The following is a 53994-nucleotide window of genomic DNA, read 5'->3' as shown; positions in this document are numbered from 1 at the left end:
CCAAATGCCTTTCCGACGAGGCGTTGGTCGCGATCGCCCGCACGCAGGGGCTCGACCACGTGCGCGCCATCGTGCGCCGCGAGGCCCTGTCGCCGACCGTCATCGACGCGCTGGTCGGCCTGCGTCACGACCGGGTGCTGCTTTCCGATACGCAGGTGGCCGATGCGCCGCTGGCCGAAGAGTCGATCGAGGTTGCCGCTTCCCCTGCCCTGCCGGTCGCGCCGATCGAACCCGCCGACGAGCGCGCAGCGCGGGAAGAGGATCTGCGCAACCGGATCAAGCTTCTTGCCGCCCATCTCGACCGGGCGCCTTCGGATCGACTGGGCCTTCGCACGCTCACGCCGACGCAGGAGGCGCTGCTCGTACGCTTTGCCCGCAACCGCGAGGCCGGGTTTCTGGCGCGGGTGCTCTCCGACATATTGATGACCAGCACATGGCTTGCCGAACGGGTGATGCTCGACCTTTCCGGCCAGCAGATGGCGATGCTGCTCAAAAGCCTCGGCATGGGGGCGGAAGACGGCTCATACATGCTGACCCGGCTCTACGGCCATCTGGCCGAGATGGACGGCGACATGCCCAAGGTCGAGCGCCTGTGGAATTCGCTGGACGAAGACGAGTGCGGGCGGCGGGTCGAGGCATGGCGCAAGGCTGATCGCTATACGCATGGTGCCCCCGTTACTGAGGGTGGCATCGAGACGCACGAGGCGTCCGAACGGGTGCTGCGGACATCGGCCACGGTGCGCCGCAACGTTGCCGGGTCGCGCAACCGCTAAATTCGTACCAGTGAAATCGGGATGCCGCGCGGCTTACCTGTCTTCCGCCACCAGCGGGAACAGGCCCTCGGTCTCGTCTATCTCCAGCTCGACTACCCAGAGATCGCCGTCGAAGCGAAGTTCGCGGTCCAGCGCCTCGCGCACCGCGTCCGCTTCGACATCGACAAGGCGCGTCTCGAACTTGCGCTGGCCGTCGTCATCCTCATCGAAGAAATTCTGCGGCGCCGGCGCATAGAGGCTCTCGCGCCCGTCGCGGCTGCGGGTGCGGATGAAGATCGCCCCCGCCTCCTCCGCCCCCTTGTGCTCGACCGCAGCAAAACCGCCGAGCGAAAAGACCCGGCGGACGAGAGCGGAGACATAGATATCGGAGCGAAGGCGCATGGATGACGTCTTAGCGCATGGGTGGGGGAAGTGGAATGGGAGCTTGGGCGCCGGTAGACAAAAGCCGCCCCCGGGCGAGCCCAGGGGCAGATGTCGATCAGCTGGTTCGGGCGATATCAGCAGTTGCCGGATCCGGATGCCCCGGTGGTCGTTTCACTGGTCGATGCATTAGGAGCGCTTTTCGCAGCCTCACCCGTAGCGCTGGCTTGGCCGCACGGCGAATTGTTCTGACCACCGTCACCGGCGCTTGTTCCGGAATTGCTGCCGGCACCCGAACCGCCTGCGCCGGAGCTGTCGCCGGACGAGGAAGCACCCGAACTGCCGGAAGATGACGACCCGCCATCAGAGCCCGAACCCGAGCCGCCGCCGGAGCTTTGAGCGAAGGCGGACGTTGCCAGACCGAGCGACAATGCGGTTACCGCAAGAATTTTCATCATTGGGATGTTTCCTCATATTGGCCCTACAGGGACCCAACCGGGCAATATGCGGTTCGTTCCCGATGATGTAATCGACCGACGACAGGAAGCCGGCCACCCAATCGCGAAACCAGGATGGGGCCAGTTCGATGTCCGCATTCGGCCCGAAACGGTCATCTCATCAAAAGGACCAACACCAAGAAACAGGCCGCTTGGCCGCCCATTTTTTCCGGATGGACCGAGCCCGTTACACGATGACGCCCACTTAACAACGGAAAGCGCGGCAACTTCAAACGATGCCGCTACCGAACGGACATTCTCACCATTCAACGCAGCGGCACCAACGTGCTGTCTACGGTCAATCGATATAGTCGCGGTCATGGATGCAGGCGTCCATCCAAGCCAGCATCCATGCATCACACCAGAACCGATTTGGAAATCGCGTTGGATTCAAAAAAGACGGAAACGCTTCAAGCGGCAGCAGTGGTTGTTTTCGGAGTTTACCCAAGCACATAATCTCTGCCGCCTCCGAAATTTAGCCCGCCATCCGCTCAATACGGGCCTGACCATCGAACCGATTTCTTGCCCAGTATGCCTCGGAGTCGAATGGAAATACATGGTCAGGATCGCCACCGACTCAGTCGCTCAACGTGCCTCGGTCCTGTTCCAGTTGCTGGTATATCGCATCGCCCTGCTCTGGAAAGGTCCCGTTTGCGAGGTGCTCGGCATATTCCTTTAGATCGACGAATACATTGATCGTGCCGCCGCTGATGAAAACGATACAGGGCTCGATATCGACGTCTGACTTCCACCAGTAGAAGCACAGACCGAGGCCTTGGCCACCCTCTTCTAACGCCAGCAGTGCGGTTCTCTTCCAATCGGAGGGGTCGGAGGGCGGGAGTGGCTTGTAGTCCTCGGCCTTCAGGTCGATCGATTCCTTCACGTCCGGGTTGGCATAGAGTTCTTCGAGCGTGTTCGGGTCAACGACATCCAATCCCGTCAGTCCGTTGGTCCAGGTAAGAGCAAAGCTGCAGAAATCGCGCATTTGCGGTGAAAGTGGTTTGCGCGTGACCCGGTCGATCATCAAGATCGTGTCCGGCGGCTGTCCCTTCGACATGATTTGAGGAGAACCAAATTCGGCATTCTTGTCGTAAATCTTTTAAAAAGATCGTGCATCCCATATTTTCCGTTACTACGACCGCTGTCGTTTGGCAGCTAATTTTAAGACTGTGACGGCAAGGATTTCAACGAGATAGCGCAGCACTTTATCTGTCTCAGGTTTAACTGCCAAACGACACACGGCGTTTAAAAGGCTCACGTTCCGCGACGATGTTACGCCCGCTGTTGGCGCTTCTGCGCCATGACGCTGTCGGCCCGAAGTGGACAACAACGGCTGGTTTCTTCAATTTGCTTCAATGAGATATGGGAGGGCGTGATAGCATGAAGCGAGGAAACAGATGTCTTGGTTCTTTACGCCCTATGTAGGGATTTCTGACGTTCAGTTCGGCTGGCCCCGCAACAGAGTCGAAGCATTATGTGGTCCCCCAAAATCGACGAAACGAACATACACTGGAAAGACAAGGATAGAGTACGGCTTTTCCATGCCTGCCTTCGTCTTCTCAGATGATTCGCTGATTGAGATGAATATGTTGTCCGAACTTTCCGGCGGCCTGTTTTTGGGGGGCTCAACCTTTTTATGGCGGAAGAGGATGAGGTAGTTCGTTTTCTAAATGCACGTGACGATACGGCTCATGACCGCAATGGCTTCTTGATTTTCAGCAAGCTGGGAATTGCTCTCTCTGGTTTCGCCCCGCCCGCATCAGACCAGAGGGCGATCACGATATTCGGCCAGGATCATCCTTGGAGCGGTCCAGCGAAGAGCGCCGCCGAATGACCGCAATTGGCAGCATAGCTGCCGTCATAAGCCTCGAAATTTCCGATAGCCCTGCCGAAGCAACAAGCTCAAAGCGCGCCGATCGCCTTCAGCTTCTTCAGCACCAGCTCGTCCGGCTCGCCGGTTTCGGGCAGGCGGTAGTGTTTCTGGAAGCGCTTGATGGCGGCCTTGGTCTGGGTGCCGGCGACGCCGTCGACCTCGACATCGGTATAGGCGATGTTGGAGAGGCCCTTCTGTATCTGCAGCACCATCTGGGTAGCGGGCAGCGGGTCGGCCGAGCGCGACTGTTGCGGCGGCTGTGCCGGTGGTCGCGCCTGAGAGCGTTCCTGAGAGCGTGCCTGCGACCTCAGCGACCCGGGGATATCGGCGGGCGGGGTCATGTTGGGCTGGCGCTCGGCGGAGCGGATCGCGGCGGTGATCGGGTCTTCCGAGCGCGCAGCGACCTTCTCGACCGGGCGGGCCGATTGGGATCTGGTGGTCTGCACGGCCGGCTGGACCGCCGGGCGATCGTTCGGAAGGCCTGCCACATTGACCGGGCGGATTTCGCCCCGGGGCGCCTGGCGCGGAATGGGGGTGGGCAAGACCGTCGTCGCGTCGCGCGCCGTTGAGGCGGCGGCGTCGGGCATGCCGGGGGACTGGGCGGAAGAAGGGCGACCCTGCATCTGCAGTGTTGCGAGAAGTTCCGGCGTGGCGTCGCCGCGCTGCGGCAGGCCGGTCGTTTCCTCGAAGAACAGGATGGCGGCTTCAGTACGCGGGCCCATCAGCCCGTCATCGGCGCCGTCATAGAGGCCGCGGCGGGCAAGTTCGCGCTGGATGCCGGCGACGAGTTCGCGATCCGGCGCGGGCTGGCCGCCGCCGATGATGTTCTCGATTGTGTCGCCGCCGCCGGACTGGGGCGCGGCCGTTGGTGCCGGCTGCGTGGTGGCCTGTTCGGCGGGGGCGCTGTCGGTGCGTTGAATGGTGGTCTGGGTCTGGCCGCCTGCGGGGGCGCGTTCGATGCGGAACGTGGTCACGTCGCTCGGATCGGGCACTTCCCGCGTGCGGTAGCCGGCAATCGCGTTCGGATGGCTTGGGTCGCGGGTGGCGAGGAAGGGCGACGGGTGATGGCCCGGCTGGTACCAGAGCGCATTGGCGGCGACGAAGGAGAAGACGACGATGAAGATCGCCCCGCCGGCGGCCGGCCGGGGGTGACGCGCCACAAGGGCAGCGGTTCCCGCCAGGAGGCGGGACAGAAGGCTCTTTTCCTTCTTCGTCCTGCGCCTGTCAGGCGCTTTCGCTTCCGCGTGGTCATCGTTCAGGTCCTGTTTCAGTCCGGCCTCGATCATCCCGGCCGTATTCACTCCAATTTGGGTCATTCCAGCAGCCAAGCCAAGACCGGCCTGCGCTTCATTCATGCCTTTTGTCGGCACGCCCACCAACCTTGGCGGGAATTCGGCCGTTTCGATGACGGTGCTTTCGTCATCCACAACGGAATCCGGTCCATCGGCCGGCAGCGTGATGGTGACGACCGTACCCTCACCCGGCCTGCTGGATATCGCAAACGTGCCGCGATGGAGGCAGACCAGTCCCTTGACGAGCGCCAGGCCGAGGCCGGTGCCTTCGTAATGGCGGGCATGATCGTTTTCCACCTGGGTGAAAGGCTGGCCGAGCATGCCGAGCTTTTCCGCCGCGATGCCGATGCCGGTATCGCTGACGGTGATGACGAGATCCCTGCCGCGGATTGCCGCATCCATCGAGACGACACCGCCGCGATCGGTGAACTTGATGGCATTGCCGGCAAGGTTGATGAGGATCTGCTGCAGGGCGCGGCGGTCGGCGATGACTTCGCGCATGCCGCGCGACGTGCGGGCCGAGAGCGTCACGCCCTTGTCGCGGGCCTGCAGGTCCAGCATGGCGCGGCAGGCTTCCATCGCGTCAGACGCGGCGAAGGGTTCGACCAGCAGCTCGTAGCGGCCGGCCTCGATCTTCGACATGTCGAGCATGGCGTTGACGACAGAGAGCAGATGGCCGCCCGACTGGCGGATCAGGCCGACATATTCGCGCTGACGGTCGTTTTCGAGCTTGCCGAAATATTCGCCGGCCAGAACGTCGGAAAAGCCGAGAATGGCGTTGAGCGGGGTGCGCAGCTCATGGCTGACGGCCGCGAGGAAGCGCGACTTCGTCTCATGCGCCGAGCGGGCATCCTCGATGCGGCGCTCAGCTTCCTTGCGCAGGCCGTCGAGCTCGGAGACATCGAGCGCCTGGGCGAGGATCTGCACGAGCTCGCCTTCGGCATTGCGGATGGCGGTGAAATCGAGGCGGACCGGCATGAACTGGCGGCCATCGGCGGGCGACAGGGCCTTTTGGACGCGAACGTCGACGGAGGCCTGCGCGGCGCCCTGGCGGATGGCGTCGAGTGCCTGGAGAAGCGTGATCTGGTCCGACACATGAACGCGCTCGACCAGCATCTCGCGGGCGCATTCGCGCAGCGACGACGGAAAAGTCTGGCGATCGCGGCCACCGGTCCGGACCACCCTGCCCTGCACGTCGAGTGCCAGCATCAGGCCGGGCGAGACTTCGAAGGCGAGATCATCCGAGAATACAGGCGACTGCGGCAGCGCGCGCGGCCGTGCGAAAGCAGCGGCAACCGCGATAAGGGAGACGGAGACGACCGCGGCAACGCCGACGGGAAGCGCCAGGACAGGGCCCATGACGGAGGTCAGTGCAAGCGGCGCAAGCGGCAGGGCGGCACCGGTCAGAAGCATGATGCGGCGAAGAAGCGCGACGTCGCTGGCGCGGAGTTCCGCGCTCGCGGCATCCTCGCCTGCTTCACCCATGGCTCGCACAAGCCAGCGCTCGGCGGTCTGATCGACCGCCCGCACGGCTCTGCCGGCAATGTTACTTAATACGCGCACGCAATACCCTGACACGGACTCAATTTGTGGCGTCACATTAGGCGTCGGCGACTTAAGGAAAGGATAAGAATGAGGCCCGCCAAAGCCCGCCAAACGGCCGCTTTTCCAAGTTTGGGACAGATCGCTTGAGAGTTCTCGGCTTTTGGTTAACGGGGGTAAGCGACGGAATTGGTTCAATTTTTCCAAATGCATTAACCAGTGTGGCGAGACTGTCCCAATGAAACGCCTTGCCTTTGGGGGAAGCGCCCCATTTATGCTTAACGGGTATAGCTAGAACTTGCACCAAAAGCCGTAGACCTACTGCAAATAGATGACGTGGACGCCGGGGAAAAAGGCAATTCGATAAAATTTTAGGAAAATTCGAGCGTCGGCGTCAAAGGCACATTTGCTTCCTCGCGGTACGGTCATGTTCAAGAGCGGCACAGACCGGTCGACCAGCGAACCAGATTTCGCTGTGGATAAGAGCAGGTAGAGAGTCCAGGCAGGACAGGAACAATGTTTTCGTTGATCAAGGGTATGATCTTTTTCGCATTCGTGCTGGTGGCGCTGTCCTACTTCAGCGACAAGCCGGCCGCCGTGACCGAGGGCAACAATGCCATTCAGGTCGGCGATGCGATCTCGGCCGCCACCGGCGCCTATGCCTATATCTCCGCCATCTGCGGCGAACGGCCGGAAGTCTGTGAAAAGGGTTCAGAGACGCTGTCTGCGCTCGGTGTGCGCGCCACCGAAGGCGCCCGCGTCGCCTTCCAGCTTCTCGACAAGCAGTTCGGCGATGACGCATCCGTCGCCAAGGTGGCCGCCGATGTGGCGCTCAAGCAGGATCCCGACCCGACGCCCTTCCCGACCGGAACCATCGCAGAGGCACAGGTGGCGGTCCATTCCGACCCGATTTCGACCGGCACCGTACCGCTGCCGCTCAAGCGCCCGCATCCCTGATCGGCGCTTCCCGAGGCTCCGCCTCACCCTGAACTGTTCCGCTTTTCTTCGAAACGCGAAACCACTCTGCTTCTTTGATTTAACGCAGTTCCGGACGCAAAACCGCTACGCACTTTTGCTGGAACTGCTCTACGAATTTTACTTCTTGCGCCCGGTTCCAAAGCCACGGTTTCCCGGCGCCTGACTGCCTGCCCTACTGATCAGCACTTGCTGACCGCCGTGAGGAAGATCCCTCACGGCGGCTTTTTTCTTTGGTTTGGGGCCGCGTTTTCCTACAGTCCCCGGCATTTCTTCTGTTCTCGGGCGCTAAAACACCTATATGGGGGCAAAGGAACAGACGGCCGGAAGACCAGACGGACATATCATGACGCAGCTTGACCAGATCATCGACGACTTCGCCTTTCTCGACGAGTGGGAGGATCGCTACCGCTATGTGATCGAGCTCGGCAAGGCGCTGCCCGACCTGGCCGAAGAGAAGCGCACGGCGCAGAACAAGGTGCAGGGCTGCGCCAGCCAAGTGTGGCTCGTCAGCCATGTGGAAGACGGCAGCGCCGATCCGGTGATGACCTTCGAGGGTGATTCCGACGCCCACATTGTGCGCGGCCTCGTCGCCATCGTGCTCGCCACCTATTCCGGCAAGCGGGCTTCCGAAATCGCCGCGACCGACGCGATCGACACGTTCGACAGAATAGGGCTCGTCGAGCATCTGTCCTCGCAGCGCGCCAACGGGCTGCGCTCCATGGTCAAGCGCATCCGCGAGGAAGCGCGGATCAAGGCTGCCGCCTAACCAACACTTTTCCCGAATTCCTGACCGCCCGAACGAAAATCTTCCGCGCCCCAGTGATGGGTGCTGCGCCGCGAGTTTGAGGGCGGTGGGGCGTAGTGGCGCGAGAGCGTCATCAGCGCGGTGCGCAACATCAGCTTGGCGGACCGCGCCGGCCATTGGCGTTCGCGCTCGATCAGTTCCAGCCCCTTGCCGAAGCAGCAGACATCGGCGGCGACGCCCGACAATTCCGGCCCCATCGCCTCCATGGCGCGGCCGAAGCGGCTGCGGGCTTCCATGGCGCTAGCCGCAATCTCCGCCATGCCGCCCGCCCCGCCCTTGGCGCGGGCCGAAAGCCGGGGCTCCCAGGAGACGGTGACACGCGGCTGAAGCTGGCCGCGGGTGAAATCGGCGAGCAGCCGGTTACCGGCATCGATCGCCTCTGTCGGAAAGAACAGCTCGCCTCCCCGCCCCTTCAGGCGGCTCAGCGCCGAGAATGGCGATTCGTCGAGATTACGGCTTACCGTCTGGCGCGCGCCACCGATCTCTACCGTCGCCTGCTCGATCTCGCGATGCTGGCCGAGATAGCTCTCGTCGCTTTCCACCATGGCGCGGCGCAGGAAGCTGCGCGCCTCGGGCGTTACGGTAAGCAGCCTGCCTGCACGGGAGACGAGGCCACGCGAGATCGCCTCGGTAAGCAGCGCCGCGGGAAAGGCGCGTTGTTCCGCCCCGATGCAGACCGAACCATCCGGCCCGGCTTCCACCGATTGCTCGCCCTGCATGACGTGGCGGACAAGGCGGCTCAAAGCCTTAACCGATGACCGGGTGGCAGCGGATTTGGTCGAGGCGGCGGCAAGCTTTCTCATCGTTGCATCACTCATAGGCTGCAAACTCCTGCGAGGCGAAGACGGCCGTGGCCATGCGCTCGATCGCCGAGACGAATTCGTCAAAGGCGACGTCGTCGCGACGGTCCTCCACGACATGGCAGGCATGGCTGACCGTGGTACGGTCCCGCCCGAAGGCGGTGCCGACCTCCGCCTGCGTCATCTGTAAAGCGACGTGGCAAACATACATGGCGATCTGACGGACATGGCAGGAGGGACGGCGGCGGTCGCGGCGCATGATGACGCGATCGCTGAGCAGGAACAGCATTTCAGCCGTGATCTGACTGACCGCGCGGCAGACGGTACGTAACGGCACGCTCGACGGAAAGCGGCGGGGCATGACCGGAACAAGCGCTGTTGCGTAAGGATCGGACAATGCCTGACGGCCTGTGGACTGTCCGCAGCCTCCGCGGTCTGGAGAATTCTCAAAAGGCATGACAACTCCTTCGTGAATAGGAATTAATTCATACACCTTCGAGCGGATGGGGGAATGTTGCGCACCATCACATTTAATGGTGATATTGAAAATAAATCGTTTTTTCTGTTTTCAACAGACAGGAATGGGATTTTTTTCCTCTATGCATCCCCTAACAAAAAAGCCGGGCACAGGCCCGGCTCGCTTCTGGCGGCGCAAACGCCGCATCCATTCTCACGACAACTGATCGGTCATCCCCAACCGGTCGGCTGCCGATCGGTCAGTTGGCGCGACCGCGCTTGCGGCGCTGACCAAGACCCATTTCCTTGGCAAGACGCGAACGGGCTTCGGCATAGGCCGGAGCAACCATCGGATAGTCGGCCGGAAGGCCCCACTTCTCGCGATATTCGTCAGGCGTCATGTTGTAGTGGGTCATCAGATGGCGCTTCAGCGACTTGAACTTCTGACCATCCTCAAGGCAGATCAGGAAATCGTCTTCGATCGACTTCTTGATCGGAACCGGCGGCTTCGGCTTTTCAACCGCGGCTACGACCGGGGTCGGCGAAGAGGTGTTGCTAAGCGCCGAGTGAACGTCGGAGATCAAGTTCGAAAGATCACCGACCGGAACCACGTGGTTACTCACATAGGCGGCCACGATGTCTGCGGTCAATTCAACCAGCAACTCGGGACCCTTGCCCAGTGCCATATCTGTCATTTCCAGTCTCCTGTTCTCATGCAGTACGAGCGCCGACCGCGACCTCCGCGGCGACTGTTCGCAGTTGAGCCAATGTGGAACATCGACCGATCGCGTTTTGTCCGAAGACGGAAGCTTACCCCTAAGCCTCGCGCGAGAAACCGATGGCGCCACCGGATATTGAATCAAGTCTCCGCAGAATTCCCGCCATGATCATAATCGTCTTCAGCAATGCCCCGTTTTAAAGGGCGATCTAAATGAGACGAATATGCGGGAAAATGCTTAGTCTAGATCAATATCAGTGCTCGACTTGTACTCAAGTAGCACTGAGACTCGAAAAGTCCAATTGCTAAATCTAGTAATATGGAGACTTTCCTGAGCCTAAGTCATAACTCTTAGACATTAGTACCGACAAAAATTGCACTTATGCAATCTTTGCGCGCTTACAAGTGCAATAAAGCAACCACTATTCATCCCCAAGACGGTGCTTCGCGGCACTAGACGCATCACTGCATTTCATTTGTCACAGTTTTGTCAGACATCGGATAGCCGGCCTTCAAGGCGGCTATTGCCAGGAGATGTGCCGAAACGGGAGCGGTGAGAACGAAGAAGAAGAAGCCCGCGAGTGCACGGGCCAGCATGGACAGCTCTCCCGAATGCACGCCGACGGCGAGCAGTAGCAGGCCGGAGCCGACCGTCCCCGCCTTCGAGGCCGCGTGCATGCGCGAATAGACATCGGGGAAGCGGTTGAGGCCGATGGAAGCAACCAGGGCAAAAACTGCACCGCCGAGGACGAGGACAGCTGTGACGATGGCGAAAGCGATGTCCATTATTCCTCCTTTGCCCGCTTACGCGGCTTGGCTGTTGCCTTTGCAGCAGTATCGTCGGCCGCTTTCCTTCCGGTTTTACTGGAGGGTTTACTCGACGACCCGGTGCGGGACTTATCGACCGATTTGCTTTGCGCCTCTGCCGCGCCTGCGTCGCTCGACTTGCCACGGGCTTTCACGGCGCGGACTTTTACAGGTTGTGCAACAGAAGACATCGCCTCGGCGACGTCATCGTTCGAGGCTGGCCTTGCAGACTGCTTTGTGGCCGTTTCCGACACAGGCTTTACTGCAGTCTTTGCTTCAGCCTTGGCAGAGCTCTTTGCGGATTTTGCCTTGGACTTCTTTTCGGAGCCCCGTGCGCCAGAACCGACCGCCTCGACATGAACGGCATCCGCGACGGGTACCGCGCCTTCGAGCTTCGGTTCATCAATATCCTTGATCGCCTTCTGTTTGGCCTTGCTGACCAGGATGAAGCGGGCGAAGGCGACGGTCGCGAGGAAGCCGACAAGTCCGAGTGCAATGGCGATGTCGATATAGAGGGTGAAGCCGGTGCGGATCGCAATCAGCGCGATGAAGCCGATGACGATGCCGACGAGCATGTCGAGCGCCACGACCCGATCCGGCAGTGTCGGCCCCTGCACGACCCGCCAGACGGTCAGCAGAAAGGCGCCGATGAGCAGCGCCAGCCCCAGCCAGGTGGCGATGGAGAGAATGGTGTCAGCCGCGCTCATCGGAAAGCCTCCAGGATCTTCCTCTCGAAGCCGTTCGCGATGTCACGCTTGGTGCCCTCGACATCGGAACAATCGATCGCGTGGACATAGAGGATCTTCTTGTCCTCGGAGACATCGACGGACAGGGTGCCGGGCGTCAGCGTGATGAGGTTGGCGAGAAGGGTGATTTCGAAATCCCTGTCGACCGTCAGCGGAAAGGCGAAGATGCCGGGCTTCAGGTCCATGTTCGGACGAAGCGCGACGACCGCCACCTTCCAGGCGGACATGGCAAGCTCCCTGAAGAACAGGACGAGCAGCGCGATCATGCGGCCGAGCCGGCGCAGATAGCCGCGGGCACTCATCTCGTCGCGGACGATCCAGAGCGCGAAGGTGGAGAGCGCGAAGCCGAAGATCAGGTTCAAGAGCGAGGCGCTGCCGGTGATCGCGACCCAGATGAAGGCAAGCACCAGCGAAAGGAGATAGATGATCATGGCGTTGTCCCCTCCGGAAAGACCGAACGGATATAGGCGGTCGGATCGGCAAGGCTGTCCGCCGCCATCTGGCTTGCCTGCAGGACCGGCTCGGGGAACAGGCCGAAGGCAAGCACGATCGCGGTCAGCAAGCCGATCGGCAGGGCGGTGCGCCAGTTGGTGACGACAGCCTGTGCCGCGGCATCGGCCGTTACTGCTGGGCGCCAATAGGCGAGCAGGAAGACGCGGGCGAGCGCGATCGTGACGAGGAAGGCCGAGACGAGGATCGCTGCCGCCAGCCACCAGGCGCCGATATCGAGCGAAGCCTTGAGCAGCACGACCTTGGGCCAGAGGCCGGAGAGCGGCGGCAGGCCGGCGGCGGCGAGCATCAGCGCGAAGGAGGCGCCGGCGAACCAGGGCGAGCGCGCCCAGAGACCACCGAGCGTCGACAACTGCCAGGAGCCGGAGAGCCGGAACGCCTCGCCAGCCATCAGATAGAGCGCGGTCATGGCGACGATCGAATGGAGCGCGTAGAGGATGGCGCCGCCGACTGCGACCGGCGTTCCGATCGCAACCCCTGCCAGCATGTTGCCGATGCCGACGATGACGACATAGCCGATCATCCGGCGCAGATCGTTCTGGGCGAGCGCGCCGAGTGCACCGAGGACCATGGTCAAGACGGCGGAGACGGCGATGACGAGGCTAATCGCCTCACGCTCGACCGGGAAGAGCATGACGGTCACCTTGATCAGCGCATAGATGCCGACCTTGGTGAGCAACCCGCCGAACAGGGCGGACACGGTGATGCGCGGCGTATGGTAGGAGGCCGGCAGCCAGAAATTGACCGGGAATGCTGCGGCCTTCATGCCGAAGGCGAGCACGAAGAGCGCCGTCAGCGTGATCAGCGGCGCGCCTTCGCGGATGGACGCTTCCTTGCGGGCGATATCGGCCATGTTGAGCGTGCCGAAGATCGCATAGAGATAGCCGACCGAAATCAGGAACAGGGTCGTGGCGATGAGATTGAGGATCGCGTATTTCAGCGCGCCCTCGATCTGCCGTGGCTCGGAGCCGAGGATCAGCAGACCGAAGGACGAGATCAGCAGGACCTCGAACCAGACATAGAGGTTGAAGATGTCGCCGGTCAGAAACGCGCCGGAGACGCCCGCCATCATCAGCATCAGGAAGGCGACGAAGCCGTGGCGCAGGCCCGTCGCATCGATATCCTTCAGCGCGAAGACCGAGGCGAGCAGTGCGACGATGGCAGAAGCCAGCGCCATGGAGGCGCCGAAGATATCGGCGGTGAAGGATATGCCGAAGGGCGGCAGCCAGCGGCCCATGGTCATGGTGATCGGGCCGTTCTGCCAGACGCGCCACAGAAGCAACGCGTCGAGGACGACAAGCAGGATCAGCGCGGAAAAACCGATGAAGGCGTGAAGACGCACCGACTTGCGGATCATCATCAAGAGGCCGCCCGTGGCGATCATCAGCGCGACGGGGAGGATGACCAGCCAGTCGCCAAGCGCCGGCGGCGCCATGACCATGGCGGCGGCGAGATCGACAGGGGTGGAGGTGGGGGATGCCATCAGAGCTGGGCTCCCTTTCGCACGGTCGCGTCGCTCCGAGAGGAATACCCCCTCTGCCCTGCCGGGCATCTCCCCCACAAGGGGGAGATCACAAGCGGCACGACCTTCGCCCGGAAATTAAAAGCCCGCGACTCCTTGCAGTTGACATGCCGGTGCTTGGGGCGAGGCGGCGCGTCCTGCTGATCTCCCCACTTGTGGGGGAGATGCCCGGCAGGGCAGAGGGGGTGTTCGCAACAGATGCCATAAAATCAATACCCCGTCGGCGGGAGAGGCTCGTCCCGCGGTTCCGCCAGGCACATTTCGTCGGTGCTGTCGGTGCCGAGTTCCTCGAAGGCACGGTAGGCGAGCACCAGCAGGAAGGCGAAGAAGGAGAAGGAGATGACGATCGCGGTCAGGATCAGCGCCTGGGGCAGCGGATTGGACGCCTCGATCGCCAGCGTGTCGGAGCCCGCCGGGATGATCGGCGGGATCTGCCGGGTCAGCCGGCCGGCGGTGAAGAGCAGCAGGTTGACGCCGTTGCCGAGCAGCACGATGCCGATGAGGATGCGGATCGTGAATTTCGACAGCATCAGATAGATGGCGGCGGAAAAGAACATGCCGATGAGGATGACGAAAAGCGTTTCCATCAGCGGCCGCCCTCCTCTTCATCCTCGTCGTCCGGCTCCTGTTCCAGCGACAGCGCGATCGAGGTGATTGCGCCGACCACCACGAGATAGACGCCGATATCGAAGGACATGACGGTCGACAAAGCCAGTTCGACACCGAAGATGTGCGGATAGATCCACAGCCCGCTCATGAACGGCACGCCGGCGAAGATCGAGGCGAAGCCGGAGATGGTCGACAGAAAGAGGCCCGCACCGGCAATCGCCATCGGGTGGAACTGGATCGCCCGCTGGACGGCGCCCGGACCATAGGCGATGCCGAAGATGGCCAGCGCAGATGCCGCGATCAGCCCGCCGATGAAGCCGCCGCCGGGCTCGTTATGGCCGCGCAGGAGGACGAAGACGGAGAAGAGCAGCATGATGGCGGTCAGCATCGGCGCGACCGTGCGCATGATGAGAGTGTTCATCGGCCTTCTCCTTCCTCGTCGCGCGGATCTTGATCAGTGCCAGGACGGCAAGGCCGGTGATCATCACGACCGCGATCTCGCCCAGCGTATCCGTGCCGCGGAAGTCGACGATGATGACGTTGACGACATTGGCGCCGTGGGCGATCACCTTGGAATAGGCGTTGAAGAATTCCGTCAGGACCGGATCGAAGGGCGCGCGACCGATCGCAGGAGCAGCATGGCGAAGCCGAGACCGCAGGCGATGGCGATGATGGAATCGAGCACGACCTGGCCGATCGGGCGGTGATCACTGACAGACAATCTCAGTCGCGTCATGACCAGCGTCAGGACGACTACCGACAGCGTCTCGATCATGAACTGCGTGAAAGACAGGTCCGGCGCGCCGAAAAGCAGGAAGATGCCGGCGACGGCAAAACCCTGGATGCCGAGGGCAACGATGGCCGTCAGGCGGTCGTTGGCGCGCAGCACGGCGATGACGCCGAGTGCGGCGATGACCAGGAAGGCGATTTCCTGCACCAGAAGCTGGTTCGGCCAGGGCAGCGCATCCGGCAGTTCGCCGAACAGGATCGGCGGAACGAGGAGCGTCAGCGCGACCATGATGAAGGTGGCGGTGACATAGATTTCCAGGCGTCCAGGCTGGATGAAGCGGGTGACGAGAACCGAGAGACGGACGAGGCCCGACAGAAGATGATCGAACCAGCGATCCGGGCCGGGGCCGAGGCTTTCGAGCATTTCGGCGACCAGAGCGCGGGCCCGGTCGAGGCGCCAGTAGACGAGCGCACCGAGGAGGACGGTGATCACCGAGAGCAGCAGCGGCAGGCCGATATGGGGAATGGTGCTGATGGTGATCGTCACCTCATCATCCACGATGGCGCTTGCCATCGGTGACGAGACATAGGCGTGGAGAATGCCGGAAAAAGACCGAACAAGAGGCCGAGCACAGCCAGCACGGCCGGGCCGAGCCACAGGGCGATCGGCGCCTCGTGGGCCGATTTGGGCGTCTCCTTTTTCGCGCCGATGAAGGGCTTCAAGCCGACCCCGAAGCCGATGGCCAGCATCAGGGCGTTGCCGATGATCGCCAGCAGGGTGAAGAAGACGGCGCGCGGATTGCCGGCAGCGAGTGCCGCATAGATCTCTTCCTTGGCGAGGAAGCCAGCAAAGAGCGGCAGGCCGCCCATGGAGCAGGCCGCAAGAAGGGCTGCCGCGAAGGTGATCGGCATGGCGAAGCGCAGGCCGCCGAGCAGCGGCAGTTCGCGGGTTCCGGCCTCGTGATCAACGGCACCGGCGACCATGAAAAGTGCGCCCTTGAAGAGCGAATGGGCGGCGAGATACAGCACCGCCGCCTCGATGGCGTAAGGCGCGCCGAAGCCGGTCAGCATGACGAGCAGGCCGAGCGAGGCCATGGTCGTGTAGGCGAGCATCAGTTTCAGATCGGTCTGGCGGATGCCGATCAGGGTGCCGGCGATCAGCGTTACTCCGCCGAAGAAGGGCAACAGAATTTCCCAGGCGGGCGTTGCACCCATGACCGGGTTCAGCCGCATCAGCAGATAGACGCCGGCCTTCACCATGGTGGCGGAATGCAGGTAGGCGGAGACCGGTGTGGGCGCTTCCATGGCGTTGGGCAGCCAGAAATGGAACGGGAACTGCGCCGATTTGGTAAACGCGCCGCCGAGAACGAGGATCAGCGCCGGCAGATAGAAGGGGCTGAGGCGCACGGCATCTTCCAAGTGGACGAGCAGCGACAGCTGGGTGACGCCGGTAATGTTCCAGAGGAAGATCAGGCCGGCCAGAAGCGACAATCCCCTGCCCCAGTGACGACCAGCGCCTGCAGCGCTGCACGCCGCGCCCTCTCCCGCTCATGATCGAAGCCGATCAGCAGGAAGGAGGTGATCGAGGTCAGTTCCCAATAGACGAAGAGCATCAGGAAACTGTCGGAGACGACAAGCCCGAGCATCGCGCCCATGAACATCAGGATGAAGGAAAGGAAGCGGCCGAGCTGCGGATGGCCCTTCATGTAGCCGCCGGAATAGATCACGATCAGCGTACCGATGCCGGTGATCAGAAGCGCGAAGGTGAGCGACAGACCGTCGATGAACCAGGAGAAGGAGAGATTGAGGCTGGGCGCCCAGGCATAACCTCCGGTCACCACCTCGCCGGCCGAAATCTCGCCGAGGAAACCGCAGAAATGCAGGAAGGACAGAGCCGGCGCGAGCGCTAAGATCCAGGCCGACTTATCGCCGAAATGCCGGGCGAGCGTCGGAGCCAGGAAGGCGGCCAGAAAAGGCAGAAAAAGCGCAATCAACGTCCATGCCGGCGCAGTGGCGGCCATATCTTCTCCTCGAGATCAGAATCATTCCTCGCCCCCGGCTTGGCCGGACCCCGGTTTTCTAGGGGAAACAAACCGGCGCCTCAAGCATAACCGGACAGCGAACACGAAAAGCTGACCTTTTTTCACAGCGTATCCCTCTCTATCTAAGGGGAAACGAAAGGAACGATCATGTCCTCAGTCACATCGACCAAGACCTCCGAACCTACTGTCAGCAAGACCGACGCGGAATGGCGCGAGCAATTGTCTCCCGAGCAGTATTACATCCTGCGGCAGGCGGGCACGGAGCGCGCCTTTACCGGCCCGTTCTGGAATTCCAAGGACAAGGGGCTATATCGCTGCGCCGGCTGTGGTGAGGAGCTGTTCGTCTCGGATACGAAGTTCGACAGCGGCTGCGGCTGGCCGAGCTATTTCGAGCCGGTGAAGCCTGAGGTCGTCACGGAAATCCGCGACACGTCGCACGGGATGGTGCGCACCGAAATTCGCTGCGCCAAGTGCAACGGCCATCTGGGCCACGTCTTCCCCGATGGCCCGCCGCCGACCGGCCTGCGCTATTGCATCAACGGCCATGCGATGACGTTCGAGCCGTTGAAGTAGTTCGGCAGCAAGCATCTTCTCCCCGCAAGCGGGGAGAAGATTGAAATCGTTATTCCGCCGCGATCCGCGCCGCCATGGGCACGACCTGCGGCACCTCGCGGCCGGTGACGGCGGCGACAAGCGGCTGACCGTCCTCGATCTCGCCGAAGCGTTTTGCGACGCCGTCATAGACCAGCACCGCGCCGGTCTCGATGTCGAAGAACCAGCCATGCAGGGCGATCTCCCCTTTGGCGAGCTTGGCCGCGACCGACGGGTGGGTGCGCAGGTGATCGAGCTGGACGACAACGTTTTCCATCGCGACCGCCCGGATCTTCTCCTTTTCCTCCATCGTCTGGGGATAGGCCTCGCAGACGATCGAATGGGCGGCGTGGCTGTGTTTGAGCCACGCGGCGACATTCGGCATCTGGCCGAGCAGTTCGGGATGGCAGAGGCCCTTCATGGCGCCGCAATCGGAATGGCCGCAGACGATGATGTCACGCACGCCGAGTGCGACAACCGCATACTCGATCGCCGAGGAGACGCCGCCATTCATGGTCTGGAAGGGCGGCACGATATTGCCGGCATTGCGGCAGACGAAGAGTTCGCCCGGCCCGGACTGGGTGATCGTTTCCGGCATGACGCGGCTGTCGGCGCAGGAGATCATCAGCGCCTGAGGGCTCTGGCCCTCGGTGGCGAGCTTTTGGTAGAGAGCCGAATTATCCGGAAACACGGCGCCACGAAAATTCGAGATGCCTTTCAGAAGGTCGCCCATGGTCTACTCCTATAGCTAGCCGGACGTCGGATAGGGAGAGGCCTCCATCCGGCGGGGTTAGGTCGAAGCGATCATTTCGCATCTGCGAGATGACCATGGGACAACGTTGAGAATGTGATCTTATTCCATGCTGCGATGCGGAATTTCTTCACGATCCCGCGAGATTACGCGAGCATGTTTCGGTTTCACAGCGAAGGTCGTGCAGGGTGGGCGCCTTCGCACGTCGCGAGAAAATGCTGTAGCAGTACGTTTAAAGTCTGCGGCCGCTCAAGCGGGACGTAGTGGCCGCAGTCCTGCACGACCTGCAGCGTGCCACGCTGCGACGCCTCCGCTTGGAACCGGCTAGTCGTGATGCCGGGAGCGCGGTCATGCTCTCCGGTAGCGACCGTAACCGGGCAGTTCAGCTGCGGCAGGAGCGCGGCACGGCTCGGTCGCGAATGAAAAACCTCGACGCCCCGCGCGAGATCCTCGGCGGACTGTTCCATCATCATGGACCGGGCTTGGTCGATCACGTCCTGACTGGCGGCGGGGCCGAAAAGAGGCTGCCAGTAGCGCTGCCAGGCAAGCTCCCTGCCCTCGTCACGAAGCGTCCGGACCGCTTCTCTCATCATTTCGGGATCGGGTCTTCGATCGGCCTTGGTTCCGATGAGCATAAGGCCCGCGATCCGTTCCGGCGCCAGAGCCGCGATTTCGAGCGCGCAGGAGCCACCGACCGAACAGCCGACAAGAACGAGCCTTTTTGCTTGCGTCATGGCGAGTGCGCGTTGCGCCCATTCTTCCAGTCTTTGACCGAAATGATAGAGCGTCGGCGCATGGCTCTGGAGAGAGATTACGGAACGCTGTGCATCCCACATCGTCCCGTTCAAGGGGAGCGCGTGAAGGAAGAGCACTTCCAGTCCGCTCATCCTCGCCTCCGGCTATTCGTCAGGCGGACGGCTCGACCGTGAAGGCGAAGCGGGCCTTTTCGCCGGGCTGGAGGATAGTGCCGTAGGGGCGCTCGGCGACCTCGGCGGATGCGCCAACTTTCGCGGCGGTGCCATGCCAAGGCTCGACGCAGAGGAAAGGTGCGCCGACTTTTTGCCAGAGCGCGACGTTGGGCAGATTGTCGAAGCTGAATTTCAGGCTTGGGCCGCCCTCGGCGGCATAGGTGAGGCCGGTCCCTGCCCCTTCGGCGAAGATCATCGCATCGGCTTCGAACAGATCATGGGCGAGCGTCAGGCGGCCGGCCTTGAAGGGTGACGGCAGCCTGTCTTCGGTGACGAGACCGTTGTCCAGCCGGGTGAGCAGCGGCTCGCCGCCATTCTCCAGTGTTACCGTGTGAGCCACATCGCCGGCGCCGGGCAGCGGCCAGAGGAAGGCCGGATGATAGCCGAGGCCAAAGGGCATGGGGCGCGTATCGCGGTTTTCGACCTCGGCTGCGACCGTGAGCTTCCTGCCTTCGATCGAATGGGTGACGGAGAGCAGGAAATCGAAGAGATAGACTTTTCGCGTTGTCTCCGAGGAGGCGAGCTCGAAGCGGCACGACGACAGGCTTTCGGCGGCAAGCGCGAACTCGGAGCGGCGGGCAAAACCGTGCTGGCCCATCTCATAGCTTACGCCATCGACCGCGATCTTATTGTCCGGCGCCTTGCCGACGATCGGGAAGAGGATCGGCGAACGGCCGGTCCACCAGGCGGCATCGCCATTCCACAGCCAGTCGCGGCCGTCCGATGTTCTCAAGGACTGCATTTCGGCACCGAGGAGGAGATTTCGATGCTCAACTGGTCATTGGCGATGCGGACGATATCGGACATGCGGCTTGCTCCGGTCACACGTGGGATCGATGGACGCATCTTTGCGCTATTCGAAAGCACGTGCCAACGGTGAACCGGCATGCGATGAGACGTACCGTCGGCAGTGTGGCCCGATGGCGACGATTGTGACAGAGGAATGAACAATGGCGATGATACTTGTTCCGGGCTTCATGCTGGATGCCGACCTGTGGCGCGACGTGGAGCCAGGGCTTGCGCGCTTCGGGCCGATCAGCCACGCCGACCTTTCCGAGGGCGCCACACTGCAGGATATGGCGCGCCGCGTGCTGGCCGAGGCGCCGCCGACATTCATTCTTCTCGGCTTTTCCATGGGCGGCTATGTGGCGCGGGAGATCGTCCGCCAGGCGCCCGAGCGCGTCACCGCCCTCATTCTGGTCGCCACATCCGCGCGGGGCGACAGCGATGTGCAGGCGCAGCGGAAGGCGGCGATCGCCAGACAGAGCGTGCTTGCCTTTCGCGGCCTGAGTGCGCCCGCCGTCGTCTCCTCGCTGCATCCCGACAATTCAGGGCGAACTGATCTCATCGAGCGGATCCAGGCGATGGGCCAGCGGCTGGGCGGGACCACGTTCCGGCGCCAGTCGCTTCTCGACCGGCGTGACGAGCGGGGCGAACTTGGCGGGATCGGCTGTCCGACGCTCGTGATTGCGGGAGACAGGGACAAGTTGCGATCGCGGACCGAGGCGATGGAGCTGCATGAGGGGATCAGAGGCTCGATCTTCGAAGTCATCGCGAACACCGGACACATGATCCCGCTCGAGGCACCGGAGCGGTTCGTCGAGGTCATCACGGCGTGGCTCGATGACCTGCAGGAGGCGGCCGGACGCTCCTAGTTTTTCTTTGCCAGCAACGCTTCGATCTGGGGCGCAACGATTGCGCCGAACAGGTCCGGCGTGCCGAGAGCGCGGGCGGACAGCATGGCGCCATGGACCGAGGCCATCAGGATCTGGGCCATCTCTTCCGGTAATTTGTCCAGCTGGAACTGGCCGCATGTGGCCCCCTCTTCCAGCACCGCAGTCAGCCAGGCGGCGAGGTTGCGGAAATGGACCTGAACATGGGCCGCGACCTCGGGAGGCAGGATTTCCATCTCGCCGGCCAGCATGGCGCAGACGCAGAAGGGCTGCGATCCGTCGCCGATGCAGGTTTTCCAATGGCCGATATAGGCCTGCAGCTGATCGACCGGGTCTGGAATGTTTTCCCGCACGGCGCCGAGGGCGGTGGCGGCCTCCTGTGCATATTGTTCGACCAGCGTGCTGACCAGCGCGGCCTTGGTCGGGAAATGGTGGTGGATGCTTGCCTTGCGGATGCCGATCGCATCGGAAATGTCGGCATAGCTGAAGCCGTTATAGCCGCCCGCCATGATGAGCGATCGGGCACTGGCAAGGATCTTCTGCGCGGTCGTCTGTTCCATTTCAACGGGCCTATCTTTCAGCCGGAAGGCCGTCAAGTCACGGCGATTTGACTGCGCATTGCCTCTGCCGGCTACCGTGTAGATTGACATGTCAAAATTACCTTCCTACTAGTAGGTAGACAAATATGGAGTCTGTCATGCCCAGTCAAGTTTCAACCCAATCCAGCTGGTTGCGTTCGTATTATTTCGTCCGTGCCTTCTTCTCGATCTGGTGGATCGCTATTGCTGTCGCCGTCAGCGGGCACACCGCCCTCGCCGCTTTGCTCTTCGTCATCTATCCCGCATGGGATGCCGTGGCGAACCTTGCCGATGCGCGTTCCAACGGTGGCCTCAAGGCGAACAGGACGCAGGCGCTGAACGTCGTCGTCAGCACGATCACGACGCTCGCCGTGCTTCTGGCGGTGATGAAGGATACCCATGCGGTGCTCGGCGTCTTCGGCGTCTGGGCAATCCTCTCCGGCCTGCTGCAGCTTGCGACCGGCGTGACGCGCTGGCGGGCCTATGGTGCGCAGTGGGTGATGATCCTGAGCGGCGCGCAATCGGCGCTGGCCGGCGGCTTCATGATCACGCAGGCGCTCGGAGACGTTCCGCCGACGATCCTCGATGTCGCGCCCTATGCCGGCTTCGGCGCCTTCTACTTCCTCGTCTCGGCCATCTGGATGACGGTCGCCGCCTCCCGGAAGACCAGTGCGAAGGCCTGAGGCCGCCTTACCTCAAGTCCTTGCACGGTCAGGCCACCGGCACGTTCAAACGTGCCGGTGGCCGTCTTCTTTGCTGCGATAGGCTAGTCGTCGAAATCCATGGCGAGCGTCGTCGCCTTGTGTGCCTCCAGTTCGGCGAGCCTGCCCTCCAGCGCCGCCTTGATGGACGGATAGGTGGCGCCGCCGAGGGCCAGACGCAGCGGCGGGTCATCGCGATCGGCATAGGCGATCATCGCATCGGCCATCTTGTCCGGGTCGCCCTTGATGTCGAAACCGCCATTTGCCATCGCGCGGCGCACCTCGCCGGCCGGTGTGTCGTCGTAAACCGCCATCGGTTCGGCCTGGGCCAGACCCTTTCCGAAATCGGTGCGGGTCGGACCCGGCTCAACGATGGTGAAGCGGATGCCGAAGGGCGCAACCTCCTTGGCGGCTGCATCGACAAACCCCTCAATGCCCCATTTGGTGGCGTGGTAGAGGAGAAATTCGGATAGGTGATCTGGCCGCCTTCAGATGCGACCTGCTGGATCAGTCCGCCGCCCTGGGCGCGCAGATGCGGCAAGGCCGCGCGGATGACGGCGATCGAGCCGATCAGGTTGGTATCGATCTGATGGCGGATCTGCTCGTCGGTGACCTCCTCCGCCGCGCCGAACAGGCCGTAGCCGGCATTGTTGACGACGACATCGATACGGCCAAGCTCGGCGAAGGCGCGGTCGATCGTGGTGCGGACGGCAGCCTGGTCGGTGAGATCCAGCTTGGCGATCCACAGCCGGTCGCCATAGGTCTGGCGCAGATCGTCGAGCGCATCCATGCGCCTCAGCGTCGCCGCGACGCGATCACCGCGGGCGAGAAGCTTTTCGGTGAGCAGGCGGCCGAAGCCGGAGGACGTACCGGTGATGAACCATGTTCTGGACATGAGCTTGTCTCCTTCATAGGCGACGGCAAAATGCCGCTGCCTTCGAGACAGGAGATAGGCGGAGAAAATTCATGGTATAAGCCGGCCAATCCTGCATGAGACGGTGAGATTTCCCCATGAATGAACGCCCGACACTGAACGACCTGAACGCCTTCGCCACAATCATCGCCCATCGCAGCTTCCGCAAGGCGGCCGATGAGCTCGGCCTGTCGCCTTCGACGCTGAGCCATATGATGCGCGGGCTGGAAACGCGGATGGGCGTTCGGTTGCTCAATCGCACGACCCGCAGCGTGTCGCCGACCGAGGCGGGCGAACGGCTGGCGGCGCGGCTGAAACCGGCGCTGAGGAACTCGATGCAGCGCTGGAGGCGGTCGACGATTTTCGCGGCGGGCCGAGCGGAACCTTGAGGATCAATACGAGCAATATCGTCATCCGCCTGCTGCTCGAACATGCGGTACCGGTCTTTCTTTCCCGTTATCCGGACATGGCGGTCGACCTCGTCAGCGACGGGCGGCTGATCGATATCGTTGCCGACGGTTTCGATGCCGGGATCAGGCTGCGCGAATCCGTGCCGCAGGACATGATCGCCGTGCCCTTCGGTGGGCCTGCCCGGTTCGTGGCCGTCGCCTCGCCGGATTATGTTTCAACGCGCGGCGAGCCTCTAGCGCCGACGGACTTGGCGCATCACACCTGCATTCGACTGCGAATGCCGAGCGGAAAACTCTATCGCTGGGAATTCGAACGGCGGGGCGAGGAGCTGACGGTCGATGTGCCCGGCGCGCTGACGCTGGATGACAACGAGTTGATGGCACAGGCGGCCGTCGCGGGTCTCGGGATCGCCTATATTCCGATGCATGTCGCGGCCCGGCATCTGGCGGAGGGACGACTTGTGACGCTGCTGTCAGACTGGTGCCCGCCAATCGACGGGCTCTGCCTCTATTATCCCGGCCACCGGCATGTGCCGGCGGGATTGCGCGCCTTCATCGGCGTGTTGAAGGAAATGGGCGACCTGCCTGGGGCTGACGTCAGTCTTTGACGGGAGGCGTCGCGTAATCCTCATCGCTGACCGGTTCCAGCCAGTCGGCTGTGACGCCGCCCTGCGCTTCCTGGATGGCGATATGGGTCATGGCCGTCTGGGGTGCCGCGCCATGCCAGTGCTTTTCGCCGGGCGCGAACCAGACCACGTCACCGGGGTGCAGTTCACGCACGGGACCGCCGAGCGACTGCGCCCGGCCGCAACCTGCCGTAACGACCAGCGTTTGGCCGAGTGGATGGGTGTGCCAGTTGGTGCGGGCGCCGGGTTCGAAGGTGACGCTCGCGGCACGGACACGGGCCGGATCGGGCGCCTCGATCAACGGATCGAAGCGGACCGCCCCGGTGAAATAATCCGCCGGCTGCCGTCTAGACGACTGGGATCCGTTGCGCTTGATGTCCATGAGAGGCCTCCTTCGGCGTGATTGCGAGGGAGATATAGGCCGCGATGGCGGGAAAGCAGCCTCGGCGGCGAGATTTCAGGGGGCGGATGTTTCGTCGGGGAAGAGGATCGCTTCGTGATCCTGTGCGGCGTTGAGTATCCGCAGGATTTCAACTCGATCCTGACCGACCTGATAATACACGACATAATTCCCATGGGGCATTCGGCGGATACCGGCGCTTTCATGCCGGGCGACAAGGGCAAAACGCGTTGGGAAAGAAGCGAGACGCATGCAGCGCTCCAACAGCTCCTCTACAAACGTGACCGCTCTGGCCTGATTGAATTGTCCTATGTAATCGCCGATGCGCTCGAAATCGTATTCCGCCTCATCGGTGATTACGACGTTCACGCTCGACGATCTTTCCGCATGGCCTGATATTTAGCCTTCAGCCGGGCGGCTACTTCTTCGATCGGCTTGACGCGGCCAGCTTCGACATCGGCCAGCCCGCGCGCCAGCGCCTCATCCAGCTCCCGCTGTCGGCGCTCACGCAGTTCCAGAAGCCGGGTGGCCTCTTTCAGCACATCGTCACGCGTCTCGTAGCGGCCGGATTTTACCAGCTCGTCCACATAGTCATCGAAGTGTTTTCCGAGGTTTGCGCTGTCGGCCATGGCATGTGCTCCAACTCAGCGGAAGATAGCAATCGCGGGGTCGATTATCAACGCATCCGCAGGCCGGTCAGACGGTAGAAAGCTTCAGTTCCATACAGGTGAGGTCGAGCCAGCGGCCGAACTTGGTGCCGACTTCGGAGAACTTTCCGGCGATACGGAAACCGAGGGTCGTGTGGAGGGCGATGGAGGCGGCATTCTCGGCTTCGATGGCAGCGATCATGACGTGGACGCCGTTGGAGGCGGCGCGGGCGATCAGCTCTTCCATCAGCTTGCGGCCGATGCCGTGGCCGCGGAAATCGCGGTGTACATAGACGGAATGTTCGACCGTGAAGCGATAGCCGTCGAAGGCGCGCCAGTCGCCATAGGACGCATAGCCGGCGACAGCGCCGTCAAGCTCGGCGACCAGAACCGGATACCCTTTCGCCCTGCGCGCGTCAAACCAGGCGCGACGGTTGTCGAGATCGACCAGCGTCTCGTTCCAGATCGCCGTCGTGTTGGCGACGGCATCGTTGTAGATCTCCATGATGCCATGCAGATCGGCCTGGGCGGCGTCGCGGATGGTCAGGTTGCTGGTCGTCATGTTCTGTCCACTATATTTTCATCAAATCCACTTTAGCAGACGGCATTAATCTGTCGAGAGACCGATGGTGATGGACTGAATGAAATGCGCTGAGGTCAGATGCTGCTGCCGAGGCTGAAACAGGTCATCACCGCGCCGTAATGGACGGCGGCCGCGGCGACGACGAAGGCGTGCCAGATGGCGTTCTGAAAGCGCAGCCGTTCCCACACGTGGAAGATGACGCCGAGCGAGTAGATCAGTCCGCCGATGACGATCAGCCAGACGGTGACCGGCGGCAGATATTGCGAGACCTCGTCCATCACCATTACGCCGCTCCAGCCCATGGCGAGGTAAAGCAGGATGGCAAGCTTGTCGTAACGGCCGGGAAAGAGGCATTTCAACGAAATGCCGAGGATGGCCGTCAACCAGATCGCCGCCAGCATGGTCGCGATCCACGGATCGCCCGCTCCACGCTCCAGAAACGGCGTGTAGGTGGCGGCAATCAGGATGAATATCGCCGAGTGGTCCAGCCGGCGCAGGATCCACTTGGTCCGCGAATGGGGCCAAATATTGTATGTAAAGGAAATCGACAGGCAGAGAACGAGACCGAGCGCATAGACCCAGGCGGCGGCAATCTCCCCGTGGCTGGACCAGACGGTGGCATAGAAGATCAACGCCGTCGCACCGACCAGCGCAAAAACAATGCCGATGCCGTTTATAACGCCATCCGCAATGATCTCATGCAGGTCGTAATGCCGGCCGAAATTGAAGAGTTCGCTCATTACCCGCTGTCTCCCGTCCGCGACCAGAATGTAAGCATCCGGTCAAGAAGACAAGAGACGGCGGGCACAGGTCGATTCACATTCGGTTGCGGAAGGTAACTTGCGCCGGACGGCTCAGCGGTCGATCAGTACCGAGCAATTCGCGTGGCGCACGACGCGGTCGGCGGTAGCCCCGATGAGGTAGTTGGAAAAGTCCGGCACATGCGATGCGACGACGATGAGGTCGGCTTTGAATTGCTCCGCGGCAGCGAGGATTTCGCGCGCCGGAGCGCCCTGGCGGATTTCGATATCGGCTTCGATGCCAACCTTCTCGCGCAGGGCGGTCAGATGTTCGTCGGCATCCTTGCGGGCCTTGACCGTCATATCGATGGAAAGGTCCGACACGACATAGGCCGGCAGTTCCTCGACGACGTTGACGAGCAGGATCGTGCCGCCCTTGCCCTTCAGGTCGGCCGCCTTGCGCAGCACGCGCTCGGCCTTTTCGATCTGGGCGATGTCGACGGCGACGATGATCTTGTCATACATGGTGTGACCTCCTTTATATGCATTCACTGTCGGGCCAGCCTACACTCGCCGCTTTGATTCGCATCAAGGTTGATTGTCAACATTTACGAAACGAAGCTTCTCGGATTTTGCACCTTTCGTGAACGACGATCTTCGGCGATTGTTGGGTGGATGCGGCTTTAGCCGCCCCGGAGATGACCATGACGAAATCTGAAGCCGCCTTTGCCCTGACGCGCCCGGCCCATGTGGACCGCGCCCATCTGGTCGTCACCGACCTCGGCAGCGTATCGAAATTCTACGAGGACATTATCGGCCTGTCGGTGATGGACAAGAGCGAGAGCGGTATGTTGCTCGGCGCCCATGGCCTGCCGCTCCTACAGCTGACCACCGGCAGCGGTATCACGCGGGCACCGCGCCAGGCGGCCGGCCTTTTCCATACCGCTTTCCTGATGCCGAACCGCAGGGAGCTGGCGCATTGGTTGTCCCATGCGGCCCATCGCGGGGTGCAGCTGGACGGCGCGTCGGATCACCTCGTTTCGGAAGCGCTTTATCTCTCCGATCCGGAAGGCAACGGCATCGAAATCTATCGCGACCGTACGCCGGAGGAATGGACCTATTTCCCCGACGGAAGCGTGCAGATGGCGACCGAGCGGCTGAACCTGCAGGAGCTCTATAACTCGGCACCGCAGGGTGACTGGGCCGGCATGGCGCCGGGCGCATCGGTCGGCCATATCCATCTTCAGGTCGGCGACATTCCACAGGCGGACGCCTTCTATCAGGATGTGCTCGGGCTGAAGATCATGGCGCGTTATCCGGGTGCGAGCTTCTTCGCCACCGGCGGATACCATCACCATATCGCCGCCAACATCTGGAACAGCCGCGGCGCGACCGCCCGCCAGGACAAGATGACCGGGCTTTCGGACTACACGGTTCGCTTCAACGACCCGGCCGCGTTGCAGAAGGCTCTGGCCGCGCTCGACACCCAGCAAATCGTGGTCGAAAAGACTGCCGAAGGCCACAAGCTGAAGGACCCGTGGGGCATCGGCCTGACGCTCGCGGCCTGATCCATACAAGCCTGGATTTGAAAACTAACAATCAGTCGGCGTTCCGGAACCGGAGCGCCGTTTTTGCGTTCTGGCCGTGCAAGGGATCAAAGGGGACGCCATGACCGCGATCAGCGCTCGCAGCGCAGCGAAATCGAAGAAAAAACCGTCGACTTCGCTTTCCATCGGAGGGAGGCACTTTCGGCCGGCGAGCACGGGGACGCCGAGCCCGACGCGCCGCTCGTTCTCGGCCGCGATGCGCTGGAAGTCGCCATGGCATGGGCCGTGATCGGAATATTCCTGATCATCTTCTTCGGCATCGTCCATTACATGGCGCTTATCCTCATCCCGGTGACGCTCGCCGTCGTTGTCGGGCTCATTCTCGGGCTCGTGGCCGACAAGCTGGGCCGGGCCGGGGTGCCTCGCTTTGGCATCGCCGTGATCCTCTCCTCGCTGGTCTTTCTTGTCCTTTTCCTGATTGCCAATGCACTGGCAGAGCCTGTTGCAACGCTGGTGAACGAGGGGCCGAATTTCGTCGAGCGCTCCTATGACCGGTTGATGCCGTTCCTTGAACGACAGCAGTGGCTGAACATCTCTCCTCCACCTTCGACACCGGCGCAATGTCGATGGACAAGCTGCTTGAGAATTCCACCAACATACTCGGCGTGATAACAGCAAGCCTGACACCGGCGATCGTGCAGGGCATGATCTTCTTTGCCGCGCTGCTTCTGTTCCTCTATGGCCGGCTGAGGCTCCGCAAGACGCTGATCATGGCGTTTCCCCGCCGGCGCCAGCGGCTGATCGCCATTCGCGTGATGAACTCGATCGACCATGTGCTCGGCTATTATTTCGCAACCGCCAGCGTGCTCTATCTCGGCCTCGGCGTGGTTATGGCGATAATCGCCTATCTGTGCGGCCTCAGCGCACCGATCCTTTGGGGCATGTTCGCATTCCTATCGAGCTTCATCCCCTTCCTCGGCATCACGCTGATGACCATGTCTGTCGCAATCGCCGGCATCCTGACCCATGACGGGATCTTCTTTGCTCTGTTGCCTGCCTTCCTGTTCTTCTCCGTGCATCTCGTCATGGAGAACCTGATCTTCCCCGCAATCATGGGCCGCCAATGGGAGATCAATCCGTTCATCGTTTTCATCGCCATACTGTTTTGGACGTGGATGTGGGGAGCGGTCGGCGCCATGCTGGCGCTGCCGCTGTCGCTGATCATGATGACGGTGCTGGCGGAACTGTTTCCCGAGCGCAAGGCGACACCGCATCTGCCGGGTTGAGGCCTGCACGTTCAGAATAAAAGAAATTCCGCCCATTCAAGGTAACACCGTTGGCTTCTTCCGATCTGGACTTCGAAGACACGAGCCATGACGATCTTTCGACCGGGCTTTCTCCCTGGGGCAGCCAGGAAGGGACGCGGCCCGACCCGCCGAAACGGGTTTCGCTGACCGACAGCATCAAGACGGATGTCGCCGTGATCGGTGCCGGCATTACCGGCGCGCTTGCTGCCGAACACCTGACAAGCCTCGGCCATCAGGTCGTCGTCATCGATCGAGAACAGCCGGGCTTCGGCTCCACGCGGGCAAGCACGGCCATGCTGCAATGGGAGACGGACAGTTCGCTGACGGAACTGACAGAATTCTATGGGTTCGACGCGGCGGCGGACATCTACCGCCGCAGTTATGCCGCGGTGTCCGGGTTGTCAGACCTCGTGTCGACCCATCGACTTCCCTGCGCGTTCGACCCGCGTTCGACGCTCTATCTGGCCGCTGCAGACATTGGCGAGAAAGAACTGCGCGAGGAACTGGCATTGCGCCATCGCGCCGGATTGCCGGGCGGGTTGCTCAGCTACGATGCGCTGTTCCGGGAGCGCGGCTTCGATCGCGAGGCGGCGATCCTGTCTCCCGGCTCGGCCGAGGCCGATCCTCTGCTGCTGGCCTGGTCTCTGCTGCGCATCGCGGCCAGCCGCGGTGCTAAGGTCATCGATGCGGATGCGCTGAATTTCCATGATGAGGGGCGGCGCGTCGTCGTCGAAACCAGCGGCCAGCATGTGATCGAAGCCGCTCATGTCGTGCTCGCGACAGGTTACGTGATGCCGCATTTCGTCATGCCGGCGTGCCATACGATTTCCTCCAGCTTCGCACTGGCAACCGTGCCTCAGCAGCCTGATCAGCTATGGTCGGAACGGGCGCTCATCTGGGAAGCGGCCGAGCCCTACATCTACATGCGGATGACGGCGGACAACCGCATCATCTTCGGCGGCGAGGACGAGGAGATCGCCGATCCGCAGGCACGCGACGCGTTGCTGTGGGACAAGACGATGCGGCTGAAGCAGAAACTGCTGCAGCTTTGGCCGAAGACGAATGCGACGATCTCCCATGCCTGGTGCGGCGCCTTCGGCGAGACGTCCGACGGATTGCCGCTGATAGGGCCGGTGCCGGGCGCAAGCCGCATCTTTGCCGCCTATGGCTATGGCGGCAACGGCATCACCTTTTCCTATCTCGCCTCACGCATGATAGCGGCGATGATATCCGGTGACGGACGGGATTGGTTCGACCGGTTTGCGCTGGACCGCGACGTGAAAAAGGCCGGTTGAACTCAATCGTATAGGTAATACTTGGTCCACTGGTCGCGCGGAACCTTGGCTCCGATCTTGTAGTCGAAAGACGTGACCTTCAAACCCTTGTCGGCGGTCTCGCATTTGAACTTCAGGCGATACCAGTCGCCGCCGCTGCGGAACACGGCGCCCGGTGCCTTCATCTTGTTGCCGTTTTCAACGGGATCGGAAAACGTGTAGGCGATGACCTTGTCCGGCCGGAAGTCTCCTTCGGCGCGAATGCGATCCATCGCCTCCATGTCGCAGCGCTGCTCGCGCCGTTCATCCGGCGCCAGGGCATTCAGCTGCCGAATGACGCGCGCATCCAGAGAGTGGCTTGCAGAGGCGGAAAGCAGGACGACGGCCACCACCGACAGCGATCTCTTCATTTCATTTTCACCCAAACTGACTCGTAACGGCGCGGAAGCTAGGAGATGCAGCCGCAATTGACCACCTACCTATGAGGGCAATACGATGATGTGAACAGGTGGGCACCAGGTGGGACAGCGGATGACGGAAGGAATGCTTTCAGATGCCAAGAAAGAACAGATCAAGCTCCGTGCGACGTTTCTCAACAATATCGGCATCGGAATTATGCTGATCGGCGTCTTCACTCCCATCGTGCGCGTGATGAATGATTCCACAGCAGCCGCCGGCGGCCTTCTTCCGTTGGTCGGCAGCGTCGTGATTTGCTTTCCTTTCGGCATAGCATTACATTTTGCCGCAGGACTGATCCTGAAAGGTCTGAACAAATGACATACGAACAGATCATCGTATTCCTGACGATTGGCGTTGGATTGTCATTGGTCGTCGCATTCGTGTGGTGGCAGAACGAGCGCGACCTCGCGCCAATCCGCAAGGCACGGGAAGAGGCCAAGAAGAAGTAAGCCGCTCATCTCTTCGCGGCTTGCCTCCGCCTGCACCGCAACCTATCTCTGGCACTCCTTCCTTTCATACCGGAGTGCTTCCTTGGCCCCCTCCTCCAAAACGCCTTTCGCCAATCTTCCCGCCGCCCCGATCGCGCCCAAGAAGCCGGTGAGCGATACGCGCCACGGCATTACCCGCACCGACGATTACGCCTGGCTGCGCGCCGACAACTGGCAGGCGATGTTCAAGGATCCGTCGATCCTCGATCCCGAAATCCGCAAGCATCTGGAAGCCGAAAATGCCTATATGGAAGCTGCCCTCGGCGACACGGCCGAGCTGCAGAAGGCGCTGTTTGCCGAGATGCGCGGCCGCATCAAGGAGGACGATTCATCGGTTCCGGTGAAGGACGGCCCGTTTGCCTATGGTTCGCTTTTCGTCACCGGCGGCGAGCAGCCGCATTATTTCCGCACCCCGCGTGACGGCGGCGAGAAACAGACGCTGCTCGACGGCGACAAGGAAGCAGCGGGCAAGGATTATTTCCGCCTTGCCGGCATCGACCACACGACGGACCATAACCACGGCATCTGGGGTTATGACGACAAAGGGTCGGAGTACTTTACGCTGCGCATCCGCGATCTTGTCACTGGCGAAGATCTCGACGACGTGATCGAGAACACAGCCGGCGGGGGTGTCTGGGCGCCGGACGGCAAGAGCTTCTTCTATACGCTGCAGGACGAGAACCATCGCCCCTCCAAGGTCTTTCACCATATCGTCGGCCAGCCGCAGTCCTCCGACCGGCTGGTGTTCGAGGAAAAGGACCCGGGCTTCTTCATGGGCGTCGGCGGCTCACTGCTCGACGATTTCATCTATATCGACATCCATGACCACGAGACGTCCGAATATCGCCTGATCCCGACCTCCGACCTGATGGCCGGGCCCAAGCTTGTCGCCGAGCGCGAGGAAGGCATCGAGTATTCGATGACCGAGGGCGGCGACGTCTTCTACATTCTCACCAATGACGGCGACGCCAAGGACTTCAAGATCGTCGAGGCGCCGGCTTCTGCGCCTGGCAAGGAGAACTGGAAGGAAGTCGTGCCGCATGAGCCGGGCCGGCTGATCATCTCCCACATGGCCTATGTGCGTCACCTGATCTGGCTGCAGCGCAAGGACGGTCTGCCGCAGATCGTCATCCGCGACCGGGCGACCGGCGAAGAACATGCGATTGCCTTCGACGAGGAAGCCTATTCGCTGGGTCTTTCCGGTGCCGCCGAATACGAGACGAACACGATCCGCTTCTCCTATTCGTCGATGACAACGCCGACGCAGCTCTACGACTACGACATGGTCAGCCGCGAGCGCGTTCTCCTGAAGACCCAGGAAGTGCCGTCGGGCCATAATCCGGACGACTACGTCACCCGCCGCGTCATGGCGCCGGCGCATGACGGCGAGCTGGTTCCGGTCTCGCTGCTCTACCGTAAGGACACACCGCTCGACGGTTCGTCGCCCTGCCTGCTCTATGGCTACGGCGCCTATGGTATGACCATCCCGGCCTCGTTCTCCACCAATGCGCTGTCGCTGGCAGACCGCGGCATCGTCTATGCCATCGCCCATATCCGCGGCGGCAAGGACAAGGGCTTTGCCTGGTATGAAAACGGCAAGATGGAATTCAAGCAGAACACGTTCAAGGATTTCATTTCCGCCGCCGACCACCTGGTTTCGACCGGCTTCACGTCTTATGACCGCATCATCGCCGAGGGCGGTTCGGCCGGCGGCATGCTGATGGGGGCGATCGCCAACATGGCGCCGGAAAAGTTCGCCGGGATTATCGCCGCCGTGCCCTTCGTCGATGTTCTCAACACGATGCTGGACGACACGCTGCCGCTCACCCCGCCGGAATGGCCGGAATGGGGCAACCCGATCGAGTCTGAGGAAGAATACCGCTGGATCGCGGCCTATAGCCCCTACGACAACGTCACCGGCCGCGCCTATCCGCCGATCCTTGCGATTTCCGGCCTCACCGACCCGCGCGTGACCTATTGGGAGCCGACCAAGTGGGTGGCGAAGCTGCGCGAGATGACGACCGGCACGGCACCGATCCTGCTCAAGACCAACATGGCCGCCGGTCACGGCGGCAAGTCGGGTCGCTTCCAGCGTCTGGAAGAGATCGCCTTCGAATATGCCTTCGCGATCAAGGTTGCGGGGAAGATGTAAAGCATCGAGCCGCACACGTTTCCTGATCACTTGCCAAGACGGCGGATGGGCCTAACTATCCGCCGTCTCTTGCATTTCAGGACCATCTTATCGTGATCTCGACTATTCTCTGGAAGGCCGGCCGGCTGTCGCGCAGGCTCTGGGTCAAGGCTTCGCTCTATGGCGTTGTCGGCATTTCGACCGCGCTGGCGGCGATCGTCATCGGGCCATGGCTGCCGGAAGGGTTGCCGAGAAGCGTCGGGTCCAATGCAGTCGATGCCATCCTGCAGATCATTGCCTCAAGCATGCTGGCCGTCACGACATTCTCGCTCAGCACGCTGGTCAGCGCCACAGCGACGGCGGCAGGCAGTGCGACGCCCCGCGCCACGCAGCTTTTGCTGGAGGACCCGACGGCGCAGCGGGCGCTCTCCACCTTTCTCGGTGCCTTCCTGTTCTCACTGGTCAGCCTGATCGCGCTCAATACCGAACTTTACGGCGATGGCGGGCGGTTCGTGCTGTTCATCGCGACGCTTGTCGTGGTGGCGTTGATCGTCATCACGCTGCTGCGCTGGATGGACCACCTCGCCGGGCTCGGCAATATGGGCGAGACGATCAGCCGGGTGGAGCGGGCGGCCCAGGAGGCGATGGACGGTTACCGGCAGGCGCCGCTTCTCGGTGGCGTCGAGCTCGGCTCCGTGCCCGAGGCGGCGATTGCCATCTACCACGACGAGATCGGCTATCTGCAGCATCTCGATGTGGCAACGCTTTCCACCGTCGCCGAGGAGGCCGATGCCGAGATCTTCGTGACGCGACGAGCGGGCAGCTATTGCGACCCGGCCGTGCCGATCGCCTTTGTGGGTTTTTCCGGTGGAGCGCGCCCCGGCGAGAACGATCTGGCAGACAATATCCGCGCGGCCTTCACACTCGGCGACCGCCGCTCCTACGAGCAGGATCCGCGCTTCGGGCTGATTGCCCTATCGGAAATTTCCTCCCGCGCCCTGTCGCCCGGGATCAACGATCCGGGCACGGCGATCGACGTGCTTGCGGCCCTCGTGAGGGTGTTCGGCAAGTCGCACAGGACGGACGCCGAACGCGATGAAGGCCCGGTCTATCCGCGCGTGCACATTGCCGCATTGACGGAGGACGATCTGGTGGATGCCGCCTTCATGCCGACCTCGCGCGACGGCGCCGGCATGATCGAGGTGGCGATCCGGCTGCAGAAATCGCTCGCGGCCGTCGCCGGATGCGGCAATCCCGCGCTTGCGGCCGCTGCCGAGCGAATGGCCGCTCTCGCCGCCCGGCGCGGCATGGAGGCGCTCAGCTTCGCGCCCGACCGCGACAGGCTTGAGCGGGAGGTCGCAAGCATCGGCTCGCGTAAGCATTTCAACGGGATATCCGCCCTTACGCCCTAGGGTGGCGAAGCAGCGCGCGAGCACGCGCTGATCTCGTTTGTCAATGATCCAGACCTCGATCGAGATTCTCGACGCAAGCCTCGCGCAAGCTCCAGGCGTTAACCATTCGTTAACCAAACTGGACGTGGGCGAAACGCCATGAAGATCGACAGCGGCCTCAGCGGCTATCAGTATCCGAACCGCACCGTCGAGGTGCAACGCAAGCAGGAAGAAGTTGCACCGCGCGAAACGGCTACAACTGCGCGCTTTCCCGGCGCACTGACCGGCAGCAGCACGCTCTTGTCGAGTTCGCTTGCCAGCGCTCTCTGGGCGGTAGAAGCCGGCGACACAGACAGTGTACCGAGCCAGCAGGCGCCAGTTGCCCAGGAGTGGGTGCGCGACGTCTTCCAGGAATTCAACTGAGCGCAGCGCGCTTGAAGAACTGATGAGACGGCCACGCATTTTGCGTGGCCTTTTTCGTTCAGCCCACGAGCGGCGTCACCTCCACCGTGACATGAGACAGGCCGGAAATGGTCTTGAGCCTTTCCTTGTAAGATGCCGGCGTGGCTTCGGTCGTCGTTGCGACGGAGACGATCGTGGCGTAGTGTCCCGGCCCGACCTGCCAGACATGCAGGTCCAGCACCGTATCATCCGGCGTTTCCATGACGTGGCGGATCTCATCGGCAAGATCGGCGGCACCCGGTTCGGCATCGAGGAGCACGCCGGACGTCGCGCCGATCAGCCCCCACGACCATCGGGCGATGACGAGACCGCCAACGATGCCCATGATCGGATCGAGTGCATTCCAGCCATAGATGCGACCGAGGATGAGCGCGGCGATGGCGAGGACCGATGTCAGTGCATCGGCCAGCACATGCAGATAGGCGGCACGGAGATTGTTGTCCTCGGCCTTGCCGTGATCGCCCGCATGGGCGTGATCTCCGTGATGGCCGGAATGCGAATGGGTGCCGTGATGCCCGTGGTGACCGCCATGGGCGTGATCGTCACGCAACAGCCAGGCGCTGGCGAGGTTCACCAGCAGGCCGAGAACCGCGACGAGGATGGCCTGGTCGAAATCGATCGATACCGGGTTGGCGAGGCGGACGATGCTTTCCCAGGCGATGAAGAGCGCCACCAGCGCCAGAACGATGGCGCTGGCGAAACCCGCGAGATCACCGAGCTTGCCGGTGCCGAAGGTGTAGCGCGGGTTTTTCGCATTGCGTCGGGCATACATGTAGGCGAGCGCAGAGATCAGCATGGCGCCGGCATGGGTGGACATGTGCCAGCCATCGGCCATCAGCGCCATCGAGCCGAAGACCGAGCCGGCGACGATCTCGGCCACCATCATCGTCGCCGTCAGCGCAATGACGAGCCAGACCTTCTTCTCGTTGCGCTCATGATCCCTGCCCAGGAAGACATGGTCGTGGGTCAGGCCATCGACACTGTTTGCCATGATGTACTCCGTTGATACTCTTCGGTCCGGCGGGGCGCCTCCCCTGCGCGGCTACTTGATGTAGGTGCGCAGGACGCCGGCGAGTTCCTCCGCCGCACGGGTGCGCTCGGCGTCACTTTCCGCATGCACGACATGTTCATGCAGATGACCTTCGACGACTTCACCAGTCAGCCCGGCCAGCGCGCCGCGGATCGAAGCGAGAAGCTGGAGGACGTCGGCACAGGGTGCCTCGGCTTCCAACGATCGTTCGACCGCCTCCATCTGCCCTTTCATCCGGCGCACGCGCGCAAGAAGCTTCGCCTTGTCTCGAACGGTATGCGACATATCGGACTCCAATATAATATAGGGGGTATATTATATTTCGCGAAGCGAAGCTGCAAGCGTCGCGCTTTCGCGCTTGTGCTTTCCATCCGAAAAAACCTATCTAAAGCTCCAGAGACTAGAGCTATGGAGAGCGACCATGCTATCGATCGGCGATCTTTCGAAACGGACCGGGGTCAAGGTTCCGACTATCCGCTATTACGAGCAGATGGGGCTGATCGACGCTGCCGAACGGTCGGAGGGCAACCAGCGGCGCTACGAGCGGCAGGATCTGGAGCGGCTCGCCTTCATTCGCCACGCGCGCGATCTCGGGCTCGACATTTCCGCGATCCGCGAACTGATCGCGCTGAGTGCCCATCCGCACCAGCCCTGCGGCGACGCCGACCGGATCGCCGCCGACCACCTGAAGAGCGTCCGGACCAAGATCGAGAAACTGAAGAAACTTGAAGAGGAACTGGAGCGGATCGTTTCCCATTGCGACGGCGGTCATTTGATCGAGGACTGTTACGTCATCCGCTCGCTCTCGGACCATGGACTGTGCGAGGGAGAGCATTGATGAGCAGCAAGTAACGGAGGCGGCAGGATGCCCTTCGCAGTCGATACAACCAAAGAGTTTATCATTTATATTATCTTGTTTAGATTGTCTTTCTGCCGTACAGATCCTGTATGCCATCGGGCTTTGGGGGATGACGATGAAGGCAAGTATTGCGCTGATGAGCATGGTTTTGCTTTCCGCTTGTGGATCAGGTTCAAGAGGCGTTGTGTCAGCGCCATCCCTGGAAAGTATCCGCCCCGCGAATTATTCCACGATCCTGCCGTCCAACGCGCCCAAGATCGGCGCGCTATATTTTTCAGGAACCGGCAAGCGGCCCAAATTCGCCCTGCCTGACGGCACGATATTCAACGAGCTTTGCTACGACGACTACACGAAAACTGCGGCCCTCAACGAGTTGAGCAAGCAGATTGTCGATGATGGCATCCGCATAGACAGCAAGACAATCAAGTCCGAGCTGAGCGGCAACGCCTCGTTCAGCTCACCCAAGATAGCCCAGCTCGCCTCCCTCACCCTCGGGGGTAAAGCCAGCCGGGACAAGACGCTCCAATTGACGAACGTCCGGGAGATTTCCTGACCGACGAGGGTGCGGGAATTATCCGCGACAATCTCGGAGACAAGTGCCGCGCCACCATTGCCCAGATGAAAAGGGAGCAGAGAGAGGTAGTTCTGCTCCTGAGTGCCTGGCGCGCGGACAAGGTGACGGACACCACCACATCCGATGACGGCTTCGAGGGCGGCGTCGCGATCGGCGGCAGCATCAAAACCGGTAATTCGAACGTTACCACCACCGGTCCCGGCATCAGAGGCGGAGGCGGGAGGAAGGCCTCCGATTCCACTACCTATTCGCTGGTCTATCTTTTCATCAACCCGGATAAGGAAAGCATGTAGCGCGCTTGTCGAGATCCGATCCCGGCCGCAATGGAAGCCCACGCCCCCCATTGACAAGCCTTTCGGACAGGCGCATGAGAGCGTCCATGATCAATACGCGCCTCACCACCGCCGCAACGTATTTTTGGGCCTACCTGTAAAGGGCGGCTCGACAGATCATCATGTCAACAAGCCGCCGTCAGGCGGCTTTGTTGTATCAAACGGCACCTGACGGCAAAACGAGACCGGAACTGGATGCCGACAATGACCGAAGATTCTGAAATATCCCTTCCCCGCCCCTCCGTGGTGACGATCCGCAGCGCCAAGCGCCACGATCTGCCCGAGCTCAACGAGATGATCGCGCTTCTGGCCGCGCATCACCATGACGCCTCGGCCATGACGCCCGACATTCTCGAGCGCGATCTGTTCGGCGACATGCCCTGGATCAACGTGATCGTCGCCGATACCGGCAGCGAACTGATGGGCTACGCCATTCTCGTGCCGCTCTACCGTGCCGAGGCAGGCTCGCGCGGCATGGACCTGCACCATCTCTTCGTGCGCGACGGCCATCGCGGCCATGGCATAGGCCATCACCTCGTCGCCCGCGCCCGTGAAATTGCCAGGAATGCAGGCTGCGGCTATCTTTCGGTCAGCGCCGCCACCGGCAATTCCGCCGCGCATCGCTTCTACGAGCAGATGGATTTCAAACCGCGGCCGGTGACCGGCATGCGCTATACGCAGGCGCTCGCCTGAGGCATCCGCTTCCGCGCGAGGCATTGATCCTGTAGGCATCCTGAAGGAGAGGACGAGATGACCGCAATCGCCGTGGCGCTTACGCCGGAATTTGCCGATTGGGAATGCGCGCTGCTGATGGCCGTGGCGCGCAGCTATCTCGGCGTCACCGTCAAGACGGCGACCGCCGACGGCGAGCCGGTGACCTCCATGGGCGGCCTTAAGGTGACGCCCGATCTCGCCTATGGGGATCTGCAGCCGAAGGATTTCGACGCGATCGTCGTGCCGGGCGGGCTCGCCTGGGAAAAGAATGTGGTGCCCGAAGGCCTCGACGACCTGATCATCGCGTTCCGCGAGCACCGCAAGATGACCGCCGGCATTTGCGCCGCCGCCAGCATGCTGGCAGGCGCGGGCGTGCTCAACGGCGTCGCCCATACCGGCAACCGGCTCGGCTCGCATGAAAGCTACCCGGCCTATTCCGGCACGGATCATTATGTCGACGGCCCGAAGGCGGTGCATGCGGACGGCGTGGTGACTGCTGCGGGGACGGCGCCTTTCACGTTCACCGTGGAGGTGCTCAAAGGCCTCGGCCTATGGGATGCGACGGCTGAGGAGGAGCTTGCGCCGTTTTCGGCCGAGCATCGGTGAGCCGCGCCGACCTATTCTGCAGCCGACCTATTCAGCGGCTGGATCGATGGCGCTGACGACACGGGCGACGATCTCATCCATTGTCGGCTGATCCAAAGTCTCGATGTAGCGTGCGGTCTTGCTCTGGACTCTTGCCGGGATATCGAAGCTGCGGACCTGATTGCAGACGGCAACGCCAGTCGTGTCATGACCCGAAATCGGAACGGCGAGACCCACATTGCGGGTGAAACCGCCCCCGCTTGTGATCGGCACGGTCATCGCCACGCCGAGCGCATTGATTTCGCGCGGTGTGATGACCACGAAGCGGTGCCGGTCCTTTATCTCCCTACCCGCGACCGGATTGGGGTCGATCCAGAAGACGTCGCCACGATTGGGCACATTGCTGCGCACCATCATGAAATTTCGTGCCCGACCGGATCCCCTTCGGTGGCCCAGGCCACGTCCGCATTCAGCCTGGACATGGCGTCCTTGCCTTCCAGCAGTTCGCTAAGCTTGTAGCGCCTTTTGGCACTCCTGAGCGGCTTCACCACCAGTTCGCCTTCAGACATCTCCAACGAAAGCTGGTCGCCGATCTCCAGCTGCATCGTCTTCAAGACAGCCGGCGGTATGGTCACGATCGCCGCACCGCCCTGCTTTCTGATCTTTGTGGTGATGCTCATGGCCATGCCCTCATGTGCTACAAATATAGCACTTAGTGGATCGGGTGCAAGTTTGCCATCACTGCGACGGCACCGCCTTCAGATAAGCCGCGATCGCCTCCAGGTCGCTTTTCGGCAGATGCGCCATGTTGCGCTGGACCTCAACCATCGAGCCGCCGACGGAATCGTAGTCGGGGGTGAAGCCGGTTTCCAGGTAGTTGGCGATGTCGGCCTCGCTCCAGGAGCCAATGTCGCCGCCGGGGGTGATATCGGGGATGGTGCCCTCGCCTTCCGGGTTCGGTCCGCCGGCGAGCCATTTGCCGGCCTCGAAACCGCCGAGCGCGTTGCGCGGCGTGTGGCATTCGCCGCAATGGCCCGGGCCTTCGACGAGATACTGGCCGCGCTTGACCTTGTCGTCGACGGAGGTGAGTTCGACGCGCGGCTGGTCGTTGAAATAGAGGAATTTCCAGCCACCTACCGCCATGCGGATATTGAAGGGAAATCCGAGTTCATGGCCGGGCGCGACATTGCCGCTCGCCGGCAGCGTCTTCAGGTAGCCGAACAGGTCGTTGACGTCCTTCGGCGACATGCGCGCATAGGAGCCATAAGGGAAGGACGGGTAGAGATGTTCACCGCCCGGTCCGACGCCGCGGGTCATTGCATTGCCGAATTGGGCGAGCGTCCAACTGCCGATGCCGGCCTGCGGATCGGGCGAGATATTGGGGATGTGGAACGTGCCGAACGGGCTGGGCAGCGCCCTACCGCCGGACATGATCTTCAGCGCATCGCCCTCTGCGCCCGTCGCGGCATGGCAGCTTGCACAGCCGCCGGCCCAGAAGATCTGCTCGCCATTGGCGAGGTCGGGCTCGCCGAGATCGGCCCAGTAACTGTCGGGATGGGGATCGGGCTTGGTCAGCGCCCAGGCGGCACCGGCGCCGATCGCTATCACCGCGGCGCCAGCTGCCGCTATCTTTGACCAGGTCGAGGCCATGGCATGTCTCCCGCTGTCGGTGGCCGGGCAGATCGGATCGAAGAGCCGCGGACAGGCTGCCGCGGCTCCCGGTCCATCCGCGTTATCGCTTCAGGCGGTAGGTCTGGTGGCAGGTGCCGCAATTGGCGCCGAGCGTCTTGACGGCTTCCTGCACGCCGGCCTGGTCTGCCGGCATGGAGGCGAGGATCGTGTCGGCATCGCCTGCGAGCTTGGCCGACTTGGCCTTGAAGTCGTCCATGTTATCCCAGATCGCCGGCGCCGCCGCCGAATTGACTTCCGAACCTGCGGGGAACTGGTCAGGGAAGGCCTTCATGTCGGTGCTGATCGTGGTCAGTGCGGTCTTCACCACGTCCGCATCGAACGGCTTTTCGCCCTTGGCGATGCCGCCGAGCGCGGCCATGGCGCCGCCGACCTGCTTCATCATCTGCTCGCGCTTCTGCACGACCGCATCCTGCGCCGTGACGGCTGTCGCCGCCAAGCCAAGACAGAGCGCGGTGGTGGCGATGGTGGTGATCCTGAACTTCATGCGTGCTTTCTCCTCGTTGCGCGGCCAGCCGGGCCCGCGATTTTCGCGCCATGATAGTGGCCCGGCTTATGCGCTTGAAAGAAATCACGTTTCTGTCAGACTTACCAGAGATCAACCCATATGAGTGAACACTGCGTTCACCGATCGAAGACGTTGCAGATCAGCCGCGAATGCCCTCCCACAGCGTCAGTGCCGAGACCGCGACGAGCATTGCCCCGCATATGCGCCCGGTCCAGATTGTGGCTGCGCCGTTGCCGATGAGGAAGCGGCGGGCACGACCGGCCGCCAGCGCAAGGCTTCCATAGATGGCAAGCTGCATCCCGGCCGTCATCGCCGCCATGACCGCAGCCTGGGGTGCGAGCGGGCCGAAATCCGGCCGCAGGAATTGCGGATAGACGGCCAGCATGAAGAGATAGGCTTTTGGGTTGATCAGGCAGGTGAGCACGCCCCGACGGAAGGCTTCCCAGTTGGTACGGGTGTCGGCGTGGCCGACATCCTCCACCACGATGGCGCTGCGCATCAGCGTGACGCCGATCCATGCCATGTAGAGCCCGCCGACGATCATCAGCGGCGTGAACAACACGGGGATGAGCTTCGCCAGCAGGCCAACGCCGAGCGCGCCATAAAGCGAGTGGACGAGCCCACCGAGCATCATGCCGCCGGTCGCGGCCAATCCGGCACCGCGCCCACGGGTGAGCGCATTGGCCAGTACGAACATCATGTCCATGCCCGGCAGGATGATGATGCCGAACAAAAGCGTCGAAAAGAGCCAGAGATTTTCGCCATAGGTCATTGTCAGTTACCGCCCCATCCGATGGACGGACCAAATGGTCGCAAACCTTGCCGCCCATGTCCGTCTGCGATTTTATAGGACAGCCCAACTGACAGTGCTCTGTCAGTTGCGTTACAAATGGAGTGAAGAATGCGCAAGGCGTCGCGCCTGTTCGAGATCATCCAGATCCTGCGGCTGGCGCGGCGGCCGGTAACGGGAGCGGAAATCGCTGCGCAGCTGGAGGTGACGGTACGGTCGATCTACAGGGATATCGCTGCGCTGCAGGCGATGCGTGTGCCTATCGAGGGCGAGCGCGGCATCGGCTATATCCTGCGCCCCGGTTTCACCCTGCCGCCGCTGATGCTGTCGATCGAGGAGACGGAAGCGATCGTGCTGGCGCTCGCACTTCTGGAGCGGACGGGTGATACGGAACTGAAGCGGGCGGCAAAGCAGGTGAACCGCAAGATCGCCGCCGTCGTGCCTGCGCCGCTGACCCAGACCTTTTCCGCCAACGCGCTGCATGCCTGGGGCACGGTGGCGCCGGTGCCGGATGCCGTCGATCTCGGCCTCGTCAGGCGCGCCATCCGCGACGAGCAGAAGCTGCTGCTCGATTACCGCGACGAACTCGGCACCGCGACGGAACGGACGATCCGGCCGATCGCGCTGATCTATTATTCGCAGACGGCCAATATCGTCGCGTGGTGCGAGCTCAGACAGGCGATCCGCAATTTTCGCGTCGACCGGGTGGAGCATTGCGAGTCGGTCGACGACTTCTTTCCCGGAGAGGGAGACAGGCTGCGCAAGATCTGGGTCGATGGATGGACGGCGGCGGCCGGCTGATTACAGAGGCAGCGTGCGGCTTTCCTCGCGGCCATGGCCGATAATCTCGATGCGGTCGGCATAGAGTTCGACGACGGCAAAAGTATTTTCCGTCTCGGTATCGACCATGCCCTTGAAATTCACATACCAGGTGGAGCCGTGGCGGCCGAGATTGCCGGCGTGATAATGGCCGTTGAGATAGGCGATGACATTACCGGAACGCTGGAAAAGGTCGACGACCCGGTCGCAATCCCAGAGATTGTGGTCATGCTCGGGAAAGAGCGGATAGTGGCCCATGACCACGACCTTTTCTTCCCTCGCCCTGGCCTCAGTAAGCGTTTCTTCCAGCCAGGCGAACTGGGTGTCGCTGATGCCGGCATTCCAGGCCTTGGCGTTGATCGCGCCCGCGGCCGTCAGCGCCTCGAGGCGACGACCCGCTTCCGCGTGGCGCGGATCGCCTTCCGGCGTGGAGAAGAGGCTGATCTCGTTGCCATCGATCACCACGAGGCGGATGCCGCTGCGTGAGAAATGATGCCATGGCGCCGGCATGCCGAGGCGGGCATGCACCTCGCACATCTTCTCCGGCGCAACGTAGAAATCATGGTTGCCGGGCAGGAGAATGCTCTCGTGGCGCAGCGCGTCATAGAGCGGCAGGATGGCATCGAAGCTCTGCCAGTCGCGGTCGATCAGATCGCCGAGCGTAACGACGAAGGAAAGGTCTTCACCATTGAAGACCTCGATCGCCTCGGCAAGCTTCTTCGGGCTGTTACGATAGTATCGCTCCGCCTCCGGCTTGGGATCGGCATCAGCATATTGGGGATCGGCGATGACACCGAAACGGATGAGCGGTTCTGCAGAGGACATGCCGCGCGGCGTAATCGCGGGACGTGACAGTGGTGTGACAGGACTAAGAACAGCCATCAGACCGTCGGCGCCATGGGCCCGAAGTGGACTGATAGTCAGGTTACGCCGACATTTACCGTAACGTACTTCCGCTTTCGGTCTTGGTCGCGTCCAATTCCGCTCATCAGCTTGAAGGGAGACGCACGGATGTCTGGCAGCGACGTTATCGGCCAATGGCTTCTCAATCGCCGCGAGGTCCTGCGGCAAGGCGTGACCGGCTTCGTGGCGCCGGCCTTCGTCGCCGCCATACCAATCGCTGCAATCCCGACAATCTCTTTGGCTCAGAACGGACAAAATCCGCTCGGCGGGCAGCCAGCCAAGGGTGACACTCCTTCGACCAAGGATTTCGACTACCAGATCAAGTATCAGCGTGCCTTCGAGGCAGCGCTCTGGAATATTCCCGCGAATGCGATCTATGCGTTCCGCCGTGCCGCGATCTCGGATCTCGGCATGAAGGACAACGACATCATTGCCTACTCCGCTGTCGCGACGCCGAAGCTGGAAGCCATCACCGCGAACAGCACGACGCCCTACATCTCCGCCTTCACGGACCTGCAGAAAGGTCCGGTCGTCCTGGAAGTCCCAGTGGCCGGTCCTGATGGCAGTCTCTATGGGCAGGTCGTGGATGCATGGCAGCTGACCATTGCCGATGTCGGACCGTCGGGTGTCGATCAGGGCAAGGGCGGAAAGCTGCTGTTCACGCCGCCGGGCTACGCCGACAAAATACCGGAGGGATACATCCAGATAAAATCTCCGAACTATCGCATCGCATTTGCCTTCCGTTCCGTGCCGGCGACCGGCAAGTCGACATCCGATGCCTACGCCTATGCCAAGCGCCTGCGAATGTACTATCTCAGTGAGGCGGGCACTCCGCCGGAGCAGAAATTCGTCGATCCGATCGATCGGCGTTACCCGACATTGCCCTTCTACGATGAGCGATATTTCGAAGACATGCATGCCATCGTCAGCGTCGAGCCCGTCAACGAGCATGACAAGGTGATGATGGGCATGCTGAAGTCGCTCGGGATCGAAAAGGGCAAACCTTTTGCTCCGGATGAAACCGCCAGGCGCGCCATGCATCAGGCGGCCATCGATGTGTGGTTCTACCTTCAGGATTGGTTCGACCACATGCCGGAAACCATGCGCTACTGGCCGGATCGGCACTATGTCTCCCTGCTGCAGGCCGATGGCAACAAGACTTTTTCGTTCATCTACGACGACTACATAGACCTCGTCCCGCGTGCCGCGGAATATTTCTGGTGCACCTACATGCCGAAGGTGTTGAGCGACATGCCGGCGACCCAGTACATGATGGCAATGGCCGACAAGGATGGGAAGCTTCTGGAAGCGGGAAAACTCTACAGGCTGGACATCCCCGCCAAAATGCCGGTGAAGCAGTTCTGGGCTCTGACGGTCTATGACCGTGCCACGATGTCATTCATCTACAGCGATCTGCAGCGAACGACATTGTCTTCCTACGACCTCGACAAGATGAAGAAGAATGCGGATGGGGGCGTCAGCATCTATGTCGGTCCGAAAGCGCCGGACGGGCTTGAGGCGAACTGGATACCGACGGCGGGAAAAAGACCACTGCCCGCCATCCGTTTCTACGGGCCTACCGACGCCTTCAACAGCAAGACGTTCAAGTTGCCGGATTTTGAGCTGGCCGGATGATCGCTTACGAAACAAGCCCGGTAATGACCGATTGTTTCCACAAGCAAAAACACCCGACGCCTTCCGACGCCGGGTGCCTTCAAAAATCAATACGAACCGTAGGTTACTTCGCAGCGGCTTCGTACATTTCCAGGACGTAGTCCCAGTTGATCAGGCTGTCGACGAAGGCTTCGAGGTACTTCGGACGGGCGTTGCGGTAGTCGATGTAGTAGGAGTGTTCCCATACGTCGACGCCGAGGATCGGGGATGCGCCGTGGACGAGCGGGTTTTCGCCGTTCGGGGTCTTGGAGATGGCGAGCTTGCCATCCTTGACCGAGAGCCAGGCCCAGCCCGAACCGAACTGGGTCGTGCCAGCGGCGATGAAATCGGCCTTGAACTTGTCGTAGCCGCCGAGGTCGGAGGTGAAGGCGCTTTCCAGCTTGCCCGGCAGCTTGTTGCCGCCGCCGTCCTTCTTCATCCACTTCCAGAAATGGATGTGGTTGTAGTGCTGGGCAGCGTTGTTGAAGAGGCCCTGGTTGGTGCCGAAGGACTTCTTGACGACTTCCTCGACCGACAGGTCAGCCATGCCGGCTTCGGCGGCAAGCTTGTTGCCGTTGTCGACATAGGCCTTGTGGTGCTTGTCGTGGTGGAATTCGAGCGTTTCCTTCGACATGAAGGGCGCAAGAGCTTCGTAGTCGTAGGGGAGTTCGGGAAGTTCGAAAGCCATAGGTTCTACTCCTTTTCGGCAAACACCTTGGGTCAGCGTCGAGCGGGAACATAGGAGGGTGCCCGAAAAGAGGCAACGGCCCCAAGGCCAAAATTGTGGCAAAAAGCCAAAGACACGTCGCAGCGCCTCGCCCATTCAACGCCGCTTCGGCGAACATCGTTCCGACGCAAAGCGCCGTGAAAAAGAACGCCCACAAAAGACGCCCCATGGAGGAAACGCTTCGATGAAGACGACAATGACGATATTCGCAACGCTCGTGCCCGTGCTTGCCGCCGCAGGCGTCGCCGAGGCATCTTCCGACGACGCCTGGACGCAGTTCCAGACGGATGTTTCCAAGGCGTGTCTCGAATCGGCCAAGGAGCTGATCGCAGATGGACGCACCATCGTCGATCCCTATGGCAGCGAACATTTCGGGCTTGCGGTCGTCACCGGCAAGGCGGTCGGCGCGACGACCGAGATCAGCACGATCTGCGTCTACGACAAGCAGAAGAAGACTGCGGAGACCGGCGGCGAGATCAGCGCCGAACAGCTGAGCGTCGCGCCTTAGGGGCCATTTTGCGACTGCCGCATTAAACTGAATCTCAATCAGCTTCGCGCAGGATTGCCGCTCTAGGTTCGTCTCGTTTTGAACATCCCGTTTGATTTTTGACTTTGACCGACGAGACCCCAACGAGATCATTGTGAGCAGCAACGACATTCCACCGGTGCCGCAGTTCCTGCTGCGGGATGCCGATCATGTGCCTGCCATTGCCGCAGGTGCGGATCAAGACGACGATAAACACGAGGGCGAGACTGTCTCGCCCCCGCTCGATACTTCCCAGATCGATCTTCTGACGGAAACGCAGATTTTCGGAGATCCCGCGGAGGCAAGTCCACCTGCCCCGCCTTCGCCCCCTGCCCCGCCATTGCCGGTTTCGGTCTTGAGCCCGTTCATGGCCGAGGCTTCGGCATCCGCAAGCCACTATTCGGCCGCGGACGTCGCATTGTTCCGGGCGCTGACCGGCTACCATCTCGATGTCCGCACCAGCATAGCACGGGCGATGGACGACAGCGGCAACCGGGCTTCCGCGATGGACCGATTGTTCACCACGCTGGCGGAAGAGGCCTTCAAGCTGGCCGACCGGCAGCGGCGCATGAGCACTTGTCCGGATGGCGACCTGACGGTCGATGACCTGGCGGGTTCGCTGGGCGCAATGCGGCGCGCGGCAGCGGCGATCGGCTCCCGCGGGCTCGCCGCCTTCGAGACGCTGGAGGCGGCTGTAGACCGGCTGAAGGCGACGATCATCGCGCCAGCGGCCATGGCGGATAGCGGGGCGATGGCGGCCTGAGACGGCGTTCCCGGTCGCACGCGGCCGGGAACATTTTGCCCTATCGCGGATTACGTCCCGCTGGGAACAAGCCAGGAGAAGATGCGATGTTCGACTTCCTCAACTCCGACTTTCTCGTCTTCGTCGCGATCGGCTTCTTTGCCCAGATCGTCGATGGTGCACTCGGAATGGCCTTCGGCGTTCTGACGACAACCAGCCTTCTCACCTTCGGCGTGGCGCCTGCAGCGGCGAGCGCCATGACGCATGTGACCGAGTGTTTTACCACCGCCGCGTCCGGGCTTTCCCATCTCTATCACCGCAATGTCGACTGGCGACTGGTACTGCGTCTTGCGCCGGCCGGCATGGTGGGCGGGGCGATCGGCGCCTATCTGCTGGCCAATATCGACGGCGAGGCGATCGAACCCTTCGTCTCGGCCTATCTCGTGCTGATCGGCATCTACATTCTCTACAAGGCGTTCCAGCCCAAATGGCCGCGCGACGTGCATGACTGGATCGTGCCCTATGTCGGTGGTGCCGGGGGTGTGCTGGACGCGATGGGTGGTGGCGGCTGGGGCCCGATCGTGACGAGCTCGCTGCTCGGTCGCGGCCATGACCCAAAAAAGGTGATCGGCTCCACAAACCTGACCGAATTCGCGGTGACGACCGTGATCTCGCTGACCTTCATCCTGGCGCTCGGCTGGTCGGAACTGTCGTCGGCGCTCGGCCTTATCCTCGGCGGCGTGCTGGCGGCACCGTTCGGCGCCTTCATCGTCAAGAAGCTACCGGTCAAGCCGCTGATGATCGCGGTTTCCGTCATCATCATCGGGACGGCTGCGGTGCGCTTCGTCTGATTAATATTCGTATTATCTAATATTTAAACGTGCTAGCCTAACTTTCTTGCCGATCCACGGGAGCGAGGCATGGCGACGGCAGAGACAGGCGTGCATTCGGATGAAGCGGCTCGGCTGAAGATGGTCAGGGCCGCGATGGACAATCTTCCGGTGGCCGTGGTGCTGATCGATCTCGACGGCCATATCATCTACGAGAACCAGGCCTTCCATGCGCTGCACGACCGCGGCAAGGACGGCATCACCGGCAAGGAAAGTTTTGCCGAGCTCGCCGAGAACAACCAGCTCTCGGATTGGAAAGAGGACCCGCTGATCTTCTTCGAAAGGCTGAAGCGCAAGCTGATCAAGGACGGCTCGTCGGAAGCGGAAATCCAGATCGGCGACAAGATCATCGCCGTGCACGACATCCTGCTCGACGGAAAGTTCATTCTCAGCACCCAGCAGGACATCACCGCCCGGATCGCTGCGGAGCAGCGCGTTTCCTACCTCGCCCATCACGACCCGCTGACCGACCTGCCGAACCGGGCACATTTCACAGCAAGGTTTGCAAGCCTGATCGCCGAAGGTCAGGTGACGCGCCGGCAGTTCGGGGTGATGAGCTTCGACGTCGACCGCTTCAAGGACATCAATGACCTGTTCGGCCATGCGGCAGGCGATATCGTGCTGACGGAACTAGCACGACGGCTGAAGCAGGTGCTCGGCACCCATGACCTTGCAGCAAGGCTCGGCGGCGACGAGTTTACCGTCGTCAGCGTCGGCGAGATCCAGCCGGAAGCGGTGACGCGGCTCGCCGAAAGCCTGATGCGGGCGATGGAGGAGGACGTCGAGGTCGAAGGCCGCGGATTGAGGATCAGCCTCAGCATGGGGATCGCGATGTTCCCGCAGGACGGCACCGACGCCGCCTCGCTGCTTGCCAATGCCGATGCCGCTCTCTACCGCGCCAAGGGCGACGGGCGCGGGCGCTACTGCGCCTTCAACGCCCAGATGGACCGGCGCATGCATGAGCGGCGCATGCTGCAGCAGGACCTGCGCCATGCCATCGGCCGTCACGAGTTGACACTGCACTACCAGCCGCAGGCTTCCGTCACCGGAGAGGTTTTCGGTTTCGAGGCGCTGTTGCGCTGGCAGCACCCCACCCGCGGACTGGTGACACCCGACGTCTTCATACCGCCGGCGGAGGAAAGCGGGCTGATCGTTGAGATCGGCCGCTGGGTGCTGAAGGAGGCCTGCCGCGAGGCCGCAAGCTGGCCAAACCAGCTGATGATCGCAATCAACGTCTCACCAATCCAGTTCCGCCAGGAAAATCTCGTCGGCGACGTGCATCTGGCGCTGCTGGAAACCGGCCTTGCGCCGGAACGGCTGGAGCTGGAAGTGACCGAGGGCGTGCTGGTGCAGGATTTTGCCAGGGCGCTGCAGATCCTGCGCGGGCTGAAGGCGCTCGGGGTCAGGATCGCGATGGACGATTTCGGCACCGGCTATTCCTCCCTCTCCTATCTGCAGGCCTTCCCCTTCGACACGATCAAGATCGACAAATCGTTTACGTCGAAACTGGTGACCGACAGCAGCGCCGACGAGATCGTCCGCGCCGTGATCGGTCTTGGGCGCGGGCTCAACATTCCCATTGTCGCGGAGGGCGTGGAGACAGAGGAGCAACGGGCGTTCCTGGAGGAGGCGCAGTGCCAGAATTTGCAGGGGCATCTGATCGGCAAGGCGGAGCCGATCGAGGAGTATTTCGAGCTTACCGGGGCCGACGAGACAATCTCTGCCAAGACCGAGATCAGTCGACCATCAGCAAGTCACCACCGGTAAAATACTGCTCCCCACATCCACTCGGGCCATACACCTTAAGATAAAATCAGATTCCGTTGACAACTATTCTTTGAAGCGATTTCCTCAGTCAATTTCGCATATTCTAATATCCTTACCAAACGACGTCCCCCTGGCCTCTCGGGATCACAGCCTTGCAGCAATACTGTCCGGATACACGGTTCGATGCGATCGTACTCGGCGCGGGCATATCCGGCCTCGTCTCAGCCTATCTGCTTGCCGATCAAGGCAGGAAAGTTTTGCTGCTGGATGATTATGCCGAACTCGGCGGCAACCATATCAGCCGCGAGATCGGCGGGATGAGCTTCGATATCGGCTGCTTTTTCTTCCACCAAAACTCGGCCTTCTTCCGACACTTTCCGCAGCTTCTGCCGCTCTATCTGCCGGCCGAGGCGCAGGTCTCAAAGGTGCGGCCGGATGGCGAGGTCAGCTCCTACCCCTTCGATCTCAAACGGGACCTGCTCGGCCTACCACCCGCAAAACAGGCGCATATCGTGTCGTCGCTGGTTCACTCCCGCCTGACCGTCGATCAGCAAGCAAGCGCGCTTGATTTCATTACCTACTGGATCGGCAGGGAATTCGCCAATGTCAGCGGATTGATCCCCTATCTGCGACGCTTCTATTCGGCAGAGCCGGACATGGTGGAAAGCTCGTTCGCGCGCAAGAGGATGGGCTGGGTGGCGCGCAACGCCAATCTCAAGGGGTTACTGCGGAGCCTGCGCGGGCAAGCCGGGACAGAGAAGAACGCCTGCTTGGTGCGACCGAAGGCAGGGTTTCAGGAAATCTACTCGAAGGTCGCCGACATGATCCGGGAAAAGGGAGCCATCGTTCAGCTGGCCGCGGCCGTGCAGGCAATTACACAGAATGGCGACGGGTCGATGGCAGTGCTGCTCGCGTCGGGAAGCGTCCATGCCGCGGAACTGTTCTCGACCGTGCCGCTTGCCACCGCACTACGCTATTGCGGCATGCCTATCCCATCCGAATTGAAGAGCGCCAGACTTGTCAGCCTCTTCTACAGCTTCATCGGCCATCGTGGTTTCGATAGCAATGTTCTCTACAATTTTCATGACCGCGGGCTGTGGAAGCGCCTGACCATCCATTCCGATTTCTATGGGGAGGTGGAAGGCCGAGCCTATTTCTCCGTCGAGTTCACGGTGACGGGCGAGCCGCTGACGAGCGACCATTACGACGAGGATTTTCGCAGGGATGTTGCCCGCAAAGGGCTGTTCGACGGCGACCTTGTTCTGGAAGGCAGCAACCTCCTGGACCATGCCTACCCCGTCTACCTGAAAGGCGCCACTGCCGCGGCCGATCGCGCGATCGGGCATCTGGCGCGCTTCGGCGTGCGATCCTACGGACGGCAGGGCGGCTTCGATTACCAGCCGACCGGGGATATCTCCGCATCCGTAGCGGAAAGGACGATCAGCGGAACACTTCCTGCCTGAAATGCAAAGCGGTCCCCGCCGGTGAACGGAGCGGTCAACGGTTATCGACTATCCACCGTCATGCGGACGCCCTAGATGGTAGGCTACGGATGATCCGCTTCGATTTCAGACAAGGTATTCCCATGACGGTTTCTGCAAACGCCCTCCTCGTCATCCTGCTGCACGGCGTCGGCTCGAATGGCGCCGATCTCGCACCGCTCGGCGAAAGCTGGAAGGCACGCCTGCCGGAGGCGGTGTTCGTTTCGCCCAACGCACCGGAGCCGTCGAATTTCGGATCGGGCTATCAATGGTTCAGCGTCGCCGGCGTGACCGAGGAAAACCGCCCGGCCCGCATCACCGCCGCCCGCCCGGCCTTCGACACGGTGATTTCCGATATCATCGAGGAAAACGGTTTCAACGGTCGTCTCGACCGCGTCGTGCTGGTGGGCTTCTCGCAGGGCACGATCATGTCGCTCGATGCGGTGGCAAGCGGACGCTGGCCTGTTGCGGCCGTGGTCGGCTTTTCCGGCCGGCTGGCGAGCGAGACGCCGCTTGCGCCACCCAAGGCAACGAAGATCATGCTGATCCACGGCACATCCGACCCGGTCATTCCTTCCTGGGAGACGGAAAAGGCGGAAACCGAATTGAAGGCGGCCGGTCTTTCGGTTGAGACCGTGATCGAACCGGGCCTCGGCCACACGATCTCCATCGGTGGCGCCGACCGCGCCTGCGATTTCCTGGAAGCAATTGCCCGCAACTGAGGTCGCGGGCCGTTGGCCGTACTGCGGCTATCGCTTGATGACCGGCTCGCCGTGAAAACGACGGCGGGACGGTTTCGAGACGCCGAAGCCGACCTCCATCATCAGCCGCGGCTTGGTCACCGGTACGGTGCCCATATGGAAGCCGAAGGGGTCCTCGACGAAGCCTGAACCGGCCTGGCCGGTGAGCGTCACCGCCTTGTCGGCACCGTAGTAGTCCAGCACTTCCTCCGCCGGATGGCCGACGAGAAGCGTGTACTGGTGGCTCGCCTTGCGCCGGTTATGGCTGCCCTTGACGAAGACGTGCGGGCCGGTGCCCTCGTCGACATCGACGAGGTTGAAGAAGAATTTCAGCATCCGCCAGTCGTCGAGATCGAAATGGAACTTGTCGAGCGAGGCAAGGCTGCGGTCGGCTTCCGACGAGGCCTTGGTCGGGAAACTCCACCAGATGCGGGTGGTGATGAGCTGCGCGCTGGCGCCGAGATAGTGCTTGGCAACGTCGAGGAGCAACGGGTCTCCCTGCACAGCCCTCACCCCTTCGCTGTCCAGCGAGCGCTCGAAGAAATGGCCGCTGAGCAGGGAGCGGCCGAAACGGCGCTCGGCCTCGTCGTGCTCGGGCGCCAGGAATTCGAGATCGCGATTGAAGTTGCCGAAGCAGGGCGTGCGGCCGGCAAAGTCGCGAATTTCGCTGTGAACGGCTTGGGGAAGCTGCAGATCGGCGAAAATGCCGTCGCTGCGCAACCCTTCTGCAATCTGCGCTGCATCCAGCTGTCCGAAGATGGAGGGCTGCGGTGCGCCGGACGGCCTGTATTTGGATGACATTGCCCAATGCGCCCTGCGGCCCGGCATGGTGCGGGCGAGCATGAACATCGGCAGCCAGGCCGGATTTCCTTCACGTCTGCAAGATAGGTGGGAATACGGACCGCCATACGGCGGAGCCTGCCGCCGGAACGGGCGACGGCCTCGAGATCATTGGCGGGAGATGCG

General features: G+C 61.8%; 59 protein-coding genes and 7 pseudogenes (1 of these 66 running past the window's edge). 29 read left to right on the top strand and 37 right to left on the bottom strand.

What is annotated here, in order from left to right; genetic code table 11:
- Nucleotides 1-773 carry the 3' portion of a DUF2336 domain-containing protein gene (locus N7E02_RS21275; RefSeq protein ID WP_286579602.1) on the top strand. Its footprint begins 280 nt before the window's first position, so 773 of the gene's 1053 nt are visible here — the last part of the coding sequence; its start codon lies off the left edge, out of view; its stop codon occupies nucleotides 771-773.
- 33 nt (nucleotides 774-806) lie between these two features.
- Here the strand turns inward: N7E02_RS21275 and N7E02_RS21270 are convergent, their stop codons facing one another.
- The 3 genes from N7E02_RS21270 to N7E02_RS21260 all read right to left on the bottom strand — a co-directional run bounded on the left by N7E02_RS21270 (nucleotide 807) and on the right by N7E02_RS21260 (nucleotide 2654).
- Complete coding sequence (locus N7E02_RS21270) at nucleotides 807-1154, bottom strand: DUF1491 family protein (protein ID WP_286579601.1); 348 nt, start codon at nucleotides 1152-1154, stop codon at nucleotides 807-809.
- Nucleotides 1155-1270: 116 nt separating this feature from the next.
- Nucleotides 1271-1591 carry a hypothetical protein gene (locus tag N7E02_RS21265; RefSeq protein ID WP_286579600.1) on the bottom strand — a complete coding sequence of 107 codons (321 nt, stop codon included), beginning with the start codon at nucleotides 1589-1591 and terminating at the stop codon, nucleotides 1271-1273.
- A 616-nt stretch (nucleotides 1592-2207) separates the two neighbouring features.
- A complete protein-coding gene (locus tag N7E02_RS21260; protein WP_286579599.1) occupies nucleotides 2208-2654 on the bottom strand; it encodes a hypothetical protein in 447 nt (148 codons plus the stop codon).
- Nucleotides 2655-3266: 612 nt separating this feature from the next.
- Between N7E02_RS21260 and N7E02_RS21255 the strand changes: the two genes are divergently transcribed.
- Complete coding sequence (locus N7E02_RS21255) at nucleotides 3267-3464, top strand: hypothetical protein (protein ID WP_286579597.1); 198 nt, start codon at nucleotides 3267-3269, stop codon at nucleotides 3462-3464.
- 68 nt (nucleotides 3465-3532) lie between these two features.
- Here the strand turns inward: N7E02_RS21255 and N7E02_RS30110 are convergent, their stop codons facing one another.
- Both N7E02_RS30110 and N7E02_RS30105 read right to left on the bottom strand, forming a co-directional pair.
- Nucleotides 3533-4789 carry a peptidoglycan-binding domain-containing protein gene (locus N7E02_RS30110; protein ID WP_374730737.1) on the bottom strand — a complete coding sequence of 419 codons (1257 nt, stop codon included), beginning with the start codon at nucleotides 4787-4789 and terminating at the stop codon, nucleotides 3533-3535.
- 69 nt (nucleotides 4790-4858) lie between these two features.
- Nucleotides 4859-6394: pseudogene (locus tag N7E02_RS30105) on the bottom strand (sensor histidine kinase); the annotation flags it as partial.
- 459 nt (nucleotides 6395-6853) lie between these two features.
- On the opposite strand from N7E02_RS30105, the gene N7E02_RS21245 reads away from it, so the two are divergent.
- Both N7E02_RS21245 and N7E02_RS21240 read left to right on the top strand, forming a co-directional pair.
- Nucleotides 6854-7294: a DUF5330 domain-containing protein gene (locus N7E02_RS21245; RefSeq protein ID WP_286579595.1), complete on the top strand. Its 441-nt coding sequence runs from the start codon at nucleotides 6854-6856 to the stop codon at nucleotides 7292-7294.
- A 364-nt stretch (nucleotides 7295-7658) separates the two neighbouring features.
- The gene (locus N7E02_RS21240; protein WP_286579594.1) at nucleotides 7659-8081 is read left to right on the top strand and encodes a SufE family protein; all 423 of its coding nucleotides are present in this window, start codon (nucleotides 7659-7661) and stop codon (nucleotides 8079-8081) included.
- Here the strand turns inward: N7E02_RS21240 and N7E02_RS21235 are convergent.
- From N7E02_RS21235 to N7E02_RS21190, 10 genes and pseudogenes are all read right to left on the bottom strand, one after another.
- The gene (locus N7E02_RS21235; protein ID WP_286579593.1) at nucleotides 8078-8938 is read right to left on the bottom strand and encodes a DUF6456 domain-containing protein; all 861 of its coding nucleotides are present in this window, start codon (nucleotides 8936-8938) and stop codon (nucleotides 8078-8080) included. The two genes, N7E02_RS21240 and N7E02_RS21235, sit on opposite strands and share 4 nt — an antisense overlap.
- A complete protein-coding gene (locus N7E02_RS21230; RefSeq protein WP_353622835.1) occupies nucleotides 8931-9377 on the bottom strand; it encodes a helix-turn-helix domain-containing protein in 447 nt (148 codons plus the stop codon). Before N7E02_RS21230 ends, N7E02_RS21235 begins: the two co-directional genes overlap by 8 nt.
- Nucleotides 9378-9636: 259 nt before the next feature.
- Complete coding sequence (locus tag N7E02_RS21225) at nucleotides 9637-10071, bottom strand: Ros/MucR family transcriptional regulator (protein WP_286579592.1); 435 nt, start codon at nucleotides 10069-10071, stop codon at nucleotides 9637-9639.
- A 485-nt stretch (nucleotides 10072-10556) separates the two neighbouring features.
- Nucleotides 10557-10883 carry a monovalent cation/H(+) antiporter subunit G gene (mnhG, locus tag N7E02_RS21220; RefSeq protein WP_374730736.1) on the bottom strand — a complete coding sequence of 109 codons (327 nt, stop codon included), beginning with the start codon at nucleotides 10881-10883 and terminating at the stop codon, nucleotides 10557-10559.
- Nucleotides 10884-11341: 458 nt separating this feature from the next.
- Nucleotides 11342-11608 (bottom strand): annotated as a pseudogene (locus N7E02_RS21215) (cation:proton antiporter); the annotation flags it as partial.
- Nucleotides 11605-12078, bottom strand: a complete 474-nt coding sequence (locus tag N7E02_RS21210) for a Na+/H+ antiporter subunit E (RefSeq protein WP_286579589.1) — start codon at nucleotides 12076-12078, stop codon at nucleotides 11605-11607. The pseudogene N7E02_RS21215 and the gene N7E02_RS21210, both read right to left, overlap by 4 nt.
- Nucleotides 12075-13640: a Na+/H+ antiporter subunit D gene (locus N7E02_RS21205; protein ID WP_286579587.1), complete on the bottom strand. Its 1566-nt coding sequence runs from the start codon at nucleotides 13638-13640 to the stop codon at nucleotides 12075-12077. Before N7E02_RS21205 ends, N7E02_RS21210 begins: the two co-directional genes overlap by 4 nt.
- A gap of 248 nt (nucleotides 13641-13888) precedes the next feature.
- Nucleotides 13889-14266 carry a Na+/H+ antiporter subunit C gene (locus N7E02_RS21200; protein ID WP_286579585.1) on the bottom strand — a complete coding sequence of 126 codons (378 nt, stop codon included), beginning with the start codon at nucleotides 14264-14266 and terminating at the stop codon, nucleotides 13889-13891.
- Complete coding sequence (locus tag N7E02_RS21195; RefSeq protein WP_286579584.1) at nucleotides 14266-14709, bottom strand: Na(+)/H(+) antiporter subunit B; 444 nt, start codon at nucleotides 14707-14709, stop codon at nucleotides 14266-14268. Before N7E02_RS21195 ends, N7E02_RS21200 begins: the two co-directional genes overlap by 1 nt.
- Nucleotides 14621-17038 (bottom strand): annotated as a pseudogene (locus tag N7E02_RS21190) (putative monovalent cation/H+ antiporter subunit A). Before N7E02_RS21190 ends, N7E02_RS21195 begins: the two are co-directional and overlap by 89 nt.
- Before the next feature lie 168 nt (nucleotides 17039-17206).
- Between N7E02_RS21190 and msrB the strand changes: the two are divergent.
- Entirely contained in the window at nucleotides 17207-17632 is a 426-nt protein-coding gene (gene msrB, locus N7E02_RS21185; protein ID WP_286579583.1) for a peptide-methionine (R)-S-oxide reductase MsrB, read from the top strand.
- Nucleotides 17633-17681: 49 nt separating this feature from the next.
- On the opposite strand, the gene N7E02_RS21180 is transcribed toward msrB, so the two are convergent.
- The 3 genes and pseudogenes from N7E02_RS21180 to N7E02_RS21170 all read right to left on the bottom strand — a co-directional run bounded on the left by N7E02_RS21180 (nucleotide 17682) and on the right by N7E02_RS21170 (nucleotide 20176).
- A complete protein-coding gene (locus tag N7E02_RS21180; RefSeq protein WP_286579582.1) occupies nucleotides 17682-18383 on the bottom strand; it encodes a carbonic anhydrase in 702 nt (233 codons plus the stop codon).
- A gap of 185 nt (nucleotides 18384-18568) precedes the next feature.
- Entirely contained in the window at nucleotides 18569-19288 is a 720-nt protein-coding gene (locus N7E02_RS21175; protein WP_286579581.1) for an alpha/beta fold hydrolase, read from the bottom strand.
- 19 nt (nucleotides 19289-19307) lie between these two features.
- A pseudogene (locus tag N7E02_RS21170) lies at nucleotides 19308-20176 on the bottom strand (aldose 1-epimerase family protein).
- A 143-nt stretch (nucleotides 20177-20319) separates the two neighbouring features.
- Here N7E02_RS21170 and N7E02_RS21165 point away from each other — a divergent pair.
- Nucleotides 20320-21024 (top strand): alpha/beta fold hydrolase, encoded by a 705-nt coding sequence (locus N7E02_RS21165; RefSeq protein ID WP_286579580.1) that lies wholly within the window; start codon nucleotides 20320-20322, stop codon nucleotides 21022-21024.
- On the opposite strand, the gene N7E02_RS21160 is transcribed toward N7E02_RS21165, so the two are convergent.
- The gene (locus tag N7E02_RS21160) at nucleotides 21021-21602 is read right to left on the bottom strand and encodes a TetR/AcrR family transcriptional regulator (protein WP_286579579.1); all 582 of its coding nucleotides are present in this window, start codon (nucleotides 21600-21602) and stop codon (nucleotides 21021-21023) included. The two genes, N7E02_RS21165 and N7E02_RS21160, sit on opposite strands and share 4 nt — an antisense overlap.
- 137 nt (nucleotides 21603-21739) lie before the next feature.
- Between N7E02_RS21160 and N7E02_RS21155 the strand changes: the two genes are divergently transcribed.
- On the top strand, nucleotides 21740-22303 hold the full coding sequence (locus N7E02_RS21155; protein WP_286579578.1) for a DUF308 domain-containing protein: 564 nt from the start codon (nucleotides 21740-21742) through the stop codon (nucleotides 22301-22303).
- A gap of 83 nt (nucleotides 22304-22386) precedes the next feature.
- Here the strand turns inward: N7E02_RS21155 and N7E02_RS21150 are convergent.
- Nucleotides 22387-23216 (bottom strand): annotated as a pseudogene (locus tag N7E02_RS21150) (SDR family oxidoreductase).
- Nucleotides 23217-23332: 116 nt separating this feature from the next.
- On the opposite strand from N7E02_RS21150, the pseudogene N7E02_RS21145 reads away from it, so the two are divergent.
- Nucleotides 23333-24252 (top strand): annotated as a pseudogene (locus N7E02_RS21145) (LysR family transcriptional regulator).
- Here N7E02_RS21145 and N7E02_RS21140 read toward each other — a convergent pair.
- From N7E02_RS21140 to N7E02_RS21115, 6 genes are all read right to left on the bottom strand, one after another.
- The gene (locus tag N7E02_RS21140; protein ID WP_286579577.1) at nucleotides 24242-24652 is read right to left on the bottom strand and encodes a (R)-mandelonitrile lyase; all 411 of its coding nucleotides are present in this window, start codon (nucleotides 24650-24652) and stop codon (nucleotides 24242-24244) included. The pseudogene N7E02_RS21145 and the gene N7E02_RS21140 overlap by 11 nt on opposite strands.
- 75 nt (nucleotides 24653-24727) lie before the next feature.
- Nucleotides 24728-25039, bottom strand: a complete 312-nt coding sequence (locus tag N7E02_RS21135; RefSeq protein ID WP_286579576.1) for a type II toxin-antitoxin system RelE/ParE family toxin — start codon at nucleotides 25037-25039, stop codon at nucleotides 24728-24730.
- Complete coding sequence (locus N7E02_RS21130) at nucleotides 25036-25299, bottom strand: type II toxin-antitoxin system ParD family antitoxin (protein WP_286579574.1); 264 nt, start codon at nucleotides 25297-25299, stop codon at nucleotides 25036-25038. Before N7E02_RS21130 ends, N7E02_RS21135 begins: the two co-directional genes overlap by 4 nt.
- Nucleotides 25300-25366: 67 nt before the next feature.
- Nucleotides 25367-25879 carry a GNAT family N-acetyltransferase gene (locus N7E02_RS21125; protein ID WP_286579573.1) on the bottom strand — a complete coding sequence of 171 codons (513 nt, stop codon included), beginning with the start codon at nucleotides 25877-25879 and terminating at the stop codon, nucleotides 25367-25369.
- Nucleotides 25880-25974: 95 nt separating this feature from the next.
- Nucleotides 25975-26640: a PAQR family membrane homeostasis protein TrhA gene (gene trhA, locus N7E02_RS21120; RefSeq protein ID WP_286579572.1), complete on the bottom strand. Its 666-nt coding sequence runs from the start codon at nucleotides 26638-26640 to the stop codon at nucleotides 25975-25977.
- A gap of 114 nt (nucleotides 26641-26754) precedes the next feature.
- A complete protein-coding gene (locus N7E02_RS21115; protein ID WP_286579571.1) occupies nucleotides 26755-27165 on the bottom strand; it encodes a universal stress protein in 411 nt (136 codons plus the stop codon).
- A 179-nt stretch (nucleotides 27166-27344) separates the two neighbouring features.
- Here N7E02_RS21115 and N7E02_RS21110 point away from each other — a divergent pair, with 179 nt between their 5' ends.
- From N7E02_RS21110 to N7E02_RS21100, 3 genes and pseudogenes are all read left to right on the top strand, one after another.
- Nucleotides 27345-28208, top strand: a complete 864-nt coding sequence (locus tag N7E02_RS21110) for a VOC family protein (RefSeq protein WP_286579570.1) — start codon at nucleotides 27345-27347, stop codon at nucleotides 28206-28208.
- Nucleotides 28209-28340: 132 nt separating this feature from the next.
- Nucleotides 28341-29473: pseudogene (locus N7E02_RS21105) on the top strand (AI-2E family transporter).
- Nucleotides 29474-29523: 50 nt separating this feature from the next.
- Nucleotides 29524-30789 carry an NAD(P)/FAD-dependent oxidoreductase gene (locus tag N7E02_RS21100; protein WP_286579569.1) on the top strand — a complete coding sequence of 422 codons (1266 nt, stop codon included), beginning with the start codon at nucleotides 29524-29526 and terminating at the stop codon, nucleotides 30787-30789.
- Between the two features lie 2 nt (nucleotides 30790-30791).
- On the opposite strand, the gene N7E02_RS21095 is transcribed toward N7E02_RS21100, so the two are convergent.
- On the bottom strand, nucleotides 30792-31178 hold the full coding sequence (locus N7E02_RS21095; protein ID WP_286579567.1) for a DUF930 domain-containing protein: 387 nt from the start codon (nucleotides 31176-31178) through the stop codon (nucleotides 30792-30794).
- Nucleotides 31179-31299: 121 nt separating this feature from the next.
- Here N7E02_RS21095 and N7E02_RS21090 point away from each other — a divergent pair, with 121 nt between their 5' ends.
- The 5 genes from N7E02_RS21090 to N7E02_RS21070 all read left to right on the top strand — a co-directional run bounded on the left by N7E02_RS21090 (nucleotide 31300) and on the right by N7E02_RS21070 (nucleotide 35660).
- On the top strand, nucleotides 31300-31545 hold the full coding sequence (locus N7E02_RS21090) for a hypothetical protein (protein WP_286579566.1): 246 nt from the start codon (nucleotides 31300-31302) through the stop codon (nucleotides 31543-31545).
- Nucleotides 31542-31676 (top strand): hypothetical protein, encoded by a 135-nt coding sequence (locus N7E02_RS21085; RefSeq protein WP_286579564.1) that lies wholly within the window; start codon nucleotides 31542-31544, stop codon nucleotides 31674-31676. The genes N7E02_RS21090 and N7E02_RS21085 overlap by 4 nt, the downstream gene beginning before the upstream one ends.
- Nucleotides 31677-31758: 82 nt before the next feature.
- Nucleotides 31759-33867, top strand: a complete 2109-nt coding sequence (locus N7E02_RS21080) for a S9 family peptidase (protein ID WP_286579562.1) — start codon at nucleotides 31759-31761, stop codon at nucleotides 33865-33867.
- A 92-nt stretch (nucleotides 33868-33959) separates the two neighbouring features.
- Complete coding sequence (locus N7E02_RS21075) at nucleotides 33960-35258, top strand: DUF2254 domain-containing protein (RefSeq protein WP_286579561.1); 1299 nt, start codon at nucleotides 33960-33962, stop codon at nucleotides 35256-35258.
- A gap of 138 nt (nucleotides 35259-35396) precedes the next feature.
- The gene (locus N7E02_RS21070) at nucleotides 35397-35660 is read left to right on the top strand and encodes a hypothetical protein (RefSeq protein WP_286579559.1); all 264 of its coding nucleotides are present in this window, start codon (nucleotides 35397-35399) and stop codon (nucleotides 35658-35660) included.
- A gap of 58 nt (nucleotides 35661-35718) precedes the next feature.
- Here N7E02_RS21070 and dmeF read toward each other — a convergent pair whose 3' ends face one another.
- Nucleotides 35719-36690, bottom strand: a complete 972-nt coding sequence (gene dmeF / locus N7E02_RS21065; protein ID WP_286579558.1) for a CDF family Co(II)/Ni(II) efflux transporter DmeF — start codon at nucleotides 36688-36690, stop codon at nucleotides 35719-35721.
- 51 nt (nucleotides 36691-36741) lie between these two features.
- Nucleotides 36742-37014 (bottom strand): Ni(II)/Co(II)-sensing transcriptional repressor DmeR, encoded by a 273-nt coding sequence (gene dmeR, locus N7E02_RS21060; RefSeq protein WP_286579557.1) that lies wholly within the window; start codon nucleotides 37012-37014, stop codon nucleotides 36742-36744.
- Nucleotides 37015-37150: 136 nt separating this feature from the next.
- Between dmeR and N7E02_RS21055 the strand changes: the two genes are divergently transcribed.
- The 5 genes from N7E02_RS21055 (at nucleotide 37151) to N7E02_RS21035 (ending at nucleotide 39814) form a co-directional block, all read left to right on the top strand.
- Entirely contained in the window at nucleotides 37151-37567 is a 417-nt protein-coding gene (locus N7E02_RS21055; RefSeq protein WP_286579555.1) for a MerR family transcriptional regulator, read from the top strand.
- Nucleotides 37568-37703: 136 nt separating this feature from the next.
- Nucleotides 37704-38141, top strand: coding sequence for a hypothetical protein (locus N7E02_RS21050; RefSeq protein WP_286579554.1), 438 nt, complete (start codon nucleotides 37704-37706; stop codon nucleotides 38139-38141).
- A gap of 122 nt (nucleotides 38142-38263) precedes the next feature.
- Entirely contained in the window at nucleotides 38264-38455 is a 192-nt protein-coding gene (locus N7E02_RS21045; protein ID WP_286579553.1) for a hypothetical protein, read from the top strand.
- Between the two features lie 243 nt (nucleotides 38456-38698).
- Nucleotides 38699-39187, top strand: a complete 489-nt coding sequence (locus N7E02_RS21040; RefSeq protein ID WP_286579552.1) for a GNAT family N-acetyltransferase — start codon at nucleotides 38699-38701, stop codon at nucleotides 39185-39187.
- Between the two features lie 57 nt (nucleotides 39188-39244).
- Nucleotides 39245-39814 carry a DJ-1/PfpI family protein gene (locus N7E02_RS21035; RefSeq protein ID WP_286579551.1) on the top strand — a complete coding sequence of 190 codons (570 nt, stop codon included), beginning with the start codon at nucleotides 39245-39247 and terminating at the stop codon, nucleotides 39812-39814.
- Nucleotides 39815-39841: 27 nt separating this feature from the next.
- Here the strand turns inward: N7E02_RS21035 and mazF are convergent, their stop codons facing one another.
- The 5 genes from mazF to N7E02_RS21010 all read right to left on the bottom strand — a co-directional run bounded on the left by mazF (nucleotide 39842) and on the right by N7E02_RS21010 (nucleotide 42762).
- Nucleotides 39842-40210 carry a type II toxin-antitoxin system toxin MazF gene (gene mazF, locus N7E02_RS21030; RefSeq protein ID WP_286579550.1) on the bottom strand — a complete coding sequence of 123 codons (369 nt, stop codon included), beginning with the start codon at nucleotides 40208-40210 and terminating at the stop codon, nucleotides 39842-39844.
- Nucleotides 40207-40479, bottom strand: coding sequence for a type II toxin-antitoxin system antitoxin MazE (gene mazE / locus N7E02_RS21025; RefSeq protein WP_286579549.1), 273 nt, complete (start codon nucleotides 40477-40479; stop codon nucleotides 40207-40209). The genes mazF and mazE overlap by 4 nt, the downstream gene beginning before the upstream one ends.
- A 52-nt stretch (nucleotides 40480-40531) precedes the next feature.
- The gene (locus N7E02_RS21020) at nucleotides 40532-41443 is read right to left on the bottom strand and encodes a cytochrome c (protein WP_286579548.1); all 912 of its coding nucleotides are present in this window, start codon (nucleotides 41441-41443) and stop codon (nucleotides 40532-40534) included.
- An 82-nt stretch (nucleotides 41444-41525) separates the two neighbouring features.
- The gene (locus N7E02_RS21015) at nucleotides 41526-41969 is read right to left on the bottom strand and encodes a c-type cytochrome (RefSeq protein ID WP_286579547.1); all 444 of its coding nucleotides are present in this window, start codon (nucleotides 41967-41969) and stop codon (nucleotides 41526-41528) included.
- 160 nt (nucleotides 41970-42129) lie between these two features.
- A complete protein-coding gene (locus N7E02_RS21010; protein ID WP_286579546.1) occupies nucleotides 42130-42762 on the bottom strand; it encodes a LysE family translocator in 633 nt (210 codons plus the stop codon).
- A gap of 129 nt (nucleotides 42763-42891) precedes the next feature.
- On the opposite strand from N7E02_RS21010, the gene N7E02_RS21005 reads away from it, so the two are divergent.
- Nucleotides 42892-43581, top strand: coding sequence for a helix-turn-helix transcriptional regulator (locus N7E02_RS21005; RefSeq protein ID WP_286579545.1), 690 nt, complete (start codon nucleotides 42892-42894; stop codon nucleotides 43579-43581).
- Here the strand turns inward: N7E02_RS21005 and N7E02_RS21000 are convergent, their stop codons facing one another.
- A complete protein-coding gene (locus N7E02_RS21000; protein ID WP_374730650.1) occupies nucleotides 43582-44481 on the bottom strand; it encodes a metallophosphoesterase in 900 nt (299 codons plus the stop codon).
- Between the two features lie 129 nt (nucleotides 44482-44610).
- Between N7E02_RS21000 and N7E02_RS20995 the strand changes: the two genes are divergently transcribed.
- Nucleotides 44611-46137 (top strand): DUF1254 domain-containing protein, encoded by a 1527-nt coding sequence (locus N7E02_RS20995; RefSeq protein ID WP_286579544.1) that lies wholly within the window; start codon nucleotides 44611-44613, stop codon nucleotides 46135-46137.
- A 103-nt stretch (nucleotides 46138-46240) separates the two neighbouring features.
- On the opposite strand, the gene N7E02_RS20990 is transcribed toward N7E02_RS20995, so the two are convergent.
- The gene (locus tag N7E02_RS20990; protein ID WP_286579543.1) at nucleotides 46241-46843 is read right to left on the bottom strand and encodes a superoxide dismutase; all 603 of its coding nucleotides are present in this window, start codon (nucleotides 46841-46843) and stop codon (nucleotides 46241-46243) included.
- A 223-nt stretch (nucleotides 46844-47066) separates the two neighbouring features.
- On the opposite strand from N7E02_RS20990, the gene N7E02_RS20985 reads away from it, so the two are divergent.
- From N7E02_RS20985 to N7E02_RS20960, 6 genes are all read left to right on the top strand, one after another.
- Nucleotides 47067-47390, top strand: a complete 324-nt coding sequence (locus N7E02_RS20985) for a hypothetical protein (RefSeq protein ID WP_286579542.1) — start codon at nucleotides 47067-47069, stop codon at nucleotides 47388-47390.
- Between the two features lie 133 nt (nucleotides 47391-47523).
- Nucleotides 47524-48171 (top strand): hypothetical protein, encoded by a 648-nt coding sequence (locus N7E02_RS20980; protein WP_286579541.1) that lies wholly within the window; start codon nucleotides 47524-47526, stop codon nucleotides 48169-48171.
- Between the two features lie 86 nt (nucleotides 48172-48257).
- Complete coding sequence (locus N7E02_RS20975) at nucleotides 48258-49001, top strand: sulfite exporter TauE/SafE family protein (protein WP_286579540.1); 744 nt, start codon at nucleotides 48258-48260, stop codon at nucleotides 48999-49001.
- A gap of 69 nt (nucleotides 49002-49070) precedes the next feature.
- Nucleotides 49071-50807 carry a putative bifunctional diguanylate cyclase/phosphodiesterase gene (locus N7E02_RS20970; protein WP_286579538.1) on the top strand — a complete coding sequence of 579 codons (1737 nt, stop codon included), beginning with the start codon at nucleotides 49071-49073 and terminating at the stop codon, nucleotides 50805-50807.
- Nucleotides 50808-50959: 152 nt separating this feature from the next.
- Complete coding sequence (locus N7E02_RS20965) at nucleotides 50960-52270, top strand: NAD(P)-binding protein (RefSeq protein ID WP_286579537.1); 1311 nt, start codon at nucleotides 50960-50962, stop codon at nucleotides 52268-52270.
- 122 nt (nucleotides 52271-52392) lie between these two features.
- Complete coding sequence (locus tag N7E02_RS20960) at nucleotides 52393-53010, top strand: alpha/beta hydrolase (protein WP_286579536.1); 618 nt, start codon at nucleotides 52393-52395, stop codon at nucleotides 53008-53010.
- Between the two features lie 27 nt (nucleotides 53011-53037).
- On the opposite strand, the gene N7E02_RS20955 is transcribed toward N7E02_RS20960, so the two are convergent.
- Entirely contained in the window at nucleotides 53038-53829 is a 792-nt protein-coding gene (locus N7E02_RS20955; RefSeq protein ID WP_374730735.1) for a phytanoyl-CoA dioxygenase family protein, read from the bottom strand.
- Nucleotides 53830-53994: the final 165 nt, after the last annotated feature.

Source organism: Terrirhizobium terrae (assembly GCF_030323265.1).
Classification (GTDB): domain Bacteria; phylum Pseudomonadota; class Alphaproteobacteria; order Rhizobiales; family Rhizobiaceae; genus Neorhizobium.
Note: the sequence above shows the minus strand (reverse complement) of the source record. Positions and strands in the feature narration are given on the sequence as shown.

What these genes read in the sequence shown, in the direction of transcription:
- N7E02_RS21270 (WP_286579601.1), bottom strand. Translation starts at nt 1,154, where the DNA reads ATGCGCCTTCGCTCCGATATCTATGTCTCCGCTCTCGTCCGCCGGGTC.
- N7E02_RS21265 (WP_286579600.1), bottom strand. Translation starts at nt 1,591, where the DNA reads ATGATGAAAATTCTTGCGGTAACCGCATTGTCGCTCGGTCTGGCAACG.
- N7E02_RS21260 (WP_286579599.1), bottom strand. Translation starts at nt 2,654, where the DNA reads ATGATCGACCGGGTCACGCGCAAACCACTTTCACCGCAAATGCGCGAT.
- N7E02_RS21255 (WP_286579597.1), top strand. Translation starts at nt 3,267, where the DNA reads ATGGCGGAAGAGGATGAGGTAGTTCGTTTTCTAAATGCACGTGACGAT.
- N7E02_RS30110 (WP_374730737.1), bottom strand. Translation starts at nt 4,789, where the DNA reads ATGATCGAGGCCGGACTGAAACAGGACCTGAACGATGACCACGCGGAA.
- N7E02_RS21245 (WP_286579595.1), top strand. Translation starts at nt 6,854, where the DNA reads ATGTTTTCGTTGATCAAGGGTATGATCTTTTTCGCATTCGTGCTGGTG.
- N7E02_RS21240 (WP_286579594.1), top strand. Translation starts at nt 7,659, where the DNA reads ATGACGCAGCTTGACCAGATCATCGACGACTTCGCCTTTCTCGACGAG.
- N7E02_RS21235 (WP_286579593.1), bottom strand. Translation starts at nt 8,938, where the DNA reads ATGAGTGATGCAACGATGAGAAAGCTTGCCGCCGCCTCGACCAAATCC.
- N7E02_RS21230 (WP_353622835.1), bottom strand. Translation starts at nt 9,377, where the DNA reads ATGCCTTTTGAGAATTCTCCAGACCGCGGAGGCTGCGGACAGTCCACA.
- N7E02_RS21225 (WP_286579592.1), bottom strand. Translation starts at nt 10,071, where the DNA reads ATGACAGATATGGCACTGGGCAAGGGTCCCGAGTTGCTGGTTGAATTG.
- N7E02_RS21210 (WP_286579589.1), bottom strand. Translation starts at nt 12,078, where the DNA reads ATGATCATCTATCTCCTTTCGCTGGTGCTTGCCTTCATCTGGGTCGCG.
- N7E02_RS21205 (WP_286579587.1), bottom strand. Translation starts at nt 13,640, where the DNA reads ATGGCATCCCCCACCTCCACCCCTGTCGATCTCGCCGCCGCCATGGTC.
- N7E02_RS21200 (WP_286579585.1), bottom strand. Translation starts at nt 14,266, where the DNA reads ATGGAAACGCTTTTCGTCATCCTCATCGGCATGTTCTTTTCCGCCGCC.
- N7E02_RS21195 (WP_286579584.1), bottom strand. Translation starts at nt 14,709, where the DNA reads ATGAACACTCTCATCATGCGCACGGTCGCGCCGATGCTGACCGCCATC.
- msrB (WP_286579583.1), top strand. Translation starts at nt 17,207, where the DNA reads ATGTCCTCAGTCACATCGACCAAGACCTCCGAACCTACTGTCAGCAAG.
- N7E02_RS21180 (WP_286579582.1), bottom strand. Translation starts at nt 18,383, where the DNA reads ATGGGCGACCTTCTGAAAGGCATCTCGAATTTTCGTGGCGCCGTGTTT.
- N7E02_RS21175 (WP_286579581.1), bottom strand. Translation starts at nt 19,288, where the DNA reads ATGAGCGGACTGGAAGTGCTCTTCCTTCACGCGCTCCCCTTGAACGGG.
- N7E02_RS21165 (WP_286579580.1), top strand. Translation starts at nt 20,320, where the DNA reads ATGGCGATGATACTTGTTCCGGGCTTCATGCTGGATGCCGACCTGTGG.
- N7E02_RS21160 (WP_286579579.1), bottom strand. Translation starts at nt 21,602, where the DNA reads ATGGAACAGACGACCGCGCAGAAGATCCTTGCCAGTGCCCGATCGCTC.
- N7E02_RS21155 (WP_286579578.1), top strand. Translation starts at nt 21,740, where the DNA reads ATGCCCAGTCAAGTTTCAACCCAATCCAGCTGGTTGCGTTCGTATTAT.
- N7E02_RS21140 (WP_286579577.1), bottom strand. Translation starts at nt 24,652, where the DNA reads ATGGACATCAAGCGCAACGGATCCCAGTCGTCTAGACGGCAGCCGGCG.
- N7E02_RS21130 (WP_286579574.1), bottom strand. Translation starts at nt 25,299, where the DNA reads ATGGCCGACAGCGCAAACCTCGGAAAACACTTCGATGACTATGTGGAC.
- N7E02_RS21125 (WP_286579573.1), bottom strand. Translation starts at nt 25,879, where the DNA reads ATGACGACCAGCAACCTGACCATCCGCGACGCCGCCCAGGCCGATCTG.
- trhA (WP_286579572.1), bottom strand. Translation starts at nt 26,640, where the DNA reads ATGAGCGAACTCTTCAATTTCGGCCGGCATTACGACCTGCATGAGATC.
- N7E02_RS21115 (WP_286579571.1), bottom strand. Translation starts at nt 27,165, where the DNA reads ATGTATGACAAGATCATCGTCGCCGTCGACATCGCCCAGATCGAAAAG.
- N7E02_RS21110 (WP_286579570.1), top strand. Translation starts at nt 27,345, where the DNA reads ATGACGAAATCTGAAGCCGCCTTTGCCCTGACGCGCCCGGCCCATGTG.
- N7E02_RS21095 (WP_286579567.1), bottom strand. Translation starts at nt 31,178, where the DNA reads ATGAAGAGATCGCTGTCGGTGGTGGCCGTCGTCCTGCTTTCCGCCTCT.
- N7E02_RS21090 (WP_286579566.1), top strand. Translation starts at nt 31,300, where the DNA reads ATGACGGAAGGAATGCTTTCAGATGCCAAGAAAGAACAGATCAAGCTC.
- N7E02_RS21085 (WP_286579564.1), top strand. Translation starts at nt 31,542, where the DNA reads ATGACATACGAACAGATCATCGTATTCCTGACGATTGGCGTTGGATTG.
- N7E02_RS21070 (WP_286579559.1), top strand. Translation starts at nt 35,397, where the DNA reads ATGAAGATCGACAGCGGCCTCAGCGGCTATCAGTATCCGAACCGCACC.
- dmeF (WP_286579558.1), bottom strand. Translation starts at nt 36,690, where the DNA reads ATGGCAAACAGTGTCGATGGCCTGACCCACGACCATGTCTTCCTGGGC.
- dmeR (WP_286579557.1), bottom strand. Translation starts at nt 37,014, where the DNA reads ATGTCGCATACCGTTCGAGACAAGGCGAAGCTTCTTGCGCGCGTGCGC.
- N7E02_RS21055 (WP_286579555.1), top strand. Translation starts at nt 37,151, where the DNA reads ATGCTATCGATCGGCGATCTTTCGAAACGGACCGGGGTCAAGGTTCCG.
- N7E02_RS21050 (WP_286579554.1), top strand. Translation starts at nt 37,704, where the DNA reads ATGAAGGCAAGTATTGCGCTGATGAGCATGGTTTTGCTTTCCGCTTGT.
- N7E02_RS21040 (WP_286579552.1), top strand. Translation starts at nt 38,699, where the DNA reads ATGACCGAAGATTCTGAAATATCCCTTCCCCGCCCCTCCGTGGTGACG.
- N7E02_RS21035 (WP_286579551.1), top strand. Translation starts at nt 39,245, where the DNA reads ATGACCGCAATCGCCGTGGCGCTTACGCCGGAATTTGCCGATTGGGAA.
- mazF (WP_286579550.1), bottom strand. Translation starts at nt 40,210, where the DNA reads ATGATGGTGCGCAGCAATGTGCCCAATCGTGGCGACGTCTTCTGGATC.
- mazE (WP_286579549.1), bottom strand. Translation starts at nt 40,479, where the DNA reads ATGGCCATGAGCATCACCACAAAGATCAGAAAGCAGGGCGGTGCGGCG.
- N7E02_RS21020 (WP_286579548.1), bottom strand. Translation starts at nt 41,443, where the DNA reads ATGGCCTCGACCTGGTCAAAGATAGCGGCAGCTGGCGCCGCGGTGATA.
- N7E02_RS21015 (WP_286579547.1), bottom strand. Translation starts at nt 41,969, where the DNA reads ATGAAGTTCAGGATCACCACCATCGCCACCACCGCGCTCTGTCTTGGC.
- N7E02_RS21010 (WP_286579546.1), bottom strand. Translation starts at nt 42,762, where the DNA reads ATGACCTATGGCGAAAATCTCTGGCTCTTTTCGACGCTTTTGTTCGGC.
- N7E02_RS21005 (WP_286579545.1), top strand. Translation starts at nt 42,892, where the DNA reads ATGCGCAAGGCGTCGCGCCTGTTCGAGATCATCCAGATCCTGCGGCTG.
- N7E02_RS21000 (WP_374730650.1), bottom strand. Translation starts at nt 44,481, where the DNA reads ATGGCTGTTCTTAGTCCTGTCACACCACTGTCACGTCCCGCGATTACG.
- N7E02_RS20995 (WP_286579544.1), top strand. Translation starts at nt 44,611, where the DNA reads ATGTCTGGCAGCGACGTTATCGGCCAATGGCTTCTCAATCGCCGCGAG.
- N7E02_RS20990 (WP_286579543.1), bottom strand. Translation starts at nt 46,843, where the DNA reads ATGGCTTTCGAACTTCCCGAACTCCCCTACGACTACGAAGCTCTTGCG.
- N7E02_RS20985 (WP_286579542.1), top strand. Translation starts at nt 47,067, where the DNA reads ATGAAGACGACAATGACGATATTCGCAACGCTCGTGCCCGTGCTTGCC.
- N7E02_RS20975 (WP_286579540.1), top strand. Translation starts at nt 48,258, where the DNA reads ATGTTCGACTTCCTCAACTCCGACTTTCTCGTCTTCGTCGCGATCGGC.
- N7E02_RS20970 (WP_286579538.1), top strand. Translation starts at nt 49,071, where the DNA reads ATGGCGACGGCAGAGACAGGCGTGCATTCGGATGAAGCGGCTCGGCTG.
- N7E02_RS20960 (WP_286579536.1), top strand. Translation starts at nt 52,393, where the DNA reads ATGACGGTTTCTGCAAACGCCCTCCTCGTCATCCTGCTGCACGGCGTC.
- N7E02_RS20955 (WP_374730735.1), bottom strand. Translation starts at nt 53,829, where the DNA reads ATGTCATCCAAATACAGGCCGTCCGGCGCACCGCAGCCCTCCATCTTC.